62 protein-coding genes and 1 riboswitch (1 of these 63 cut by a window edge) are annotated in these 57,671 nt (G+C 42.4%); of the genes, 51 read left to right on the forward strand and 11 right to left on the reverse strand.

Annotated elements, in window-relative coordinates; genetic code table 11:
* The 5 genes from ACQKNS_RS11625 to ACQKNS_RS11645 all read left to right on the forward strand — a co-directional run.
* Positions 1–306 carry the 3' end of an ABC transporter permease subunit gene (locus tag ACQKNS_RS11625; RefSeq protein ID WP_427643009.1) on the forward strand. 1,311 nt of this gene lie to the left of the window's left edge, so the window shows 306 of its 1,617 coding nt (coding positions 1,312–1,617); its start codon lies off the left edge, out of view; it ends in the stop codon at positions 304–306.
* Between the two features lie 13 nt (positions 307–319).
* Positions 320–1,312, forward strand: a complete 993-nt coding sequence (locus ACQKNS_RS11630) for an extracellular solute-binding protein (RefSeq protein ID WP_427643010.1) — start codon at positions 320–322, stop codon at positions 1,310–1,312.
* 25 nt (positions 1,313–1,337) lie between these two features.
* On the forward strand, positions 1,338–2,432 hold the full coding sequence (gene phnW / locus ACQKNS_RS11635) for a 2-aminoethylphosphonate--pyruvate transaminase (RefSeq protein WP_427643012.1): 1,095 nt from the start codon (positions 1,338–1,340) through the stop codon (positions 2,430–2,432).
* Positions 2,429–3,244, forward strand: a complete 816-nt coding sequence (phnX, locus tag ACQKNS_RS11640) for a phosphonoacetaldehyde hydrolase (protein ID WP_427643013.1) — start codon at positions 2,429–2,431, stop codon at positions 3,242–3,244. Before phnW ends, phnX begins: the two co-directional genes overlap by 4 nt.
* A 232-nt stretch (positions 3,245–3,476) precedes the next feature.
* Positions 3,477–4,541, forward strand: coding sequence for an NAD(P)/FAD-dependent oxidoreductase (locus ACQKNS_RS11645; RefSeq protein ID WP_427643015.1), 1,065 nt, complete (start codon positions 3,477–3,479; stop codon positions 4,539–4,541).
* Positions 4,542–4,590: 49 nt separating this feature from the next.
* Here the strand turns inward: ACQKNS_RS11645 and ACQKNS_RS11650 are convergent, their stop codons facing one another.
* From ACQKNS_RS11650 to ACQKNS_RS11665, 4 genes are all read right to left on the reverse strand, one after another.
* Entirely contained in the window at positions 4,591–6,537 is a 1,947-nt protein-coding gene (locus tag ACQKNS_RS11650) for an FtsX-like permease family protein (protein ID WP_427643016.1), read from the reverse strand.
* A complete protein-coding gene (locus ACQKNS_RS11655; protein ID WP_427643018.1) occupies positions 6,527–7,288 on the reverse strand; it encodes an ABC transporter ATP-binding protein in 762 nt (253 codons plus the stop codon). The genes ACQKNS_RS11650 and ACQKNS_RS11655 overlap by 11 nt, the downstream gene beginning before the upstream one ends.
* A gap of 100 nt (positions 7,289–7,388) precedes the next feature.
* On the reverse strand, positions 7,389–8,393 hold the full coding sequence (locus ACQKNS_RS11660) for a sensor histidine kinase (RefSeq protein ID WP_427643019.1): 1,005 nt from the start codon (positions 8,391–8,393) through the stop codon (positions 7,389–7,391).
* Positions 8,390–9,079, reverse strand: coding sequence for a response regulator (locus ACQKNS_RS11665; RefSeq protein ID WP_427643020.1), 690 nt, complete (start codon positions 9,077–9,079; stop codon positions 8,390–8,392). The genes ACQKNS_RS11660 and ACQKNS_RS11665 overlap by 4 nt, the downstream gene beginning before the upstream one ends.
* Before the next feature lie 156 nt (positions 9,080–9,235).
* Between ACQKNS_RS11665 and ACQKNS_RS11670 the strand changes: the two genes are divergently transcribed.
* On the forward strand, positions 9,236–9,577 hold the full coding sequence (locus ACQKNS_RS11670) for a zinc ribbon domain-containing protein YjdM (protein ID WP_427643022.1): 342 nt from the start codon (positions 9,236–9,238) through the stop codon (positions 9,575–9,577).
* A gap of 57 nt (positions 9,578–9,634) precedes the next feature.
* Here ACQKNS_RS11670 and guaC read toward each other — a convergent pair whose 3' ends face one another.
* Positions 9,635–10,618 carry a GMP reductase gene (gene guaC, locus ACQKNS_RS11675; protein WP_427643024.1) on the reverse strand — a complete coding sequence of 328 codons (984 nt, stop codon included), beginning with the start codon at positions 10,616–10,618 and terminating at the stop codon, positions 9,635–9,637.
* Between the two features lie 543 nt (positions 10,619–11,161).
* On the opposite strand from guaC, the gene ACQKNS_RS11680 reads away from it, so the two are divergent.
* The 13 genes from ACQKNS_RS11680 to ACQKNS_RS11740 all read left to right on the forward strand — a co-directional run bounded on the left by ACQKNS_RS11680 (position 11,162) and on the right by ACQKNS_RS11740 (position 22,673).
* A complete protein-coding gene (locus tag ACQKNS_RS11680; RefSeq protein WP_427643026.1) occupies positions 11,162–12,046 on the forward strand; it encodes a PHP domain-containing protein in 885 nt (294 codons plus the stop codon).
* Between the two features lie 208 nt (positions 12,047–12,254).
* Positions 12,255–12,956, forward strand: a complete 702-nt coding sequence (locus tag ACQKNS_RS11685) for a GntR family transcriptional regulator (RefSeq protein ID WP_427643028.1) — start codon at positions 12,255–12,257, stop codon at positions 12,954–12,956.
* Positions 12,957–13,234: 278 nt separating this feature from the next.
* The gene (phnG, locus tag ACQKNS_RS11690) at positions 13,235–13,660 is read left to right on the forward strand and encodes a phosphonate C-P lyase system protein PhnG (RefSeq protein ID WP_427643030.1); all 426 of its coding nucleotides are present in this window, start codon (positions 13,235–13,237) and stop codon (positions 13,658–13,660) included.
* 12 nt (positions 13,661–13,672) lie between these two features.
* Positions 13,673–14,290, forward strand: a complete 618-nt coding sequence (phnH, locus tag ACQKNS_RS11695; RefSeq protein ID WP_427643032.1) for a phosphonate C-P lyase system protein PhnH — start codon at positions 13,673–13,675, stop codon at positions 14,288–14,290.
* Positions 14,272–15,408 carry a carbon-phosphorus lyase complex subunit PhnI gene (locus ACQKNS_RS11700; protein ID WP_427643034.1) on the forward strand — a complete coding sequence of 379 codons (1,137 nt, stop codon included), beginning with the start codon at positions 14,272–14,274 and terminating at the stop codon, positions 15,406–15,408. Before phnH ends, ACQKNS_RS11700 begins: the two co-directional genes overlap by 19 nt.
* Entirely contained in the window at positions 15,401–16,255 is an 855-nt protein-coding gene (locus ACQKNS_RS11705) for an alpha-D-ribose 1-methylphosphonate 5-phosphate C-P-lyase PhnJ (protein ID WP_427643035.1), read from the forward strand. Before ACQKNS_RS11700 ends, ACQKNS_RS11705 begins: the two co-directional genes overlap by 8 nt.
* On the forward strand, positions 16,256–17,101 hold the full coding sequence (locus ACQKNS_RS11710) for an ATP-binding cassette domain-containing protein (RefSeq protein ID WP_427643037.1): 846 nt from the start codon (positions 16,256–16,258) through the stop codon (positions 17,099–17,101).
* A 31-nt stretch (positions 17,102–17,132) separates the two neighbouring features.
* A complete protein-coding gene (phnM, locus tag ACQKNS_RS11715; RefSeq protein ID WP_427643038.1) occupies positions 17,133–18,311 on the forward strand; it encodes a phosphonate metabolism protein PhnM in 1,179 nt (392 codons plus the stop codon).
* A gap of 23 nt (positions 18,312–18,334) precedes the next feature.
* A complete protein-coding gene (locus tag ACQKNS_RS11720; RefSeq protein WP_427643040.1) occupies positions 18,335–19,048 on the forward strand; it encodes a phosphonate C-P lyase system protein PhnL in 714 nt (237 codons plus the stop codon).
* Between the two features lie 128 nt (positions 19,049–19,176).
* Positions 19,177–20,211 carry a phosphate/phosphite/phosphonate ABC transporter substrate-binding protein gene (gene phnD / locus ACQKNS_RS11725; RefSeq protein WP_427643042.1) on the forward strand — a complete coding sequence of 345 codons (1,035 nt, stop codon included), beginning with the start codon at positions 19,177–19,179 and terminating at the stop codon, positions 20,209–20,211.
* Positions 20,212–20,237: 26 nt separating this feature from the next.
* Positions 20,238–21,026: a phosphonate ABC transporter ATP-binding protein gene (gene phnC / locus ACQKNS_RS11730; protein ID WP_427643044.1), complete on the forward strand. Its 789-nt coding sequence runs from the start codon at positions 20,238–20,240 to the stop codon at positions 21,024–21,026.
* A complete protein-coding gene (locus ACQKNS_RS11735) occupies positions 21,016–21,801 on the forward strand; it encodes a PhnE/PtxC family ABC transporter permease (RefSeq protein ID WP_427643046.1) in 786 nt (261 codons plus the stop codon). Before phnC ends, ACQKNS_RS11735 begins: the two co-directional genes overlap by 11 nt.
* A gap of 59 nt (positions 21,802–21,860) precedes the next feature.
* Positions 21,861–22,673 carry a PhnE/PtxC family ABC transporter permease gene (locus tag ACQKNS_RS11740; RefSeq protein WP_427644185.1) on the forward strand — a complete coding sequence of 271 codons (813 nt, stop codon included), beginning with the start codon at positions 21,861–21,863 and terminating at the stop codon, positions 22,671–22,673.
* A gap of 155 nt (positions 22,674–22,828) precedes the next feature.
* Here the strand turns inward: ACQKNS_RS11740 and ACQKNS_RS11745 are convergent, their stop codons facing one another.
* On the reverse strand, positions 22,829–23,332 hold the full coding sequence (locus ACQKNS_RS11745; protein ID WP_427643048.1) for a DinB family protein: 504 nt from the start codon (positions 23,330–23,332) through the stop codon (positions 22,829–22,831).
* 359 nt (positions 23,333–23,691) lie between these two features.
* On the reverse strand, positions 23,692–24,288 hold the full coding sequence (locus ACQKNS_RS11750) for a TetR/AcrR family transcriptional regulator (protein WP_427643050.1): 597 nt from the start codon (positions 24,286–24,288) through the stop codon (positions 23,692–23,694).
* Positions 24,289–24,661: 373 nt separating this feature from the next.
* On the opposite strand from ACQKNS_RS11750, the gene ACQKNS_RS11755 reads away from it, so the two are divergent.
* The 15 genes from ACQKNS_RS11755 (at position 24,662) to ACQKNS_RS11825 (ending at position 37,475) form a co-directional block, all read left to right on the forward strand.
* Positions 24,662–25,417 carry an SDR family NAD(P)-dependent oxidoreductase gene (locus ACQKNS_RS11755; protein ID WP_427643052.1) on the forward strand — a complete coding sequence of 252 codons (756 nt, stop codon included), beginning with the start codon at positions 24,662–24,664 and terminating at the stop codon, positions 25,415–25,417.
* Between the two features lie 70 nt (positions 25,418–25,487).
* A complete protein-coding gene (locus ACQKNS_RS11760; protein ID WP_427643054.1) occupies positions 25,488–25,673 on the forward strand; it encodes a hypothetical protein in 186 nt (61 codons plus the stop codon).
* 36 nt (positions 25,674–25,709) lie between these two features.
* Positions 25,710–26,381, forward strand: a complete 672-nt coding sequence (locus tag ACQKNS_RS11765; RefSeq protein WP_427644186.1) for a YdeI/OmpD-associated family protein — start codon at positions 25,710–25,712, stop codon at positions 26,379–26,381.
* A 112-nt stretch (positions 26,382–26,493) separates the two neighbouring features.
* Positions 26,494–27,504 (forward strand): permease, encoded by a 1,011-nt coding sequence (locus tag ACQKNS_RS11770; RefSeq protein WP_427643055.1) that lies wholly within the window; start codon positions 26,494–26,496, stop codon positions 27,502–27,504.
* Entirely contained in the window at positions 27,504–28,268 is a 765-nt protein-coding gene (locus tag ACQKNS_RS11775; protein WP_427643057.1) for a TIGR03943 family putative permease subunit, read from the forward strand. The genes ACQKNS_RS11770 and ACQKNS_RS11775 overlap by 1 nt, the downstream gene beginning before the upstream one ends.
* Positions 28,269–28,401: 133 nt before the next feature.
* Positions 28,402–28,857, forward strand: a complete 456-nt coding sequence (locus ACQKNS_RS11780; protein ID WP_427643059.1) for an RrF2 family transcriptional regulator — start codon at positions 28,402–28,404, stop codon at positions 28,855–28,857.
* A 74-nt stretch (positions 28,858–28,931) separates the two neighbouring features.
* On the forward strand, positions 28,932–29,642 hold the full coding sequence (locus ACQKNS_RS11785) for a DsbA family oxidoreductase (RefSeq protein ID WP_427643061.1): 711 nt from the start codon (positions 28,932–28,934) through the stop codon (positions 29,640–29,642).
* Between the two features lie 131 nt (positions 29,643–29,773).
* Positions 29,774–30,055, forward strand: coding sequence for a hypothetical protein (locus tag ACQKNS_RS11790; RefSeq protein WP_427643062.1), 282 nt, complete (start codon positions 29,774–29,776; stop codon positions 30,053–30,055).
* A gap of 431 nt (positions 30,056–30,486) precedes the next feature.
* Positions 30,487–31,302 (forward strand): uroporphyrinogen-III synthase, encoded by an 816-nt coding sequence (locus tag ACQKNS_RS11795; RefSeq protein WP_427643064.1) that lies wholly within the window; start codon positions 30,487–30,489, stop codon positions 31,300–31,302.
* 12 nt (positions 31,303–31,314) lie between these two features.
* On the forward strand, positions 31,315–32,763 hold the full coding sequence (gene cobA / locus ACQKNS_RS11800) for a uroporphyrinogen-III C-methyltransferase (RefSeq protein WP_427643066.1): 1,449 nt from the start codon (positions 31,315–31,317) through the stop codon (positions 32,761–32,763).
* 290 nt (positions 32,764–33,053) lie between these two features.
* A complete protein-coding gene (locus tag ACQKNS_RS11805) occupies positions 33,054–33,464 on the forward strand; it encodes a DUF4064 domain-containing protein (protein WP_427643068.1) in 411 nt (136 codons plus the stop codon).
* Between the two features lie 176 nt (positions 33,465–33,640).
* Positions 33,641–35,530, forward strand: coding sequence for an immunoglobulin-like domain-containing protein (locus tag ACQKNS_RS11810; RefSeq protein WP_427643070.1), 1,890 nt, complete (start codon positions 33,641–33,643; stop codon positions 35,528–35,530).
* 300 nt (positions 35,531–35,830) lie between these two features.
* Entirely contained in the window at positions 35,831–35,983 is a 153-nt protein-coding gene (locus tag ACQKNS_RS11815; protein WP_427643072.1) for a hypothetical protein, read from the forward strand.
* A gap of 170 nt (positions 35,984–36,153) precedes the next feature.
* Positions 36,154–36,732 carry a signal peptidase I gene (lepB, locus tag ACQKNS_RS11820; protein ID WP_427643073.1) on the forward strand — a complete coding sequence of 193 codons (579 nt, stop codon included), beginning with the start codon at positions 36,154–36,156 and terminating at the stop codon, positions 36,730–36,732.
* A gap of 257 nt (positions 36,733–36,989) precedes the next feature.
* The gene (locus ACQKNS_RS11825) at positions 36,990–37,475 is read left to right on the forward strand and encodes a DedA family protein (protein WP_427643075.1); all 486 of its coding nucleotides are present in this window, start codon (positions 36,990–36,992) and stop codon (positions 37,473–37,475) included.
* An 83-nt stretch (positions 37,476–37,558) separates the two neighbouring features.
* Here the strand turns inward: ACQKNS_RS11825 and ACQKNS_RS11830 are convergent, their stop codons facing one another.
* Positions 37,559–38,293, reverse strand: coding sequence for an SDR family NAD(P)-dependent oxidoreductase (locus ACQKNS_RS11830; RefSeq protein WP_427643077.1), 735 nt, complete (start codon positions 38,291–38,293; stop codon positions 37,559–37,561).
* A gap of 440 nt (positions 38,294–38,733) precedes the next feature.
* Between ACQKNS_RS11830 and ACQKNS_RS11835 the strand changes: the two genes are divergently transcribed.
* The 8 genes from ACQKNS_RS11835 to ACQKNS_RS11870 all read left to right on the forward strand — a co-directional run bounded on the left by ACQKNS_RS11835 (position 38,734) and on the right by ACQKNS_RS11870 (position 47,821).
* On the forward strand, positions 38,734–40,071 hold the full coding sequence (locus ACQKNS_RS11835) for an MATE family efflux transporter (RefSeq protein ID WP_427643078.1): 1,338 nt from the start codon (positions 38,734–38,736) through the stop codon (positions 40,069–40,071).
* Positions 40,072–40,226: 155 nt separating this feature from the next.
* On the forward strand, positions 40,227–41,639 hold the full coding sequence (pepV, locus tag ACQKNS_RS11840) for a dipeptidase PepV (RefSeq protein WP_427643080.1): 1,413 nt from the start codon (positions 40,227–40,229) through the stop codon (positions 41,637–41,639).
* Positions 41,640–41,660: 21 nt separating this feature from the next.
* Entirely contained in the window at positions 41,661–42,515 is an 855-nt protein-coding gene (gene dat / locus ACQKNS_RS11845; protein ID WP_427643082.1) for a D-amino-acid transaminase, read from the forward strand.
* 218 nt (positions 42,516–42,733) lie between these two features.
* Positions 42,734–43,972 (forward strand): Nramp family divalent metal transporter, encoded by a 1,239-nt coding sequence (locus ACQKNS_RS11850; RefSeq protein WP_427643084.1) that lies wholly within the window; start codon positions 42,734–42,736, stop codon positions 43,970–43,972.
* A gap of 255 nt (positions 43,973–44,227) precedes the next feature.
* Positions 44,228–44,785, forward strand: coding sequence for an RNA 2',3'-cyclic phosphodiesterase (thpR, locus tag ACQKNS_RS11855; RefSeq protein WP_427644188.1), 558 nt, complete (start codon positions 44,228–44,230; stop codon positions 44,783–44,785).
* A gap of 19 nt (positions 44,786–44,804) precedes the next feature.
* Positions 44,805–45,803, forward strand: a complete 999-nt coding sequence (locus tag ACQKNS_RS11860; protein ID WP_427643086.1) for an NERD domain-containing protein — start codon at positions 44,805–44,807, stop codon at positions 45,801–45,803.
* The gene (locus ACQKNS_RS11865) at positions 45,715–46,746 is read left to right on the forward strand and encodes a diacylglycerol/lipid kinase family protein (RefSeq protein WP_427643088.1); all 1,032 of its coding nucleotides are present in this window, start codon (positions 45,715–45,717) and stop codon (positions 46,744–46,746) included. The genes ACQKNS_RS11860 and ACQKNS_RS11865 overlap by 89 nt, the downstream gene beginning before the upstream one ends.
* A gap of 292 nt (positions 46,747–47,038) precedes the next feature.
* On the forward strand, positions 47,039–47,821 hold the full coding sequence (locus ACQKNS_RS11870; protein WP_063232868.1) for a phosphotransferase family protein: 783 nt from the start codon (positions 47,039–47,041) through the stop codon (positions 47,819–47,821).
* Here the strand turns inward: ACQKNS_RS11870 and ACQKNS_RS11875 are convergent, their stop codons facing one another.
* Positions 47,822–48,097, reverse strand: coding sequence for a YtzH-like family protein (locus ACQKNS_RS11875; RefSeq protein WP_034309293.1), 276 nt, complete (start codon positions 48,095–48,097; stop codon positions 47,822–47,824).
* Positions 48,098–48,339: 242 nt separating this feature from the next.
* On the opposite strand from ACQKNS_RS11875, the gene trmB reads away from it, so the two are divergent.
* Positions 48,340–48,978 (forward strand): tRNA (guanosine(46)-N7)-methyltransferase TrmB, encoded by a 639-nt coding sequence (gene trmB, locus ACQKNS_RS11880; protein ID WP_427643089.1) that lies wholly within the window; start codon positions 48,340–48,342, stop codon positions 48,976–48,978.
* 141 nt (positions 48,979–49,119) lie between these two features.
* Entirely contained in the window at positions 49,120–49,965 is an 846-nt protein-coding gene (locus ACQKNS_RS11885; RefSeq protein WP_427643091.1) for a YtnP family quorum-quenching lactonase, read from the forward strand.
* 50 nt (positions 49,966–50,015) lie between these two features.
* On the opposite strand, the gene ACQKNS_RS11890 is transcribed toward ACQKNS_RS11885, so the two are convergent.
* Positions 50,016–50,333, reverse strand: a complete 318-nt coding sequence (locus ACQKNS_RS11890) for a hypothetical protein (protein ID WP_427643093.1) — start codon at positions 50,331–50,333, stop codon at positions 50,016–50,018.
* A gap of 178 nt (positions 50,334–50,511) precedes the next feature.
* Here ACQKNS_RS11890 and ACQKNS_RS11895 point away from each other — a divergent pair, with 178 nt between their 5' ends.
* The 3 genes from ACQKNS_RS11895 (at position 50,512) to ACQKNS_RS11905 (ending at position 53,176) form a co-directional block, all read left to right on the forward strand.
* Positions 50,512–51,585 carry a M42 family metallopeptidase gene (locus ACQKNS_RS11895; protein WP_427643095.1) on the forward strand — a complete coding sequence of 358 codons (1,074 nt, stop codon included), beginning with the start codon at positions 50,512–50,514 and terminating at the stop codon, positions 51,583–51,585.
* An 81-nt stretch (positions 51,586–51,666) separates the two neighbouring features.
* Positions 51,667–52,188: a DUF84 family protein gene (locus ACQKNS_RS11900; protein WP_427643097.1), complete on the forward strand. Its 522-nt coding sequence runs from the start codon at positions 51,667–51,669 to the stop codon at positions 52,186–52,188.
* A 118-nt stretch (positions 52,189–52,306) separates the two neighbouring features.
* Positions 52,307–53,176 carry a GyrI-like domain-containing protein gene (locus ACQKNS_RS11905; RefSeq protein WP_427643099.1) on the forward strand — a complete coding sequence of 290 codons (870 nt, stop codon included), beginning with the start codon at positions 52,307–52,309 and terminating at the stop codon, positions 53,174–53,176.
* 91 nt (positions 53,177–53,267) lie between these two features.
* Here the strand turns inward: ACQKNS_RS11905 and ACQKNS_RS11910 are convergent, their stop codons facing one another.
* Positions 53,268–53,717 (reverse strand): YtoQ family protein, encoded by a 450-nt coding sequence (locus tag ACQKNS_RS11910; protein WP_427643100.1) that lies wholly within the window; start codon positions 53,715–53,717, stop codon positions 53,268–53,270.
* A 123-nt stretch (positions 53,718–53,840) separates the two neighbouring features.
* On the opposite strand from ACQKNS_RS11910, the gene ACQKNS_RS11915 reads away from it, so the two are divergent.
* From ACQKNS_RS11915 to ACQKNS_RS11930, 4 genes are all read left to right on the forward strand, one after another.
* On the forward strand, positions 53,841–54,347 hold the full coding sequence (locus ACQKNS_RS11915) for a hypothetical protein (protein ID WP_427643102.1): 507 nt from the start codon (positions 53,841–53,843) through the stop codon (positions 54,345–54,347).
* Between the two features lie 110 nt (positions 54,348–54,457).
* Entirely contained in the window at positions 54,458–54,769 is a 312-nt protein-coding gene (locus ACQKNS_RS11920) for a thioredoxin family protein (protein WP_427643104.1), read from the forward strand.
* A 50-nt stretch (positions 54,770–54,819) separates the two neighbouring features.
* Positions 54,820–55,626, forward strand: a complete 807-nt coding sequence (locus ACQKNS_RS11925) for a DUF1444 domain-containing protein (RefSeq protein WP_427643106.1) — start codon at positions 54,820–54,822, stop codon at positions 55,624–55,626.
* Positions 55,627–55,782: 156 nt separating this feature from the next.
* Positions 55,783–55,886: riboswitch (glycine riboswitch) on the forward strand.
* Between the two features lie 224 nt (positions 55,887–56,110).
* On the forward strand, positions 56,111–57,298 hold the full coding sequence (locus tag ACQKNS_RS11930; RefSeq protein ID WP_427644190.1) for an amidohydrolase: 1,188 nt from the start codon (positions 56,111–56,113) through the stop codon (positions 57,296–57,298).
* Positions 57,299–57,671 lie beyond the last annotated feature (373 nt).

A 57,671-nucleotide genomic window follows, 5' to 3' on the forward strand; every position in this document is an offset into this window, starting at 1 on the left:
TGGGAAACCACCGGGAATCTATTGGGGGATAGCTGGATCAGGACAATCTATCGTGTCATCCTGCCTAACTCGGCATCCACGGTCATCGAGATGTTCAGCTACTATTTCATCAATAGTATGGTGACGATCAGCGGGATCATCTTTTTGGTCACCGCCCAGACCACTTTGGTGGCCAGTAAAATTAAAGAGCTTCAGCATTTTGCCAAATTCAATGAAATATTCATCCTGTCTTTACTTATCTTTTTTACGAATCTAGTCGTGAAGCTGCTTTGTGATCATTATCAAAAAAGACAATTCAAACATTAATGAGGGGGATATTATGTTTAAAACGATGAAGATAGCCTTACTGTCTCTAGTTGCTTTAGGTTTGGTATTTGTATTGGTGGGCCGGGACAGCGGCAAAGCGGATGAGGAAAAGGTGGTCATTTATACGAATGGTGATGAAGAAGCCACTGCAGCAATGGAGACTTCCCTGAAAGGTGCCGGATACGAAGGGAAATATGTCCTTCAATCATTAGGCACATCCGAATTAGGAGGGAAACTGTTGGCAGAAGGCACTGAAATCGAGGCTGATGTCGTGACGATGAGTTCCTACTTCATCCAAAGTGCACAAGAACAGCACTCCATGTTTAAGGACCTGTCATTCAGTACAAAACCATTGGAACAAAATCCAGCTTATTATACGCCGATTTTGGCAAATACCGGTTCCATTTTTGTGAATACGGAAGTCCTCAAACAAAAAGGCCTGCCGATGCCGGCCACGATCAAGGACTTGACAAAGCCGGAATATAAAGGGCTCGTTTCAATACCTAACATCCTGGACTCTTCAACTGGGTGGCTGTTAGTTCAAGCAATTATCAGTCAATACGGTAATGCAGAAGGGAAAAAGGTTCTCCATGACTTAATAGCAAATTGCGGTCCGCATCTTGAGAGCTCAGGTTCAGGTCCAATCAATAAAGTGCAAGCAGGGGAAGTGGCTGCCGGTTTTGGTTTACGCTATCAGGCCGTGATGGCTAAAGAGTCGGGCTTACCGATCAAGTTTGTCGATCCTGCGGAGGGGAATTTCTCCTATACGGAATCCGTGGCTGTCGTGAATAAAGATAATGAAGCTAAAACAAGTTTAGCGATGAAAATGGCCGAAACGATCAGTAAAGATGCCAGGGAAGAACTGTTGAAACACTACCCGGTCGCACTATATGAAGGGGAAAAGGTGACGGAAAAGAACAAACCGGCCCACCCCAAGAAATACAAGCAGCCCTTAACGGTTGAATTATTAAAACAGCATCAAGAGTTCTTTAAATCAGCACAATGATAAATACAGTGAGGAGTGAAGGAAAATGAATACATATAAACTTTTAACGCCTGGACCGCTGACCACTACAAGTACGGTGAAACAGGAAATGCTTGTTGACCGCTGTACGTGGGAAAATGATTATAAAGAAATCACGCAAAAAATCAGAGCCCAGCTTCTTGAATTGGCATATGCTGCAAACGGAGAATATACGGCTGTACTTATGCAGGGAAGCGGATCGTTTGTTGTAGAATCTGTACTGACGACTGCACTTTCAAAATCCGATAAAGTGCTGATCATAACGAATGGCGCATATGGAAAAAGAATTGTGAAAATGGCCCAGTGCATCGGACTGAAACATGTGGAATATGGCGTGGAGTACAATGAATTTCCGAAGGAAACCGAAATCCGGAACATCTTACTGGAGGATAGTGATATCACACATATTGCAATGGTTCATTGTGAAACGACGACAGGGATTTTAAATCCGATAGAAATGGTTTCGAAGATATCAAAGGAACAAGGGAAAACCTTGATCATTGATGCAATGAGCAGCTTTGGCGGAGTGGACATGAATGTACCTGAACTCGGAATTGATTATTTGATCAGCAGTGCAAATAAATGCATTCAAGGAATCCCTGGTTTTGGTTTCGTCATTGCGAAGCTTGAGAAGTTATTGGCATGTGAAGGCAATGCCCGCAGCTTGTCCCTGGATTTATATGATCAATGGAAAGAGATGGACAAGGATGGGAAATGGCGCTTCACATCTCCGACACATGTAGTGGCCGCGTTTGCTAAAGCGTTGGAAGAATTAACGGAAGAAGGCGGCATTCCAGCAAGATTCGCCCGCTATAAAAATAATAATGATAGATTGAGGGAACTGATGGGTAAATTGGGCATCCATGCTTATATCTCACCTGATAAACAATCGCCCATCATTACAACATTCCTCTTTCCTGATGATGCCTTTGATTTTGGGGATTTCTACAATTATATCAAAGAGAGGGGTTACGTAATATACCCCGGAAAGCTGACTGACATAGATACATTCCGAATCGGCAATATTGGCGAAATCCATGAAGAAGATATCGGGGAACTTGGCGGGATCGTAGAAAAATATATGAAAGTGGTGACAGTATGAATAAGGTAGAGGGAATCATTTTGGATTGGGCTGGAACAGCTGTGGATTTTGGATGTTTTGCACCAGTGAATGTTTTTGTTGATATTTTTAAAAATGCTGGAGTGGACGTGACGATGGAAGAAGCCAGAGCTCCGATGGGCATGCTGAAAATCGACCATATTCGTGCGATGCTGACGATGCCAAGGATAGCTTCGTTATGGGAAGAACAATACGGAAGGCCATTCAATGAGGAAGACGTTGAAAAACTGTATGCTGAATTCGAACCGGCACTGATGATGTCATTGGCGGATTATACAGATCCAATTCCAGGGGTTATCGAGACAGTGGAAGTGTTAAGAAATCGCGGCCTGAAGATTGGGTCGACAACGGGTTATACGGATACAATGATGGAGGTCGTCGTAGCAAATGCTTTGAAAAAAGGGTATCGGCCGGATTTCCATGTCACCCCGGATGCAACCCAGTCGATCGGAAGGCCTTATCCTTACATGATATATCGGAATATGGAAGAATTGAAATTGACCGCATCATGGAAGGTAGTGAAGGTAGGGGATACCATTTCCGATATGCAAGAGGGAGTCAATGCTGGGGTATGGTCGGTCGGAATCATTGTCGGAAGCTCCGAGATGGGATTGAGTTTGAATGAATATACAAGTTTACCAGAACGGGATAAACAAAATCTCATCTCTAAAGCGGCAGACACCTTTATGCAAAACGGGGCAGACTTCACCATCAAAACAATCGAGGAGCTGCCTGAACTCATAGATCAAATCAACCTTCTTATTACAGAAGGGAAAAGACCTCGTTCAAGCTAACATCCGGTGCCAGAAAAGTGCAGCATCTTTCATCCTTGAGCAGGATTGAGAGTGCTGCACTTTTTTCACTTGCCTGAACATCATTACATTGCTTATTTTCTATCTCATTTATTATATGTATAAAAATTTTCCTGAGTTATTTAACGATGCTTGTTGTAAAAAATGAAAAAAGAGTGTACCATTAAATGAGAATGATAATCAATTACATTTGGTTACCGGGGAGTGGGCGTAAATGGAACAGCAAGATTTATTTGATGTAACGGTTATTGGGGGAGGGCCAGCAGGCCTTTACTCGACTTTTTATAGCGGACTTAGAGAAATGAAAGTCAAACTGATAGAATACCAGCCAAGGCTAGGCGGGAAAATTCATGTCTATCCGGAGAAAATGATTTGGGATGTAGGAGGGCTGACACCCACTACTGGGGAAAAATTAATTGAGCAGCTAGTGGAGCAAGGCTTAACATTCAATCCAACAGTCGTCTTGAATGAAAAAGTGGAATCCATCACACGCAATGAAGAAGGTATCTTCGTTTTACATACTGCTTCAGGTCAAATGCACTTTTCCAAGACGATCATTGTCGCGGTTGGCGGCGGAATTCTGAATCCGCAAAAGTTGGAAATAGACGGGGCGGAAAGGTTTGAGGTCTCCAATTTAAACTATACCGTTAAGTCTTTCAATCGATTCAAGGATAAGACGGTGATCATTTCAGGCGGCGGGAATTCTGCAATAGACTGGGCAAATGAATTGGAGCCCATCGCCAAAAAGGTGTACCTGACATACAGGAAAGATAGTTTAGCAGGACATGAATCACAAGCAAGGCAATTGATGGAAAGCTCTGCTGTTTGTTTCTTGAATACGACGATTACAAAACTGATTGCCTGCGCTGATCATGAATCAATTGAGCATGTTGAACTGACGAATCACGAAACGGGAGAGGTTTCTTACTTGCCGATTGATGAAGTCATCATCAATCATGGTTATGAGCGTGATACATCGCTGCTTCGAAATAGTAAAGTGGACATTGCCATTGCCGACAACTATTATATTGAAGGTACTTCTTCAAGTGAATCCTCGATGGATGGAATATACGCTGCCGGTGATATCCTTAAGCATGAAGGTAAATTGAACCTGATAGCAGGCACTTTTCAAGATGCAGCAAATGCCGTAAACAAAGCAAAGCAATATATCCAGCCTGACGCCCACGGAGTGGGGATGGTTTCTTCCCATAATGAAATCTTTAAAAAGCGCAACAGGGAATTGATCAAGGAAATGATGAAACCGGCTGGGGTGCTTTAAAGGGAAAATAAAAGCTCCAGGACCTCATGGGCCCTGGAGCTTTTAGCATTTATAGAGATTCTTTAATGACCTTCTTGTAATGGAATACGGATAGGATTCCGAAGATCGAATACAATGCCGTGTATAATGCCATGACGATGATCATTGGTGTCCAAACTTCGGTCCCGAATAAGAACCATCCTGATTGGACTGCGAAATAGCTGTGAAGCAGCCCGACGACTAAAGGAATGCCGAAATTGAAAACTTGTTTTGCTTGGATTCCTCTTAGTAAGTCACCTCGCGTGAATCCCAGTTTCCTCAAGATGGTGTAATTGGATTTTTCACCTTCACTTTCATCCATTTGCTTGAAATAAAGGATACAGCCGGATGTGATGAGGAAGGTTAATCCCAAGAAGCCGACGATGAACATGATAAGACCCATATTCTTCTTCTGGGTGTTGAACATTTCAAATTGGGAATCATTCACATGTTCTTCTTTAAAACTCATTTTATTGAATAGCTCATTCGCTTTTTCAAGTTCAGCTTCATCCTTCACATCAATGCCGATATTTACAGATGAAACTTTTTGGATTTTCGGGTCGACATCCTTTTTCAAACGATCGAATATCGTTTGGTCTACAATGGCAACGGGCAATCCGCCATTCGTGAAGTAATAGGACACGAAGGTATCATCATTTAATCCCATATATGTTTGCGGAATCACTTCGTGTTTGCCCTTCAGTTCAATTTTTCCGGAATCCTTCAAGGACATGACCTTCTCCATCATATTACTATATCCGCTGAAAAGGGTTTCATCTTCGGCGAGGTTGATTCCTTTAACGGATTCATCACTGATGACGGGAACGGTCATGATGTCCGGATCGAAGTTCACTCCTTCCAGGCTGGTTTCCATTATTTCCTTTACATTGACATTCACTTGAATGACATCGATCACCTTTTCATCATAATCAATTTTACTGTCTGATAAAGCTTCTTTGAATGTATCCGCATCTCCTTTATCCGTCATCGAAAAATCGGTAGGGATACTGCTTTGTGCCATTTTCTCCGCTGAGTAGTACGAGATATAGCTTAATGATAATAAACCGATCGCCAAAGCGGAAACGGTCGTGATGATCGTCAATAATATCGCATTCGATTTCATCCGGAACATGATGGATGAAAGGGACAATACTTCATTGATGTTCAAATAGCCATTTTTCTTTTTACGGATGATATTAAAAATGAAGCTTACGGAACCTTTATAAAATAGGTAGGTACCGATGATGACGGTTGCCAAAATGAAGATCATGGCCATAAATAGCTCGGTCATCTCTGTAAAAGCTCCATCGAATAATTTGGATGAAACGACATAGCCGGCAATGATCAGGATGATCCCGAATATCCCGATGATCATTTCGGCCATCGAAACCTTTTTCACTTTTCCTTCCGTCATTGAAGTCACTCTAAATAAAGATAAAATGGTTTGCCTTTTAATGAAGGCATAATTCATCAACATGATTAAAAGATAGATGGCGCTAAAAACGACCAAGGTTTGCACTAGCGGCTGAAAAGAAAATTTGAGAGTCGCGATTGCCTGGACACCCATTATTTTAAATAGTATCATGATGATCAATTTTGATGCGGCAAACCCTACAAAGATTCCCAGGAATACGGAAAAGAAATAAAGGATCAGGTTTTCCACACTCAGGATACGGAATATCCTGTTCTTCGTCATGCCTATCAATTGGAATAAGCCAATTTCTTTACTGCGTCTTTTAATGAAAATGCTATTGGCATATAAAAGGAATATGGAAACGATCGCAACAAGCAGGATTGATGCAGCCTTGATGGAGGCGGCACCTTTTACCGTACCCTCCGCTTCATCCAGCGCTGGGTCATATTGCAAGGTGACGAAGGCAAAGTACAAGGAAGCGCTGAAGATCAGGGCAAACACATACAGATAATAGTTCTTCAGATTCTTCTTCAGATTTCGCAAGATGAGTTGATTAATGCTCATTTTGAACTCCTCCCAATACACCTTGTGTTTTCATGATGTCCTTGAAGAAGGTTTGTCTGGATTGTTCACCTTTATTCAATTGTGTATATATTTGTCCATCTTTAATGAAAATGACTCGGCTGCAATAACTGGCCGCCACGGGATCATGGGTTACCATGATGATGGTCGCTTTGTGCTTACGATTCATTTCGCTCAGTTTGTTCAGTAAATCGGAAGCTGATTTGGAGTCAAGCGCCCCAGTCGGTTCATCCGCAAATATGATGCTTGGATCATGGATGAAAGCCCGTGCTGCAGACGTACGCTGTTTTTGACCGCCGGAAATTTCATTTGGGTACTTATCCTTCACTTCATATATGCCCAGTTCCTTCGCCACGCTATCAAACTTTTGTGCGGCTTCACTATTTGGCGTTTTTGTAATGGATAAAGGCAAAAGGATATTTTCTTTGACGGTAAGTGTGTCCAATAAGTTATATTCCTGGAAGATGAAGCCTAGATGGTTCTTGCGGAATTCGGCCAACTTCTTTTCTTTCATCCCCGAAATCTCTTTTCCACCGATCGTAATGGTGCCGTTGCTGATTTGATCGATCGAGGAAAGGACATTAAGCAAAGTCGTTTTTCCTGAGCCGGAAGCACCCATGATGCTTACGAATTCACCTTCTTGTATGCTTATATCTAGACCCTTTAATACTTCTTGTTTATTGAATTTATTACCATAGCTTTTATGGATTTTTTTCGCTTCTAATATATTCATTTGGATACACTCCTTCTTTTCTATATCCTCATTATAAAAGGCTATGAATTTCTTTTCCTTCGTTTGGACGAACAAAGAATAAAAGCATGTGACACTTTTGTCACATGCTTGTGATATTCACGAAATCATTTCTTTTTGGGAAGGTCAAGGTAACGGTCGTCCCGGTTCCAAGCTCTGATTTCACCTCAATGGAGATGAATAGGGGCTCGGCTGCATTCTTTGTTAAATATAAACCCATGCCAGTTGCCGCAGTGTCACGATGATTTGTCGTGGAAGTGAATCCTTTATCAAATATGCGGGATATATCCTTTGGGTCGATGCCCCGTCCAGAATCCGTCACTTCAAGAACCGTTTGTCCAGCCTGTTCATGGCTATATATCGCGATATCTGAGTTTTCACTGTATTTAATGGAGTTGGTCAAGAGCTGCCTTATGATGAAGGCTAGCCATTTGGCATCAGTAAGCACTTCGGTTACATCCAATTGTAAGTCGAAGCCGATCCCTTTTTGAATGCACCATGATCGCATCGTTTTAATCTCATCAAAGATTATTGTTTCCAAATCGGTTTTCTCTATATACAAATCATTCTCGATGAAAGGCATGCGCCTTTGATGGAGCTGCTGATCAAGAAGAAGGTGAATGCGCAGCCACTCATAAGTCAAGTGTGATTTCAGCAATTCATCATCCAAGCGGTCGATCATTAAATGCATCGCCGTCAATGGTGTCTTCACTTCATGAATCCAAGATAATAGATCATCCTTCTCCTGCTCTAAAGTCATTTGACCGATTGCTGCGGATTGTTTCAATAATTCGGTTTGATTAATGATGCTGTTTTCTATTATTTTTTCGAAAGGGCTCTCTGGTTCGGCTATATTCGTAACATCCAGGTTGTTTTCCCGCGCTTCCAAACTTTTATAAAAGTAGGTTTCTTTTTTATAGCGGTATATCAAAAACATACTGAACACGAGCAATGATAAAAAAACAATATACAGTATGGGCTTTAACGGTATCGCCGAATCAAGAAAAGCGACAAAGATAATGAATAGATGAAGAAGTATGTAGAATATGATCCAGCTGAACCTTTCCACGAGATATTTTCTGATCATGCATTGGCCTCTTCTACGGCGATATAGCCCTGTCCAACCTTCGTTTCGATGAAATGGCCTAAACCCAGTTCATCCAATCTCTTTCGTAAACGGTTCACATTCACTGTAAGGGTATTATCGCTTATGAAACGTTTGTCATCCCATAAACTATTGATCAATTCTTCGCGGCTTACGATCTTGTTTTTCTGTTCAATGAGCTTTTTCAGGATGAAAATTTCATTTTTCGTCAATTCGATTGTGCCAGACTCGGCCGAGACCGTATTCTTCTCGTAATCCACGGTTGCGCCGCACCAGGTTTTCAATTCGACCTTTTCGGTATTGTAGTTATAGACACGGCGAAGTGTGGCCTGTATCTTCGCGATGAGTACATCGAAATGAAAAGGTTTCTGGATAAAATCATCAGCGCCAAGCTGCATGGACATCACCATGTCGGTAGGATGATCACGTGAAGATAAAAAAATGATGGGGACATTGGAATGGGACCGGATCATTCTGCACCAATGAAACCCATCAAACTTCGGCAACTGTATATCAATGATGACCAAATCAGGTTTTATTTCCGTGAATTCCTGAACCACTTTACTAAAATCACCGACTCCGTAAATATCATAAGACCATTGCGCCAATCTATCTTTAATTTCATTGAATAACGTCGTATCATCTTCTATTAATAGTAGTTTAAACAAGGGGGTCACCGCACTTTCCAGCTTTTTCTTAAAAGTATATAGTAAAAACTCCATTGGTTCTAGGGGAAGGAGGAACATGAGATATAGTAGCTTGCCGGTTGTGTGTAAACCATTATTATATTAAAATTGACACTAATGAATGGAGGAAGTGAATTTATGTCTGATTTTCCTAATTGCCCTGCATGTAATTCAGAATATACATACGAAGATGGAAGTCTTTTTGTTTGCCCGGAATGCGCCCATGAGTGGGCGGTGGAAGCGGAAGCGGAAAATGGTGATCAAAAGAAGACGATCAAGGATGCTAATGGAAATGCCTTGAGCGATGGTGATACCGTTACGGTAATCAAGGACCTTAAAGTGAAAGGGAGCTCATCCGTCTTAAAAATGGGCACTAAAGTCAAAAGCATTCGTCTAGTTGATGGAGATCATGATATTGATTGCAAGATTGATGGTTTTGGTGCAATGAAATTAAAATCCCAATTTGTTAAAAAGGTATAATAAAAAAAACGGCCTAATCCAATGATTAGGCCGTTTTTTTACGTTAATGATTCCTTCTTAGTAAACTTTGTCACCGTTAAAGATTGAGTTCTTAACGACCACATAGTCCACATTCCGGATGGCTTCCAACTTGGTTCCGCCGGCATATGAAATGGAAGACTGAAGATCTTGTTCCATTTCCTTTAATGTATCTTCCAAAGATCCTTTGTGCTCGACATACATTTTTTTACCTTCAACGTTTTTCTTTTCACCTTTTTGGAATTCAGAAGCTGAACCAAAGTATTCTTTAAAGGCTTTTCCATCTTTCTCGATCGTTTGACCCGGAGATTCTTCATGTCCAGCAAATAGTGAACCGATCATGACCATGGAAGCTCCAAATCTAACGGATTTAGCAATATCTCCATTCGTGCGAATGCCGCCGTCAGCTATGATTGGCTTGCTTGCCGCTTTTGCACACCAGCGAAGTGCAGCAAGCTGCCAGCCGCCCGTTCCAAATCCAGTCTTGATTTTAGTGATGCAAACTTTCCCTGGCCCGATGCCGACCTTTGTAGCATCCGCACCGGCATGTTCCAATTCCCGTACCGCTTCAGGAGTTCCCACATTTCCTGCAATGACAAAGCTTTCAGGTAAATGTTTTTTAATATGCTGTATCATCTTTATCACGGCATTGGAATGGCCGTGTGCAATATCTATAGTAATGTATTCAGGCACAATGTTGTCAGCCGCTAATTGTTCAATGAATCCGTATTCTTCTTCTTTAACGCCGACACTGATGGAAGCGATCAATTCTCTTGAATGCATATCTTTAATGAAAGTCAGTCGTTTTTCTGGCTCAAAACGATGCATTACATAGAAGTAACCGTTTTCAGCTAAGTAAATGGCAATCTTCTCATCAATGATTGTTTGCATATTGGCAGGTACTACAGGTAACTTGAATGTATGTTTACCCAAAGTAACGGATGTATCACACTCAGAACGACTATTTACTACACATTTTGCAGGAATTAATTGAATATCTTCATAATCAAACACGTTTTCCATGTTATGCACCTCTATATACGAATATTTTTATCTTTATTTATTAAAATTGTTCGCCCAATAGGTAATGTACATCATTTTTGACGGTAAGTCAAAATTTTTTAATGGTTTTATTTTGATTTTATTTCAGTTTGATGGAAAATCCGCTACAGGGAAGGAAGCTGAAAAAGACGAACGAACAAGATTTCCAGTCCAGGCACTCGCCCCAATCAACTCGAATGTTTTTAAAAAGAAAAATCTGCCGGCGGTCTCATCCCGAACCTTGGTTAAGACAAGGTCATCCTTCAAGTTTTTTTACCGTAATCCTTAAAAGGATTGAAGAAATTTGCGAGACTCCTGCCGAATATCTGGCTAGCCGAGATACCGCTGGCGCTTACGGCAGAAGGGAATGGATTTCTGAAATGGTCTCCTGCTTTAAATACTTAAGTATTTTCACCAAACCGTATGACTTTTACACCTTTACGTTTTTTTACATCTGCTTAACGGGACCAACATGGCACTAAGTTAAAATGATGATGTGTAACGAATAAGAATGGGGGGATTGGCATGAAGGTTGAGTTACATTGTCATACGAACATTTCAGATGGTTCCAGTTCTTTTGAAGAACTATTGGAGGTTGCAAAAAGGGAGAGCATTGGCCATTTAGCGATTACGAATCATGATACAACGATGAGATTGCAAGAGATGGTGGAGCGTGGAAAGGAAATAGGAATTGAAATCATCCCTGGTATAGAAGTTTCTGGTTATGACTTTGCAAGAGGAAGGCGTGTACATATTTTGGGCTATTTTGTTGAGCCTGGTCATAAGGCACTTGAGGAGCTATGTAATCCGCTGATTCTTAAGAGGAATGCAGCTTCTGAAAAAATGGTGGAACGTCTGATTCAAGCAGGATATCGAATAACTTGGGATCAGGTTTCTAAATTCAAGGGAGGAACCGGTGTTTATAAACAGCATATTATGCTGGCACTAAGGGAATCGGGGTATACGGATTCTATCTATGGGGATTTATATAAGAAGATCTTCAGTCGCGGCCAAAATGGAGAAAAGCCAGGCATTGCCTTTATTCCTATGGAGTATGTGGATGCCATCCTTGCTGTAAAGGCAATCCGTGCTGCCGGAGGCGTACCGGTCCTTGCTCATCCTGGACAATACGGGAGCTTCGAAATGATTCCTGATCTTGTAAAAGCAGGGCTTGAAGGGATTGAAGTTCTTCATCCGCATCACGGTCATGAAGAAGAGGAAAGAGCCATTTCTTATGCAGATCAATTTCATCTCATTAAGACAGGAGGTTCGGATTTTCATGGTGATTATGGGGAGAAGCCGATTCGGCTTGGCAGCATGAGCCCTGGAAAGGAATGTGTGGATGCTTTGAAATCAAGGAAAAAAAGCATGTCCATTCATGATGTGGTATTGAAAAATATCGATCTATGAAACCAGGAATTTTGCTGTGAAAGCGACCGTTCATATGCTGGATGCCGTTTGAAAAGATCCATAAAAAAAGTATTCCCTTTCGTTCTGGTAATTGACCAGGACTTTTTTTTACAAGAAAATCATGGTAGCTTCATATTTTCTCATTACACTGACATTAACAAGGAAAAGTAGGTATTGATCAGATCTAATATTTAAAGGGGGCTTTCTGTTGGCGGAAAAAAACTTTTTAGTGGATCATTTAATATCGGAAATTAAGAGTGGGACCTTTCAAATGGATAAAAAGTTACCTTCAGAACATATACTCGCTGATCAATTTAATGTTCCAAGAATGGTTGTCAGGAAGGCATACGAGCAGCTTCAAGATTTAGGCTTTATCTATTCAAAGCAAGGGAAGGGAAGTTATGTCCAGGAAAGCAAGAAGCAAATTCCGCTAATTCTATCGGGAGATGTGAGTTTCACCGAGAAAATGAAAGAATTCCAGTTTTCCTTTCAAACGAGTACCATTTTTTGCGACGAAATTGCTTATGATCAGAAGATTTTTCAAAGCCTAGAGGCGGAAAGGGATGACAAGGTCTTTAAAATTGGCAGGCTTAGGTTAATGGACGATTTCCCGATTGCTCTTCATACATCGTATGTAGCAAAGTCCACTTTTCCTGACATTGAAAAGGACGGTCCTGATATTACCTCTATGTTTCAATATTATAGGCAGCGTGGCTTCGTGGAATTCGGATCCAGCAGCAGCACACTGAACGTGATTTTTCCTACTCTTTTCGAACGGGATATTTTGCAGTGTTCAAGTTTAATTCCACTTTTGCAAGTGGAATCGTTATGCCGCGATAAGCGGAGCAACCAAGTCCTTGAGCATACGGTCATAATCTATCGAAGCGATTGTTTCACATATGTTATATAAAAACTTCCATTCCAGATATCGTACGAATTCACCAGTAAATGCTCTGAATTCACGAGTAAAAGTACGGAACTCACGAGTAAATGCCTTGAATTCACGAGTAAAGGTACGAAACTCACGAGTAAAGCTCGATTTGACGGTAATGGCACGAAATTTTGAATAGTCCATGCCAGGCTTTAACAAACTTCATACAAAGATTTACTCTTTCTTAACGTACGTTCACTTGGCAACAAGATACATTGAAGATGTAGCGGGAAACTAAAACATTGGAGGCCAATGGAATGAGAAGAAGGGAAAGAACCGAGATTTTGATTCAAGGGTCTGAGGACATTGCGAAGCGATTTGCCAAGGAAATAGTAATGAAATATAAAGTTACCGTCATTCAAAAGCCTGAGAGTGCCCTTGTGCTGCTAAAGACAAGGGAAACGGCAAAAAAGAGCTTGTTTTATCTTGGGGAAATGCTGGTGACTGAATGCACGGTCCAAATCCAGGATGCAATCGGGATTGGCATCGTTAAGGGACATCAGGAAGAGCTGGCACATTGTTTAGCCATCATTGATGCTGCTTATCAGGCTGATCTTGGCGAAACGAGAACATGGTCACCTGTTTTGGAAAAAGAGAAGGGGAATATACAGAAAAATCTTCAAGAGCTGAATCGATCAATCTTAAAAACCAAGGTTAACTTTGAAACAATGGATGTTCAATAAGGGGGGAAAGCAATGAATTTGGATGTAGTTCATGATATACAAACTGTTTATAGAAAGCTTGTAACGGCGACTTCAAGACCTGGAAGTTTAGTGGTTTTTGAGAGGGAAGCCAAGACTTTGGATGTTCAAATGGAATGCCTGTCTTCTACTATCCTGCTGGCACTTACTGTACTTGACCCTGAAGTGACGTTCAAGGTCATTGCCAAGGAGGGGGAGACGGTCTCAAGAATGATCAATCAGCTTACTTATTCAAAGCCTGTCGATTTGCCGGAAGCGGATTTTATCTTTATTTTACATGATGCGTCCGAGGAGCAAATGAAGGAAGCGATATATAAAGCAAAGAAAGGAAATCTGTTGAACCCCCATGAATCGGCAATGGTCATTCTAGAAGTGCCGGATGTGACGAAAGGGGACTCCATGATTCTTTCTGGACCGGGAATTCAAGGGGAATCATTCATAAGCCTCCCGAATGTCTCCGCCTGGCTTGGTGCAAGGAACGAAAAAAACATAGAATTCCCTTTAGGAATCGATATGTATTTTGTGGATCAATTAGATCGTTTAATCGCTTTACCGAGAACGACTCAAATCAAAGAAAAAGGGGGTGGGGTTATATGGGATATGTTGCAGTGAAGGGCGGAACAAAGGCGATTGAGGAATCCATCAAACGCTTAAAGTATGAACGGGTCAAAAAAGGGACGGCGATAGAGCTGCATAAGATAGAAGCTGGGATGAGAGGCCTGATTGATCAGGTTATGTCAGAAGGCAGTTTGTATGATCAATCACTGGCTGCACTTGCCATTAAACAGGCTGAAGGCAATCCGGAAGAAGCTGTTTTCCTCTTGAGGGCCTATCGATCCACTTTGCCCCGAAAACATGTTTCACGTGTGATCAGTTCTGAAAATATGAAAGTGGAACGGCGGATTTCAGCTAGTTTTAAGGATGTACCTGGGGGACAGATTTTAGGTGCCACGACCGATTATACTCATCGGTTACTAGATTCGGAGCTGGAAAATGAATCGGATATAAGCATTCAAGATTGGTTGCGGGCTTTTCAAGAAGAAAATCATTCAACGGAATTTCAGAACCATATAGCTGATTTAAACACTTTGCCTAAAGTTTTGGACTACTTAAGAAGCGAAGGCTTATTAGCAAGCTGTGAAAACAATGATTTGCAGCCTGGGGATGTTACAAGGAAAAGCCTGGAGTTTCCTTCAATGCGGAGTGAACGCCTGCAAATTTTAACAAGAGGCCAAACCGGTGCAGTGACATCACTTGCTTATGCAGTCATTCGTGGATATGGCGCACTCCACCCGACAGTAGGGGAGCTTCGCGTAGGTCAGCTGCCCGTCCATCTCGATCACCCGCTTCTGGACGAAGGGCAAGAGGAAGATAGCTATTATATTGGGGACTTTACAGCAACGGAGGTAGAGATGCTCATTCCGCTTACGGTAGAGAAAGAACAAGGCAAGAAAGAAATAGAGTTTGAGGTTGGCTATGGCATGTGCATGGGACAAAATGAAACAAAAGCAATCGCAATGGGCATCCTGGATAATTGCCTGGAAAAACCCAACAAGGAGTTTCCAAGCCATAACGAGGAATTCGTCCTTTATCATATAGATTCAGTGGAATCAACAGGTTTCATCTCCCATTTGAAGATGCCTCATTATGTTACGTTCCAATCCAAGCTTGATAGCATTCGGAAGTCAAAAGATAAGTCCACAGAGCAGGAGGTTGGCTTGCATGAATAAAACTTATAATTTTGCATTCTTTGATGAAGGGTCGAAACGGGAAATTAGAAGGGCGACACTGAAGGCGATTGCCATTCCCGGTTATCAAGTCCCATTCGCTTCAAGGGAAATGCCGATTGGGCGTGGTTGGGGCACGGGCGGACTGCAGTTGACATTGTCATTGATCGGAATGGATGACGTCCTTAAGGTGATCGACCAAGGTTCGGATGAATCCGTTAATGCCGTTAACATAAAAAAGCTCGTATCTGATACCACTGGGGTAAGGACAACGGATAGCACAAAAGATGCCACGTTGATCCAGTCTAGGCACAGGGTGCCGGAAGTGCCTCTGCAACGAGACCAGATTTTGATTCTTCAAGTTCCATTACCGGAACCTTTAAGGAATTTCGAGCCGAGCGAACATGAAACGAAAAAGCTTCATGCTGAGAAAGAGTATGGCGGAGCATGGCTTATGTTATTTGAACAAATCATGAAGTACGGAATAATGGCGACGGATGCAGACCATCCGGTGATGGTCCACGACAGGTATGTCATGGCACCAAGTCCAATACCAAGATTCGATAATGCCAAGCTGGACGAAAGTGAAGCGCTCATTTTGTTAGGTGCAGGCAGGGAGAAAAAAGTATATGCAGTACCTCCTTATACAAATGTATCATCTTTGGCATTTGATGATTATGAATTTGAAATCGAGTCCTTTACAAATCATGCTTGCATTCTCTGCGGGTCCAATGATGTGTTTTTGGATGAACTTGTTCATGAGGAATCAGGGGAAACGTATTTCCAATGCAATGATACAAGCAATTGCCTTGAAATGGTCAATCAAAAACAATCATTGGGGGTGAATTAAATGTCTGTGCTAGAGGTACCTGTATTATCGGTTAAACAAATGAACAAACAGTATGGTAACGGATGTTCCATTTGTAAACATATGAAAGTAGGAAAAGTGGCGAAAAACTATTGCCATGACTGCGGTACGGTATATGCCTGCAGAGATGTGACGTTCGATTTGTATCACGGTGAAGTTCTCGGAATTGTAGGGGAAAGCGGGAGCGGCAAATCCACTTTGATGAAAAGTTTATATTTTGACGAAGAAGTGACAGGTGGAGAAATGTATGTGGCTGGCTTTGAGGATGGAAAAAAGAATGTATTCATGGAGTCTGCCCAGAAAAAAAGATTCGTTCGAAACCACCTGATGGGGAAGGTTTATCAAAACCCGATTCTAGGGTTGAAAATGGATTTCTCCTCGATAGGCAATATTGCCGAGAAGTTAATTTCAGCCGGGAACAGACATGTTGGCAGCATGGAAACAAGAGGCGCCGAACTCCTTGAAGCAGTCAATATCCCCATTCATCGAATGAAAGAAGAACCAAGGAATTTCTCGGGCGGAATGCAGCAACGGGTCCAGATAGCCAAAGCATTGTCCAACAATCCACCCATACTGCTTTTGGATGAGGTCACCACGGGTTTGGACTTATCCGTTCAAGCAAGTGTATTGGACATTATTAAAGGCCTCCAAAGAGATTTGAATATCAGCATTGTATTGGTATCCCATGATTTGGGCGTAATCCGGATGCTTGCAGACCGTACGCTCGTCATGCTGGAGGGGAAAGTAATCGAGCAAGGTTTAACAGATCAAATACTCGAAGATCCACAGCATCCTTATACCCAACAATTAGTACACTCATTGCTGTAAAAGAAACTAAAGGAAAATGGGGGAAGAGACATTGTTGCTGATTAAAAATGGAAAAATAATAACGGAAGAATCAATCCTGTTGGACCATGATCTCTTAATTAAGGATGATAGAATTTGCCGGATTGCACCTGTGGGGGAAATCGAAACGATTCCTGGGATGGAAGTGCTGGACGCTATGGGTGGATATGTTTCACCTGGTTTCATAGATCTCCATTCGGATTATATTGAACATATGACTGCGCCGCGCCCGACTTCTTTAATGAATTTTCAATTGAGCTTAAGAGAAACGGAAAAGGAACTGATTACGCACGGGATCACGACCATGTTTCATTCTCTGTCACTCTATAAATCCACTGAATACGCATATAAGCCAATTCGGGAGCCTGAGAATGTAAGGAAGCTCATCGACTTGATTGATGAAACACATACGATGAAGCACCTGGTCCGTCATCGGTTTCATGCCCGTTATGAAATCGATAATTTGGAGGATATTGATAGTTTAAAAGAATATGTTTCCGAAAAGAAAGTGCATCTGGTCTCATTCATGGACCATACTCCAGGACAAGGGCAGTATCGGCACCTTGAGATATATCGAAACACTTTAAGGGGGTATAACAATTATAGTGATGAAGCCATTGATGTGATGATACGGACTCATCAAGTGAAAGAAAAGCTGACGATTGAAAGAATGAAGGAGATTGCACTTCTAGCAAGGGAAAATAATATTGCCGTTGCCTCACATGATGATGATTCAATAGAGAAGCTTGAATTGGTTCACAGCTTCGGAACAAGTATAAGTGAATTTCCAATCACACTTGAGATTGCCCGTAAGGCCCATGATATGGGGATGTATACCATAGCAGGTGCACCAAATGTGCTTTTGGGAGGTTCCCACAGCGGGAACTTAAGTGCCTCTGAAGCCATTCAGGATGGAAGCATAGACATATTATGCAGTGATTATTACCCTGCGGCCCTGCTGCATTCAGTGTTTGAATTGGTTGAAAACCATGGGATGGATCTTGTCGATATGTTTAAGCTAGTTACGATTAATCCCGCAAAGGCAGTCAAGATGGAGGACGAAATTGGATCGATTCACGAAGGGAAGAAGGCCGACATACTTATTATTGAAAAAATTTCGGGTGATTTCCCTGTCATAACAACTGTGATTGTAGACGGAAAGTTGATTCAAAAAACGAATTACAGGATCTGAATTTTTAGAAAGCGGGTGGGAAAGTGGAGAACATATTGGAGATCACTGATTTATCAAAGTCTTTTATATTACATAATCAACGCAAGAATATCCATGCGGTCAGCAACATTACGATCACAGTGAAAAAAGGCGAATTCATTGGCATTACGGGCAAGAGCGGCAGCGGAAAATCAACGATCCTTAAATCGATTTATGGTACCTATCGGGTTCAAGAAGGAGACATCTGGTATGAATCTTCCCACTATGGTGCGATTAATCTGGCAAAAGCTACTGAAAGGGAAATGATTTACCTGCGTAAGCATGAGATAGGCTATGTATCCCAATTTTTGAATGTCATGCCAAGAACTACAGCAAGGCAGCTGGTTACCGGTGCCATACTTGAGATGGGACAGACAAGGGAAATGGCCAATATCGAAACGGAAAAGATCCTCGACCACTTCGAAATAGGAAAAGAGCTATGGGACAGTTATCCTGCTACTTTTTCAGGAGGGGAGAAGCTAAGGTTAAATATAGCAAGAGCAATGGTGAAAAGGCCGCGGCTCCTCCTGCTGGATGAACCGACTGCAAGTTTGGATCACGATTCAAAAGTGAAGGTGAAAACCCTGCTGGAACAGCTAATGAAAGAAGGAACGACAATGCTGGGCATTTTTCATGACTTGGAGTTCATGAATCGGTTAGTAAATAAAGAATATAGCATACAGAATGGATGTTTTACTCAAGCTATTCCAAAAATTTAACGGCGAATTCACATAAATTTTACTGAATATTCAGCCTTCTTAACAGCAGGTTAGTATTGTACCGGTATTGTTATATGGGAAGTGACTGAAATAAGAAAAGATCTTTTAAATAGGAGGGAAGATGTATCGTGAAAAAATCGGTGATGTCCATATTGATGTTAGTTATTTTGCTGGTGTTCACAGGCTGTTCATCCACTAGTTCAACAGGTGCAAATGAAGATGATACATTAACAGTGGCATGGCTGCCAAATGAATCCGGGGAAGATTTAGGGGAAGCCCGCGATGAAATCGGGAAGATCTTGGAGGATGCAACCGGAATGAAAGTCGAACATAAGACCACTACGGATTATAACATTGCAATCGAGGCAATTGCTAATGGAAACGCGGATTTAGCATTCCTGGGAGCGCAAGGATATATTGAAGCAAACAACAAAAACGATCGTGTTCAGCCTCTGGTTGTTCCAAGCGGTGAATCAGGTACGTTGGATGATGCAGTCTATAATAGCTGGCTGGCCGTTCAAAATGCAGATGAATATAAGATTGACGGCGAATACAAGATAGACGGTATTCAAGGGAAAAAGTTCTCTTTCGTATCAAATAGCTCTACATCTGGCTTCAAGGTTCCTTCCACAGGAATCGTTGATTACTTTTCGCAGCAAGATAATTTTAAGGAATTGAAGGCCGAGGATTTATTGGAAGGCGGGAAAGATAAATTCTTCAGTGAGGTGCTTTATGGCGGTTCGCACCAAGGATCGGCTGTTAATCTTTTGACCGGGAAAGCGGAAGTGGCGGCTTTTTGTGATACATGTGTCAATAATTATGTGGAGCTGGCTGATGGGGAAGAGAATAAAGCAGGTGCTGTTTATAAGGTAAAGAAGGATGCAGCTGAACCCTTCAACACTGTTGTAGATAAGACATTCTCACTCATTTCAGTGACCCCGGTTCTGAATGCACCTTTCGTTGTCAATACCGATTTAGTCAGTGATGAAACACGTGAAAAAATTCTTGAAACACTGATGTCCGATGAAATGGCAAATAACGAGAAAGTGTTTGCACCAGAAGATTCTAAGTCATCAGGTCTATTTAAACGGGTGAGCGGAAAAGAAAGATTGGTAGAAGTTGAGGATGACTGGTTCAATCCAATCCGGGAACTATCTAAATAAAGGCAGTAAAATCAGGAGGATCATACATGAAAACATTATTGGAAGTCAAAAATGTCTCAAAACATTTTGGAAATGGAACAAAGGCGTTATCCAATATTGACTTCACTGTGAAAGAAGGAGAGTTCGTTTCTATCATAGGGCCATCTGGAGCAGGGAAATCGACACTTCTTCGATGCATCAATAGGATGATCGATGCTTCCAGCGGGGAAATCATTTTTGATAATGATCATGTATACAAGGTGAATAAAAGGGAGTTAAAGAAAGTACGAAGGAAAATAGGGATGGTTTTTCAACATTACAATCTTGTAAATAGACTAAGTGTGATTGAAAATACCCTGCATGGACGATTAGGCTATAAATCTACACTGGCTGGAATTCTTGGCCTTTATAGTGAAGAGGAGAAACTTCAGGCTGCTAAAGTTCTCCAAATCCTCGGTCTGGAAGATTTGATCTATAAAAGATCCGACCAGTTGAGCGGAGGCCAGAAACAACGGGTTGGTATTGCGCGGGCGCTTATCCAAAATCCTAAATTGCTATTATGCGATGAACCGATTGCCTCCCTTGACCCGAATTCTTCCAAAGTGATCATGGATCATTTAAGGAATATCTGCACTTCCATGGGAATCACGGTCGTAGTCAACCTGCATCAAGTCGATGTTGCCCTGAAATATTCAGATCGAATCATCGGTGTGAACGGCGGGAAGATTGTTTTCAATGGAACAACTCAAAATATTTCCTCAAATGATATCCACCAGATTTATGGATCGGATGAAGGAAAATTGATGTTTGATTTGGGAGGTTCCCATGCCGGCTGATGTTTTTGCAAAAAAGAGAAGGAATTCACTTGTATTGTTTTTGCTTATTGGAGCTGCGACGGCTGTTTCCATGATCATTACAGAATTCAGCATCGCAAAAGGGGTTACTTCGGTTCCTAAGGCCATACAATGGTCGTTATCGAACTTTTATCCAACAAAGGATTCCCTTGCCAAACTCCCGGACATTTTGATAAAGCTGAAAGAAACGCTTTTAATATCCGTTGCTGCAACCACTTTCGCGGGAATATTGGCCTTTGTATTTGCGATATTGGGTTCCAATACGACAAGGGTGAATGCTTTTTTCGGAGGGTTCAGCCGCGGGGTTGCCGTTTTATTTAGAAATATTGATGTCTCAATATGGGCGTTAGTTCTGTTATTTTCATTTGGACAAAGTTCCTTGACCGGCTATTTTGCCTTGTTTTTCGGATCTTTCGGTTTTTTAACAAGAGCTTTCATTGAAACGATCGATGAAGTGAGCGGCAGTTCCGTAGAAGCTTTGCAGACAACAGGGGCGAGTTATCTAACCGTCATTTCGCAGTCTGTCATCCCTTCAGCAATTCCCCAAATGATCAGCTGGGTACTTTTTATGATTGAAACGAATATCAGGAATGCAACATTGGTCGGACTGCTTACAGGATCGGGTATTGGTTTTACGTTTAATCTTTATTATAAAAACCTGAGTTATGACATTGCCAGTCTTGTCGTCATTACGATCATCATTTCGATATTATGTATTGAATTGATCTCAAACTATGTGAGGAGGGTGATTTTATAATGCAGGCAGAGGGTCCAATCAAACCATTTCCTTCTCCTACTGGCCAGGATTTAGATAAAATGCTGCTTGAACGACTATCCAAAAAGCCCTTCTCGAAATCTTCGATCGCCATTAGGTTGTGTGTGCTGGTACTGGCAGTTTTGACCTTATACGCTTTTGCCAGTTTTGATTATAAGGATGTTAAACTTTGGGACGCGCTGCTATTGACCGCCGATAATTTGAAAACCATGTTTTTTGAGCCGCATTTGAAGCACTTTACCTTCACTCAAGCGCTTTATCAGGTGTCGATTACATTAGGTTTAGCTTTTTTGACGACAATATTTGGTGCAATCATTGCCTTGATGTTAGGGCTATTAGCGGCTGGAAATATCTCGTCCAAGCCATTATCAATTGTCATAAAGGGATCGGTTGCCCTGATTAGAGCCGTACCTACCGTGTTATGGGTCCTCATTTTTGCAGTCGCAGCAGGGTTGGGCAGTGTAGCGGCAGTTATAGGGATGACGTTTCACTCCATAAGTTACCTTGTAAAGGCCTACTCGGAATCCTTCGAGGAAATGGATAAAGGTGCCATAGAAGCCCTGCAAGCAAGCGGAGCGAATTGGTGGCAAATCGTGTTCCAAGTCATCCTACCATCTTCGATCACTTATATCATTTCATGGACTTTCATGCGCTTTGAAATCAATTTTGCTGTGGCGGTCGCAATGGGCGCAGCGGCAGGCGCAGGAGGAATCGGCTTCGATATGTTCATGGCAAGTGGATTTTACTTTGACTTGAGTGAAATTGGAGCAATCACTTATTTTATCCTGATCATTGCAATCTGTCTTGAAGTCTTTGCAACACAAATCAAAAGGAAACTAAAAGTATCATCTTGATGCTAGAATAGGGAAATATAAATCTGCCCCTTCTATCATTTGGGTGCAGCCCCGAAAGTAGAGTTCGTTTCATAGAATGCATGAATGAAGACCACAAAATGACGTGGTCTCTTTGTTTGGAAATCAATTTAAATGTTGCCATTTTCATGAAAAGCTTATATAAGGGAGGACTTTATTTCTTGTATTTGTTTGATATGCCTTTGTTCATGTAAGGATAATAATTCAATCCATTGATCCAATGAGAGGTCCCCGAACAGGGGATGCTTGGCTTTCTTTCTATTTAACAAGATATCTGAATCCATATCATAAAGAACCTGTAATAATCGGTCCCTTGATTCTCCCAGCAAATCCATAAGCCCCGATAATTGAAATGGGGTTGAAGAGGGTGAAACGATGTCTGGGGATACGAATTTCTTTTTTCTATTAGTAACCAGGTAAATGTTTTTTTGAATGATATTATTAAAATCCCTTTCCCGAATGCCATTTTCTATAGCTTCGGTAAAAACCTGTTCAGTAAGATATAAATGATGGCAAATTTGCGCAATGCCCCATACTTCAGGTGCTGGCTTATGGTGGAGCATATTTTCATCCAACTCCGTAATTTCCTCTATTAACTGTTTTCTTGATTCGAATAGCAAATCATACTCGATATAATTCATGAGAACTCCCCTTTTGTGACACCCCACATGAAAGCATCACTGAATTTTTGATATAGGAAAAAACAAAGGGATATCTGACTGCATAAAGAATGCATAAAAACGACGGAAAAAACACCTGATTTAAAGTTGGAGCCATGGATGGTAGTGCTTCATGTTTGCCGGAGTGTGACACTATCCTTTTAAACAGGGTTTAGAAAGAGTTTAAAAGATGTCTCGCATGTACAACGAAAAGAAATGTTTTAAATGGTATTAATAATGTTTGGAGGAAGAAATACAGATCCGAAGTCAGGTCTGTATTTCCGGTGTATTCATTTTTTCAGGAGCGTTGATACCCTAATGCCTATGCACATTACATAAGTTTATGCCTGTAATTGACGCATTACTTGGTTAACGGAAACCTTAATGGGGTGGATATCTTTTGAATTCCATAATAAAAGTCCTTGATTAAGTGAAATAAAGTAAATGGCAAGTTCCAATGGGTCACCATCCACAAAAATTCCTTCCTGCTGTCCTTTACTGATAATACGGGCAATCCCTTTCATGGCTGTAGCATATTTTTGATTCAATTCTTGTTTAATCTCATGAGAGAGCGTGTCAGAATGTTGGGCTTCATTAACAAGAACACGGCGGTCCGATGCTTCCTCTGGCGAACCGGAAAAAGTGAGTTCAGTGAACCAAACCAGTTGATCCCAAGGTGTGCCCTTTCTATTTTCCGCCTCATTCACTGTTTCAATAAACATATCCAGTACGTTCATGATAATGGAAACATAAATATTCTCTTTTGATTTGAAGTAATGGTAAAAGAGTCCATGACTTAAATTCACGGATGAAGTAATATCGCTGATTTTTGTTGCGGCAAAGCCCTTGCGTGCGAAAATCTTCAGTGCAGCACTACTGATTTCCTCATAGCGCTGATCTCGGATTATCTTAAATTGTTCATCATTTTTTGGAGCCATCGTTGATTCCTCACTTGCTGAGTAATATTTCATCATTGTTGCATTTGGCTTATTTTTTAAAAAAAGACCGGTAGGAAATTTTTCAGTTCATAAACACTCTACCATCTAAGTTTAGCATAGTGATGGGGCTTTTTAACATTCATTAACTTATTTCGATGGGAAAGGGTGATTATCCTCGTTTTTTAGCGAATGTATTTTTGATTGACTCATCAGTCAACTTTTTGATTGACTTGTAAGTCAACGTTATATATTATGGGTTCATGCTCATGTGCATATTCACAATACCGATGTAAAAAGCATGAATGAATGCTATATGCATAGAGGCAGTTCATTGCATTTCAAAAATACATGTACTTAAAAAGGGGATAGAAAAATGAGTAGACTTCAAGGGAAAACCGCTATCATCACTGGGGCAGCTGGCGGAATTGGTAAAGGTATGGCCATGGCTTTCGTTAAAGAAGGAGCAAAAGTGGCAATCATCGATTTAAATGAAGAGCTTGGGAACCAAACGATAAAAGAATTACAAGAATATCAACCTGAATCCATATTCATCCAAGCTAATCTTGCAGAACATGACAAATTGGCTTCAATTGTTAAAGAAGTGGCTGATACATTCGGGAAAATTGATATCCTGGTAAATAATGCACACGCTTCACGAATGGCTTCCATTGCTGACACAACACAAAAAGAATTGGATCTATCCTTTAATACGGGATTCTATCCAACCTTCTACCTCATGCAAGCTGCATTGCCTTACTTAAAGGAAACACAGGGTAAAATCATTAACTTTGCTTCAGGTGCCGGGATTAATGGGGATGTCAATCAAGGTACGTATGCAGCAGCAAAAGAAGCAATCCGAGGAATTACCCGTGTTGCAGCAAATGAATTCGGTCCATTCGGCATCAATGTAAATATCATTTCCCCGATCGCCAAATCACCTGGCATGCTTCAATGGGCAGAAGAGCAACCAGAATATTATCAAAACATGCTAGCTAAAATTCCTTTAAGAAGACTTGGTGAGCTTGAAAGTGACATCGGACGTACAGCTGTATTCCTGGCAAGTGATGATTCTGATTATATTACTGGTCAAACAATCATGGTGGATGGCGGTTCCATTAAATTACGTTAAGTTCATTGGCTAAAAATCCGTTACTTAGTCGAAGCTCCGGTCAGCATGTTGCCCCATTCGCTATGGGGGCTTGGGATATGATGTTACATTTGCGGGTGATGCAATGGGAAGCTGGACGATTGGTGTGTTACTAAGTGCTTTAGCCTTCGGTGTTCAAACAAATCTATTTAAAAAGGACGGAAGAATATTTCCCGTCCTTTTTCTCTTGAAGAAAGAAACAATAAGAAAAGTTGCTAACGCAATGGAGAGCTTATAAACTGAGGATAGTCAAAATGAACGAGGATGGTGATTGCTGATGGCTAAAACAATAGTTGAAAAACTGAATTTACATAAATATGAACGGGTTGCAGTCTTGAATCTTCCAGCAGGGGCGGATTACTTAGCAGAGCTGCCGGATTACGATACAGAGCTTAATGAAAGTGCCTATGATCTTATATTTGCTTTTGTATTGGATATGGATTCTTTAAAAGGAATCGTAGATAAGGTGATCGAGAAAAGTCATTTGAATAAAAAGGGCTATATTTATTTGGCGTATCCCAAAAAGGGGAATAAAGAATATGCTACATATATTCATCGTGATGATCTGATGCAAGGCCTCGGTGCGGATGATGACGGTTATGTTGGGGCGAGTGACCTGAAGTTTTCACGTATGGTTGGGTTGGATGATGTCTTTACGGTAGTCGGACTGAAAGTAGATTCGAAAAATAGAAACCGGACATCTACTAAAGCAAGCCAATCAGTAGATGATTATATCGAAATGATTTCTGAAATAGAAAAAGATTTGCAGGATTCTCCTGATTTGCTTGCGTTCTATCAATCACTTACCCAAGGGTATCGCAAGGATTGGGCGAGGTACGTGTATAGTGCTAAACAGGAGGCGACCCAAGTGAAACGGCGCCAGGAAATGAAAACGATTTTAGGAGAAGGTTACAAGAGCAGGGATCTATATCGAAGAAATAAATGAGGGTGGGGAATGTCTTCCATTCTCTTTTTTTCATGTTCTTTTCATCCTATCAAAAGCATATACTAGACCGAAAAATAAATCGTAATAATTATGATTTGCGAGGTGGCAGAATATGCTTTTGAAACGATTCACGGGAAATTTGCTGTTAGTGATGCTGCTGTTTTTGATGCTTGCATTCTTTTTCCTAGGCGATGTATTCATCCCAAAAACGATTGATCTCTCGGGCTACCCGATGCTTCACTCTGTGTTCGTCGTATTTTTGGGATTGTTTTTAGAATCGGTTCCTTTCCTGTTCCTGGGGGCCATTGCCTCATCGTTCATCCATTTGTTCATCAGTGAAGAAATCATTCAGCGGATGATACCAAAAAGGCCCCTGACGGCCATTTTTGCTGCGATAGGCGCGGCGCTGGTCATTCCGGTTTGCGAATGTGCAATCATCCCGGTCGTCCGGAAATTGATTCAAAAGGGCGTCCCGGTACATGCTGGTGTTGTCTTGCTCGTAACTGCCCCAATATTGAATGTCATCGTGTTCGGCTCCACTTATTATGCGTTCCAAAATAATCCGGCCATTCTATATGGAAGAATTATTCTTTGTGTCCTGACGGCCATAATCGCAGGTTTATTCATTCATATATTCAGCACGAAAGATGTGGTGAAAGAGGATAAAATCGAACTGGTTCACGGGCATGAACATGATATCCGGTCCAGTAGATGGACAAGCTTCATGGAACATACTTCACAGGAATTTTTTATGGTCGGCAGATACTTTATCATCGGGGCCTTGCTTGCCAGTGTTTTTCAAGTGTTTATGGATCGGTCCGTAATGGCCGATATTGGTCAGGCGCCAATGAAAGGCACGGCATTCATGATGGGCATCGCATTTGTGCTTTCACTTTGTTCATCAGCTGATGCATTCGTTGCCGCCTCCTTTTCCCACACCTTTCTGCCAGGCTCCATACTCGGTTTCCTTGTATTCGGTCCCATGCTGGATTTAAAAAATGTCCTGATCATGATGTCCTGTTTTAAACGGAGTTTCGTCATCACGTATGTCCTGCTTGTTTTCGCAGTCGTCTTCAGTCTCTGCCTGATTGCAGGCGGATTGATCAGTAAGGGGGGATTCTGATGAAACGTTTATTTATCCATAGACTTGAAGGATTGCTGCTGCTTGGACTGGGCCTCATGATCTTTAAATTGTATGTTTCAGGATATTTAACGAAATTGATTGCACCCAAAATGGTTCCATATGCATTGGCGGCGCTTTTTGCCTTTTTAGTGATCAGCCTTCTCCGGGTGAAAAAGCAAAAACAAGGTGGACATCATTGTGATTGCGGATCGAATGGAGAGTCTTCTTCGTCCGCATTGATCCTGAAATATAGTTTGTTCTTCATTCCGATTCTTTTGGGCTTCATCTTGACCGATTTTACATTAAGCGGGGAAGTGCTGGCGAAAAGGGGGATGGCGAAGCAGCAGTCACAGATGGTTGGTTCATATGATTCTGGGAAACATGCAAATGGGGAGAAAATCTCCGTAACCGATGATAATTATTTTGAAGTACTGGATGATCTACTGAACAACCTCGATAAGATCGAGGGGAAGGAAATAGAGATTTCGGGGTTCATATACCGTGAGGATGCATTTACGAAAAAACAAATGGCCATCTCCCGCCTCTCCATGTCCTGCTGTGTGGTCGATGCGACGTTATATGGATATATGGTCAATGGGAACGTGGAAGGAATGAAGACGAATGATTGGTATACGATTACAGGGACATTAAAAAAAGGAAGCTATAAAGGGGAACCTGTACCTGTGATCGATTTAAAGGAGTCGAAGAAAATAAAGGCACCAGAAGAAGCTTATTTATATGAAAATGTACAAATCATTCAGTAGAATTGGAAAACCCGGCAAAAGGCCGGAAAATCTTGCGCTGCGGTCGAAAAAAGCGGAAACGGCGCCATTTGTTCGCGAGCCCGTAACATAGTATAATGTCCTTACCATGGATAGGGTGTAAGGGGGGATAATCATGTCTTCAGGTAATCGAAACAATCAAATCGGACCGCCGCGTTTCGCTATTGCCATTCACTCTCTGGTTTGGCTCGCACAAAGCGAAAAGCTCCTGACAAGTTCGGCAATCGCCTTAAAGGTGAAGTCACACGCCACTTTTTTAAGAAGGGTAATGGCCCAGCTTGCAGCTGCGGGAATCGTCGAAACAAAGGAAGGACGGGAAGGCGGATATAGCTTGAAGGTGCCTGCGTCTCAGCTTACTTTGGCGGATGTGTATCAAGCGGTAAGGCCGGAATGCCTTGTTTGTATGGAAACGAGCGAATGCGGTGAAGTCGGGAAGCAGCTGGATACGGCATTGGAGGAAATCATGAACGAAGCCGAAAAGGAAACATTGCGCCTTCTAAAGGGCTATACATTGGAAGAATTCATGAAAAAGGTCGACTTCACCAATTTTGAAAGTGAGTGTCTGGGTTAATATCCTTGCCAGAGGATACCCAGGATTATATAATGTGCTTAATGCAATTGCATTTAAAATGAGGAGGTATTTACATGAAGGTGGAAATTTGGTCGGATTATCAATGTCCGTTCTGTTATATAGGAAAGCGTCGATTCGAAGAGGCGTTAAAACAGTTTGAAAATAAAGATCAGGTAGAGGTCTCATTTCGCAGTTTTGAGTTGAATCCAGATGCTGAGCGGGATATCAATATGACCCAAAATGAAATGCTGGCCAAGAAATACGGCATGTCCCAAGCGCAGGTGGAAGCGAGCAGCCAAAACCTGACTCAACAGGCTAAAGAGTTGGGACTCGACTATCATTTGGATAAAGTGGTCTTAACGAATTCGTTCGATGCCCACCGGTTGATGCACTTTGCTGAATCAAAAGGTAAAGAGAACGAAATGAATGAACTTCTGTTTAAAGCATACTTTACGGAAGGCAAACATATTGGCGATCACGCTACATTGGCTAGTTTGGCTGAAGAGGCCGGTCTTGAAAAGTCCGAGGCGGAAGCCATTCTGGCCGGAACGGCATTCACTGCAGAGGTTAGGGGAAATGAGCAAGAAGGAAGCCTGCTTGGTATTACAGGTGTGCCCTTCTTCGTCATTAACCGCAAGTATGGAATCTCCGGCGCCCAGCCAACAGAAGCATTCCTGGATACGCTTAAAAAAGTATGGGCTGAGGAAAATCCGCTTACAATCGTGAATGATCCAGCAACAGGCGACACCTGTACGGACGGTTCCTGTAACGTGCCGGAAAAATAATGCAGATATATAAAGAAGGAGACCCGAAACTGGGTCTCCTTTTTACTTAAAAAGGAAATGTAATGTCTGGCAAAGAATATAGTGTATAGGATGGATTTTCGAAAAAGCCCGAAATGAAAGGGAGATAAAATGTGTATATCATGATTGGAATACTAGTCTTCATGATTGCCTGTGCAGTAACGGCCAAACTAATTTCCTATAAATATTGGACATGTATCTATACGGCATTCGGGAATGAAAATTATTTTAAGGTAGTTGCAAAGTTGGAAAGGGAAGGGATACAATTCAAAACGAAAACGCCTATGAATTCAGGCTCCGAAAACTTTCAAAATCGCCATGAAACCATTCAATATGACTTTTTTGTAAAAAAGGAACTGGAGCATATTGCCCAAAGGGCCATACACAAAACTTAATAAGTGAACATCTTGAATCTGGCTGCCCTGGTGGCAGCCTTTTTCTGCTGCAAGAAAAGGTAAATAGGGAATTGAAGGTTCACGTATGTGATAATAGTTCTATTGAACTAACGGAACTGCTCTAACAATCAATCTTTGTTCCATTCCTATAAGAGAAATGACCTGGAGTGAACTCCAGATCAAATATTACTTCCTTGGGAATTCACGAGTAAATGTCCGGAATTGACGAGTATTTGCTCCAAATTCACGAGTAACGCCCGGAACTCACGAGTATTTGCTTCAAACTTACGAGTATTGGACTTATAAGAAGAAAAATGCTGCTCCATTGCATTGATTTTGATATGGAATTCGTTTTTTATAGTTTCAAAGACTGAAAATTTGTATAATGGGTGAGATGGATTTAATTGAATGTACATATAGGAGGGGCATGGATGAGTAAGCTTAATGGCAGGACCGTTGCTTTATTGGGAGCGCGGAAGACGGAAGAACTTAGTAAAATCGTTCAAAATCTTGGGGGAGTCCCGCTCGTTCGCCCGGCACAGGGGACGGTATTCCTGGATGATTCCCACTTGGAAGAGGATGTCACCCGGTTGATGGCAGGGGAGTTCGATTGGATCATCCTTACGACGGGAGTGGGGACGGAATTATTATATAAAACGGCAGTGAAGATGGAAGCGGGAGATCGTTTCATTGAAGCTTTAAAGTCCATGAAAATTGCAGCCAGGGGCTATAAAACGGTGAATATGCTGAAAAAGCTTGGCCTGCAGCCATTAATCCGGGATGATGATGGCAGTACGGCAGGGCTTGTTCGCAATCTGGAAGGCCATCTGCCTAAAGGTGTAAAGGTCGCTTTACAGCTTCACGGCGACCCGGCTCCTCTTCTGATGAACTGGTTGGAAGAACAAAAAGTGGAACATAAAGAAATTCTGCCATATGAACATATACTGCCCGAAAAAGAAACGATGCAGCAGCTGATCCAGGAAATCCTGGAAGGCAAAATCGATTCGGTTGTGTTCACGAGTGCACCGCAGCCGCGAAATTTAATGAGGTTTGTCCGTGAACAAGGTGTGGAGGATAAGATAACCGACCTGTTTGCATCAGATGTAATTGCTCTTGCGGTCGGAAAGGTAACGGCGCAAGTAGTGATCGATGAAGGAATCGAGCGGGTCATATATCCAGAAGATCAGCGGATGGGCAGTGCAATGGTGGAGCTGGTGAAATATTATCATGGAATAGCTAGCAGATAGGGGGAGTTCGGCATGACCAGGGGTAAGGTCTATTTTGTGGGCGCTGGTCCGGGTGATGTGGGCCTTATTAGCGTAAAAGGTCAAAAAGTGATTGAAAATGCGGACATCATTTTATACGACAGATTGATTAATCCCAAACTGTTGGAGGCTGCCACCCTTGATTGTGAAATGATATATTGTGGCAAGACACCTTATACGAATGGCATCAGCCAAGGGGAAATCAATGAGCTGCTTGTTTCCAAAGCACTGGAAGGGCATAGGGTCGTTCGCTTGAAAGGCGGGGATCCTTCCGTTTTTGGAAGAGTAGGGGAGGAAGCTGAATCGTTGAAAGATGTGGGAATCCCATTCGAGGTCATTCCGGGGGTTACGTCCAGCATTGCTGCATCCATGTACGCCGGAGTCCCTGTCACGCATCGGGATTATGGACGTTCCTTTGCAATGGTGACTGGCCATGACCCAAAGAAGAAGGATATGGATTGGAACGGGCTTGTGAAAAGTATCGATACGGTGGCCTTTTATATGGGGGTGGCCAACCTTCCGTATATCCGCGAAAATTTGATCAATCATGGAAAGCCGGGGAATACGCCGGCACTCGTCATACAATGGGGCACTTATGGAAGACAGGAAAGTGTCGAGGGGACTTTGGATGATATCGTCGAAAGGGTAAGTGAAAGGTCGCTTGGCAATCCTGCGATAACTCTTGTCGGGGATATCATTTCACTAAGGGGAAAGCTGCAATGGTTCGAAAAGAAGCCACTGTTTGGGCAACGGTTTTTAGTGGCCCGGACCGGGACGGCAAAAAGTTCCCTGGCTGAAACCCTGCTTGACCTTGGCGGAGAAGTCATCGAGTTTCCTAAATGGAATGCAGCAAAAGCGAAAATAGGTGAAAGTCAGCTGCTTTCATTACTTTTGTATGATCGGATTCTCTTCACTTCGCCCGAAAGTGTCCATGGATTCTTGGATTCACTTACTGAGCATGCTATTGATTTCCGCCGGATTTCTTCTAAACTTTATGTGTTATCAAGGAAATCGAAAAAGGCTTTACAGCAACGGGGACTGATAGCCGAGCTCAAATCCGAGATGCAGGAAGCCGGAACCCTGTTGGTTGTTGGAGATCGAAACAGAGATCAACGAGATCCGGCTCATGAAGAAGGGGACTATTTTCAATCAGCCGATAAATTCGTCGATGAAAGATTCCTTGAAATCTTTCCAAGGATGCTGGACGGGATAGCTGTCGGAACGGTACTATTTTCAAATCGGCATTCAGTTGATATGCTGATGCAATATGGAAAAAAGGCAGAAGTGGATGTTGAAGGGCTGCTAAATCAAGCCTCCATCGGTGTAATCGGGGAGAGTACCGGCAATAGACTTAAAGACTATGGATTTACAGTGGATATGATGCCGAAGGAACCGTCTGTCGAACAATTGGTGGATCTGATCTTGAATAGGAATGTTTTTTAGGCTCTGATAAAAACAGAGCCTATTTCCTTTCGAGGGGATTCATAATTCATGACCATTTGAAATGTTGTTTGTGGCCTATCGTGTTATCATTTAATTACGGGGGAATCCGGAAAGTTCGAAGCCCTCACTTACTGCTTTTAGGATGACTGACTGTCCATTTTTCGGATGGGCGTGAATGGATTTGATCAGCTTCCCAAATGAACGCTCATAAGATTTTGGGGAGTAAGGTCTTTTATTCCTTCGCAGATTGGGTATTATATATACGTGACTTTTCCAGGGAGGCGAAGTAAATGAAACGGACATGGGAATTCGTATTAAGTATCATAGGCGTTGGGATCGCTGCGGTTTTTTTAATCATGACGATCATAGCGGCCGTTTATCTCAACAGCATCGATATGAAAGAAATGATGGACTACTCTTTAATGACAGATTCTGAGTTTACCTCGTCTGAGGTAGATATGTCGATCAAGTTGTTCATGGGCATACTATGGGCGGGAATCATATCGCTGTTCATTGCATTGGCGGGCGGTTTGATCGCTATCTTTCTATTAAAAGGCGGCAAAGCGAAGGGAGCCGGAATCTTATTGATCATTACGGGCGTTCTGACGATCTTTCATGTTTGGCCGCTTATTTTCTTCATCCTACCGGGTATCATGTGCCTAGTAAGGAAGCCGAAGGAAACGGTGGAAGTGATCGTATGATCCGACACAATACATAGCGTGAGTCGAAAACAAAGGAGCTTTCCCGAAAATGCGGGTGAGCTCCTTTTGTGCTTTGAGGGTATTTTAGGGGAATATACCTATTTATACCTGCATTCACCAGTCTATCATGTTACTATTATTATAGATTTAAATATAAATAGACTGGAGTTCGATCGATGAAGATACATTTATTGAAGGTTGGAGTACTGACCTGTTTAACGCTCGGTTTGTTCAACGGACAGGCTTTTGCGGAGTCTGGAATAACCAATGCGTGTTCATCACTCGGTGAGATTCAAACCAATGAAAATCCTTCCCATAAGCAGATTAACTGCTTACTGACGAATGCGGCAATAGAGGCCGAAATCCCCCCTGAAGTGGTAAAAGCGGTGGCTACGCAGGAAAACGGGGATTGGAGGCAATTTAATGAGGACGGTACACCGATTAAATCCGGCGATGGCGGGATCGGTCTCATGCAGCTAACCAATAAAAGTGGGTATGACCAGAAAAAGCTGGAAAATGATATAGTCTACAATATCGAGGCAGGCGTCGAGGTACTGAATGGCATGTATTCAAGAAGGGATTTGCCCAAGATCAAAGGTGCAGGAAGAAGGGTCATCGAAAATTGGTATTTCCCTGTCATGGCATACAATGGGACAAAACCGGTTAACAGTCCTCTTTACCAGGAAAACGGGAAAATAAATCCGAATGCCTACCAAGAGGAAGTTTTTGCCGAGATAGAAAAACAAAGTTATTTGGACGGCACAAAGCTGGCCAAATATCCATTCAAGACAACGGACTTTCAATATGACCGGGGAAGCACCGAAAATATCATTTTTAAAAATCTTGAATACACACTGACAGATCAAACGCATGATTCCGTTTATTGGTTCAAGGCAGGGGACAAAGTTTTGACGACATCCAGTGCGAATATCAGGAAAGAAATAAGCACTACGGCAGGTGCAGTACTTGTGCCGCCAAATACAAGATTGATCATCACAGGGAATTTTGACTATCACGAATCCAAAGGGAATAAATTTGTCTTTTACCCCGTACAAACGGAAGACAAGAGTATTAAGGGGTATGTTTCATCGGCTTACATCTCCAATAGGCCATCGGCTGCCGTGCCCATCATGGATACGAATAAACCTGTGATTTCCGGTGCAACTGGTAAATCGATACCATTCAACTCAACTTTCAATCCTAAAACGAGCGTAAAGGCGAAGGATGATAAAGATGGTGACTTAACGAGTGCCATACGTGTGGAAGGTAAGGTGGATACCGAGAAAGTGGGCACCTATACTTTGACTTATACGGTAGCGGACACGGCTGGGAATGTTGCCAAGGTCATAAGGAAAATAACCGTTTATGATCAAGTCAAGCCGGTGATTTCCGGTGCCGGGAATAAAACCATCAAACTTAATTCTTCATTCAATTCAAAAACAAACGTGAGTGCCAAGGATAATGCCGATGGCAGCTTGACCAGTAAAATCAAAGTGACGGGTACAGTGAATACGAAGAAAAAGGGGACCTATACATTGAAGTATACGGTCACCGATTCATCGAAAAATACAGCGACAGTCACAAGAAAGATCACGATAGATGGCACCAAGCCAGTTATCTCGGGAGCCAAAAGTAAAACCGTTGCCTATTATTCGACATTCAACCCTAAATCAGGCGTATCTGCGAAAGATAACCTGGATGGCAACATGACTAGTAAAATAAAGGTGACAGGTACGGTGAATACAAAGAAAAAAGGAACGTATACATTAAAGTATACAATCACTGATTCATCGAAAAATACTGCGACAGTCACAAGAAAGATTACGGTAGACGGCACCAAGCCGGTCATTTCCGGTGCCAAAAGTAAAACCATTGCCTATAACTCGACATTCAATCCTAAATCAGGTGTTTCCGCGAAAGATAATCTTGATGGAAGTTTAACAAGTAAGATCAAAATAACAGGGACTGTGAATACGAAGAAAAAAGGCACCTATACATTGACTTACACAGTTACGGATAAATCGAAGAACAAGGCAGAAGTAAAACGGAAAATCACAGTTAAATAGAAGGCAAAAAGGGATTCCCGCAATAGGGGAATCCTTTTTTTTGCTGTATGAATGTGTTTGGCTAAAGATATGCATATATAATAGTAGAAAGTGTTCATGGATGGATCCTCCAGGGTGGAGTGTGTATTGATAAAAATGTTATAATTGTAAATACATGTAACGGGAAGTGATCTGAAGGGGGATTGTTTATGGGCAAAGAACACGGGCATGTGAACTGGATGGATCAGATTTTTAAGGAATATGAAAGAGACGGCTGAAGAATAATCCTGGCTTTGGAGAACCGCTTCCGGAGTCGGAGCTATGGGGAATATAGATGATAACTTCTTGACGAAGGCCAAGGATGCCGGCTACCTTTCGCTTTGGATAAAATGGCAAAAAGAAATTCGGGAAGAGCTGTCCGGATTGGTTCAATTGAAAAAAATGAATGGAACGGAATCTGGAAAGAATGGATGAAATAAATGAGAAAGTCCGTACATATCATGCGATTTGTCCAGCCAATATGCAGCGCAGGGAAATAGAGTTGGAAAGCATAGAAATCCAACAATAAGATTGGGAATAATTGTTATTTTGTAAAACGCGGGTATTTGTATGACGTGATCATTAAAGGATTATGATATAATGACATGAATAAAAAACAGAGAGAGGGACTTCGATTGGAAAAAAGTAAAGAAGTTTTTTCATGGATAAAAGCGATATTGATTGCAGTCATTCTAGCTTTTTTAATTCGAACGTATATTTTTGCACCGATTGTCGTGGACGGTGAGTCAATGATGCCGACTCTGCAAGACCACGAAAGAATTGTTCTTACCAAGTTTGGAACGAATATCGATAATATAGACCGGTTTGATATTGTCGTTTTTCATGCAACGGTAGATAAAGATTATATAAAAAGGGTTATCGGTCTGCCAGGTGACCATATTGAATATAAAGATGATACGCTTTATATTAACGGGAAAGCTTATGAAGAGCCTTACTTGGACAAATATAAAAAACAGATGGCAGGGGTGCCGCTGACTGAATCCTTCAAGCTAGAAGATATTACAGGCAGCATGACAGTGCCGGAAGGCCAGTTGTTCCTAATGGGGGACAATCGCCAAAATAGTTTGGATAGCCGTGAAATAGGCACGATTTCCGTCGATGAAATTGTAGGCAAGGCGAATCTAGTGTATTGGCCAATCAATGAAATAAAGCTTGTGAATTAAGAAGAAGCGGACTCCGTATAGAGTCCGCTTTCTTGTTGCTGTTTTTCATTTCCATAAAGAGGAAACGTTGATTGACATGATCATATAGGCATTTCAACAATAAACGTGTCCATTCTTCTTTTTTTCTATTTTTTTTATGAAAACCAACTCATTTGGGTTAAATTAGGTTATCCTATTAAAAAGGAGTAATCACGTTACACAGGCCCGCGTACGAAAATGGATTACTTTAAAAAGGGTGCTGAGATGGAGTACTTTAGATGGATATAGTAAAAGAATTAATATCAAACTATGGTTATTTTGCGATATATGGACTGTTGGCCATTGGGATTATTGGCTTGCCGGTGCCTGATGAGTTCATGATGACTTTTGTCGGCTATTTGTCATCCATTTCCGTTTTGAATGTTCAGGGAGCATTCCTTGTCGGTTTCCTTGGATCGATATCCGGGATGCTTGTCAGTTATTTCATCGGAAAAAAGGTGGGGAAGCCTTTTTTGAGGAAGCATGGTAAGTGGATCAAATTGACCCCCGCGAGGTTGGAGAGATTGGAGAAATGGTTCAATAAATACGGTCCTTGGACCATTATCATAGCTTATTTCATCCCAGGAGTCCGTCATTTCGCCAGTTACATTTCCGGAATGAATGGAATGGGGAAACGAAAGTACTTTATCTTTGCAGGAGCAGGGGCTTTCAGCTGGTGTTTGGTATTTACTGCTTTTGGTTATTTCATTGGTGTGTTAACGTAGCTCAACTTACAAAATTTCTTTATTGAATCAGAAAATCCCGTTTCTGGATCTTTAGAAACGGGATTTTCCATTTCTGCTTATAATTATTGAGCAGAGTATCCGCCGTCGATGACAAGCTCTGCACCAGTTACGTATGAAGCTTCATCGGATGCTAGATAAAGCACGGCATTTGCAATATCTGCCGGCTGACCCAAACGTTGTAATGGAGTTGCTTTGATCATTTGGTTCACTAACTCTTTTGACTCTTCTAATTTTTGAGTCATTGGCGTTTCGATGATACCAGGGAATACGGCATTGACACGGACTCCCATGCGGCCATATTGCGTTGCGGCAGCCTTGGAAATAGCGCGAACGGCACCTTTTGAAGCTGAGTAAGAGTTTAAGCCCATTCCGATTTGGGCAGTGAAGGAAGAAATGTTTACAACGGCTCCTTTGCCTTCTTTAGCCATGTGAGGAACAACGTGTTTCATTCCAAGGAATGGCCCAAAACCATTGATGCTCAACATTAGCTGCCAATCGGCCAATGTCGTATCGTTAATGCCTTTTTCTGTTGAAATACCCGCATTGTTTACCAAAATGTCGATTCTGCCAAATTTAGCGATAACTTCATCCGTCACCTTTTTCCAGCTATCGTCTGAAGATACATCAAGTACAGTTCCATGGACATGATCCAGTTCATTCACAGCAGCTACAGCTTTTTCATTGATATCAGCAGCAATGACTTGTGCTCCTTCTTTTGTGAATAAGTCTACCATTTCCCTGCCCATACCAGATGCTCCGCCCGTGATAATGGCTACTTTATTAGTTAATCTTCCCATCATGATCACTCCTAATTAGTTGTTATAACGATGAATATATGTTCAAGCATAGTGCAAATGTTATCTGATCAACGAGCAATACTATAACTCCTTCAAGAATCCGTCAAGCATTTTTTTTTGCTGGATAAACAAGGACATGTATGTCTGTAAAAAATAGAATTCCCATAACTGCTGCAGGTTGAAAGCGGTATCAATCTTTCACTCTCCTAATATTGAAACCGTACATCATCCATATCCAAAATAGCTTTACCCGTTCTATTTGAAACGATTCACAAGTAATCTTGTAGAGGCCCCTCATGCATATCGGGGGCGCCATATGTTCAATTCTAGTGATTAAAATTGAATACTGCAATCTTTTTGTACTTTAAATACAAAATTTTATAACGTCATTCCAATTCTAACTTTTCAGAACTTTTATGTACATAGGAGGTCATCATTTCATGAATAACAGAGTGTATCTTTCCTTGGCCATCCCGCTTACGATTTCGACGATGAGTACGCCTTTGCTCGGTGCGGTCGATACGGCTGTGGTTGGAAAGTTGAGTGATCCGGCTTATATTGGCGGGGTGGCTGTCGGAACCATCATTTTTAATACGATGTATTGGCTTTTTGGTTTTCTGAGGGTCAGTACATCTGCCTTCGCTGCACAAGCGGAGGGGGCACGGGATGAAAAACAAAGCCTGATGGCCTTGATTCGGCCTTTTTTCATTGCAGTGATCATCGGCCTGCTTTTTATCGTGATACAAAAACCCATTTTGAATGTCTCGTTAGGTGCAATCGGTCCGGAATCGGACGTTTCTGCCTATGCCGCAGATTATTTCGGCATCCGGATATGGGGTGCGCCTTTTGCATTATTGAACTATGTCATCTTAGGCTGGTTAATCGGGAAATCCAGGATAAAAACATCCTTGTTCATTCAAGTTTTCATGAACGTGATCAATATTATCTTATGCCTCGTTTTTGTAAATGTCTTTTCGTGGTCTGTATCAGGGGTTGCCGCCGCTTCATTGATATCAGAGATTTCCGCTTTATTGCTGGGCTTGTGGGTGATCCGGAAAGCGGTTCACGTACCGGATTCGTTTTCATTCCGGGAGGGGTTCGATCGGGCTTCCCTGAAAAAAATGATGGTGGTCAACAGGGATTTATTCATCAGGACAATATGCTTGATCACGGTATTCAATCTTTTTACGGCCAAGGGAGCTACTTTCGGAACAGAGACACTGGCTGCCAATGCCGTACTCATTCAAATCCATTACCTGATGGCCTATTGCTTTGATGGCTTCGCGAACGCGTCGAGTCTTCTGGTCGGAAAAGCGATCGGTTCGAGAGATATAAACCTTTATAAAAAAACACTCTCACTATCGGTGCGGTGGGGCTTGTATGCTTCGTTCATACTTGCCGCGTCTTACTATCTATTCAGCGATAAGGTCATTCTCCTTTTCACGAACATTCCCGGAGTCATCGAACTGGCCCATGAATATGGACTTTGGATAGTCCTATTCCCATTCAGTGCCTTCATCGGTCTCATTTTTTATGGAGTGTTCACCGGTGCGACAGAAGCCGTTCCAGTAAGGAACTCAATGCTCCTTGCGCTATTGGCTTTTCTATTTGTCCAATTCACAGCGGTCAGCAATCTTGGCAATCATGGATTATGGCTTGCATTCCTGGCTTTCAGTTTAGGACGTTCCGTGTTTTTAGCTCTATACATCCCAAGGCTGAACCGAAAAGTAACAAAGCTTATGGATGCCGATCGTCTAATGAAATCATCCTCTTTTTAATAAAAGAGGGTGTTTTTTATTTATGCCGGGAATTTTATCGGTAGTTTGATGTTGACGATAATACGGGAATACGAAGAATAGGTATCAACGCTTGGCGAATCGGGTAGTAAAAGTGATAAAATGAAAAATATATATAAAAGAGGAGCTGTCGTATTGTGAGTGAATTGAATTGGCGAGAAGAAGTCGAAAAACGGAAAATGGACTTATTATTGGACACACAAAACTTATTGAAAATAAAAAGTGTACTGGATGAAGAACATCCGACAGAAGAGGCCCCATTTGGTAAAGGGGTTAAGGAAGCGCTTGATTTCATGCTTCAATTAGGCGAAAAAGACGGTTTTACCGTAAAAAATGTCGATAATGTCGCTGGTCATATCGAAATGGGTGAAGGCGAGGAGTTAATCGGGATATTATGCCATGTCGACGTGGTACCTGAGGGAGATGGCTGGAGTTCGGATCCGTTCGGCGCTGAAATCCGCAATGGCCGCATATATGCTCGCGGGGCAATCGATGATAAAGGGCCGACGATGGCTGCCTACCATGCGATGAAGCTGGTCCGCGAGCTGGGAGAACCTTTGAACAAACGTGTGAGGATGATTATTGGAACCGATGAAGAATCGAACTGGCGCTGCGTTGACCGTTACTTTGAAGTGGAGGAAATGCCCTCGATCGGCTTCGCGCCAGATGCTGACTTCCCGATCATCAGTGCGGAAAAAGGAATCTGGGATTTCTCGGTTATACATCCTGCCGATGCAGGAAATGGCACGAACTCTGAAGTGAATGTTATGGAATTTTCTTCAGGTCGAAGGACGAATATGGTACCGGATTTCGCTACGGCTATTGTGGAAGCGGCCAACCCTGCTGAAGTGGCGGCAAACTATCAGGATTATTTGCAAAAATACTCAATGAAGGGCCAAGCCGTTCCGCAAAAAAATCAAGTGCTGCTTGAAATGAATGGTGTCTCGGCACACGCGATGGAACCGAAAAATGGAAAGAATGCAGGTCTGCATTTAGCCGTATTTTTAGCTGATCTTTCCCTTGATCCGCATGCGAAAGCCTACTTCACTTTCATAAAGGATCGTTTGTTTGAAGATTCCCGCGGAAATAATTTAGGTGTGGCTTATTCGGACCAGCAAACAGGAGAATTGACGGTCAATGCCGGCGTTTTCAATTATTCCAAACAAGGCGACAGCTCGATCGGTTTCAGCATGCGTTATCCGGTGACATTCGAGTGGGAACAGCAAAAGGCGGCATTGGAAGAAAGACTTGCGGCATATAATTTGAAAGTGAAGACCAATTCGCATTCAACTCCACATTATGTGGACAGTGATAGCTTCTTGATTAAGACGTTGCAGGAAGTTTATGAAGCGGAGACGGGGGATGAAGCGGTACTCCTTTCGATTGGCGGCGGCACATATGCCCGTTCATTGAAAGAAGGCGTTGCATTTGGCCCGCTTTTCCCTGGCAGTGAAGACATTGCGCATCAGAAAGATGAATATATTGATATTGAAGATATGCTTAAGGCTACGTCCATTTATGCACGTGCCATTCATGAATTGGCTAAATAAGAGACAAAGAGGGAGAAAGACATGGGGAAAATCATTTTTAACGGCGACCTTAAAAGCAGGTCCGAAGTAAAGCTGGATATTGAAGACCGGGGATATCAATTCGGAGATGGCGTCTATGAAGTCATCCGGGTTTATAATGGCGAATTATTTGCGGGGGACATGCATCTGAACCGGCTGATGGACAGTGCGAAGTTGATACAGATGAAAGTTACCTTTACTGCAGCGGAAATCAACACCCGCATGAAAGAGCTGATCGCTGAAAATCAACTGAAGGACGGTATCGTCTATATGCAGCTGACAAGGGGCGTTTCTCCGCGGACACACTCATTTCCAACTGCTGAGGTGCAACCGGTCTTTGTTGCCTATACCAAGGAAATGCCTTATAAAGGGGAAGTCAAGCCAGGGGTCAAGGCTGTTACCACCGATGATATACGCTGGCTGCGCTGTAATATCAAGAGTTTAAATCTACTGGGTAATATAATGGCTAAACAGCAAGCGGTGGAAGCTGGCTGTGATGAAGCGATCCAGCATCGTGATGGTATGGTGACGGAGGGAAGTTCGTCCAATGTCTCAATCGTGGTGGATGGCCTACTTAAAACGCATCCGGCCACAAACTTGATCCTGAATGGGATTACCCGTCAGGTGATGCTGAAACTTTGCGCTGATCACGGAATTCCATATGTCGAGGAAGCCTTTACAGTCGAGGACATGATGGCAGCCGACGAAGTCCTTTATACAAGCACAAGCGTTGAAGTGACACCCATTATAAATATCGATGGCCAATCGATTGCAGCCGGGGAACCCGGTCCGATAACCAAAAGACTGCAGAAACTGTTTTCAGAGGAAATCGAGAAGCAATGCGGTTCCGTTAAATAAATAAAAAACCTTCCCCTTGCCGCTATTGGCAAGGGATTTTTTTATCTTTGCAGCCGGAAGCGGATGGCCATCAGTGAATCTCTGTTTACGTTCATTACATCCTTAAGCAAACCTCCCTTTTTGACATTTTCAAGAACCAGGAATATACTTGCTAATAACCTAAAAAGTTTACCTGTCGCAACAATTTGAGTTGCGTGTAAAAAGGAGTTGAAATAGATATGTACGATGTGCTGCATCAATCTTCTTCGAGAGGAATGAAAAAACTGCTCCCCTATCTAGGGCCTGCCTTTATAGCGGCTGTGGCCTATATCGATCCAGGGAATTATGCGACCAATATTACCGCTGGATCAAAATATGGCTATACGTTATTATGGGTCATCTTCGCATCCAATTTAATGGCTGTGCTAATCCAATCCCTATCAGCTAAATTGGGGATAGCCACTGGAAAGAACCTTCCAGAGCTATGCAGGGAAAGATTTTCGAAAAAAACATCTTTTTTATTATGGATTCAGGCCGAAGCCGTTATAATGGCAACCGACCTAGCTGAATTCATAGGAGCTGCACTAGGGATTTATTTGCTATTTGACTTACCGCTTATCACATCGGCAATAATTGCAGCGATTGGCTCCTTTGCCATTCTGGAATTCCAGCGCAGAGGTTATCGAACATTCGAAGCTCTGATAACGGTCATGATATTTGTCGTTGTGATAGCATTTGGGGCTCAAGTTTTTTATGCAAAACCTGACACTTCTGCCGTGGTTTTAGGACTCTTCACTCCAAAGTTCGAGGGAGTGGACAGTATTTTGCTATCGGCCGGCATGCTTGGAGCCACTGTTATGCCACATGCAATCTACCTTCATTCTTCTTTGACACAAAGAAGAATAGTCGGAAAAAACGATTTGGAAAGAAAAAGGATTTATCGTTTTGAGCTAATTGACATAGTCATCGCCATGTTGATTGCAGGCGCGATCAATGCCGCCATGGTCATAGTTTCAGCTGCCCTATTCCATAAGAATGGAATACTTGTAGAGGACTTGGATGTTGCCTATCAACAATTCGGTGCCATGCTTGGACCATCAGTCGCGATGTTCTTTGGAATAGGATTATTATTTGCCGGTTTATCCAGCTCATCCGTTGGTGTAATGACAGGTGATGTTGTCATGCAAGGATTCATTAAAAGGCATATCCCGATTTATTTAAGAAGGGTCATTACCACCGTTCCGCCCCTGCTCATAATATTATGGGGAGTCAACCCATCCAAAGCACTTGTGATGAGCCAAATTGTGCTCTCATTTGGCATCGCATTTGCCTTAGTTCCGTTGATCATGTTTACAAGCAATGAAAAAATCATGGGCAGGCTGGTCAACCATAAAATCACCTCGAGCGTCGCTTGGCTTATAGCTGTACTAATCATTGGACTGAACTTGTTCCTGCTTTATGAAACACTGTTCAGCTAAAAGAAGAAATGACAGGAAAGGACCAATTTTTTGGTCCTTTTTTTGCTTTATTTCGCTGTCTTTTTCTATTATCCGACCAGCCCGAAAAATACTACGTCCTGGACCGCTGTACTATCGGTCATGTGCTTCATTCCTAGTATGTTGGACCGGGAATATTCCTGATGGGGGAATATTTATTGGGATGCCCAAGAAAAGGTATATGCAATGGGAAATATGGTAAAATTAAAGGGAAAACAGGAAGGAATGTAAGTGACCATGAATACTCATTTTTTCTTTGCTTTAGTATTGCCTGATGATATTAAGGCTTATTTAAATGATGTTACGGAACAACTAAAGCAAGACTTTCCATTTAAGAAATGGCTGCATCCAGCCGATTATCATATTACGATGGCATTTTTGGGCAATGCTCCCGATACATTGAAAGAGGATGCTTTGCGGCGTTTGGAAAACGAGCTTGCCAATGAGGCCTCATTCGCCCTGGAACTCGGCGATATCGGCGGTTTCGGCAAGAGTGACAGCCCAAGGATTCTATGGGCAGGCGTCAAGCGGCAGGAAAGGCTTTTTGCCATTCAAAGGAAAGTCTATGATTCTTGTATCGAAGCGGGTTTTGAACTTGATAAAAAGCCGTTTAAGCCCCATATCACGCTGGCAAGAAAATTCGGGGGGGATCGTCCCTTTTCGTTGGAGCGCGTTCGCCAGATAGCGAATTTGGAAGATAAGCATTTTGAAGCAGTTCAGGTTGCGTTATATCAAACACATCTTGGAGCTTCCCCCTCATATGAAAAGATTTTCACGATAAACCTTCAAAAATAGAGAGATGGGTGGTGGCCGAATGGCACAGCTCATAAAGATGCAGGATTATATTTCCCGGTATGAGCAGGATATTTATCATTATCCAACACAATTTGCACGGTTGAAAAAACAGCAATGGGATAAATTGCTGGCTGCTTATAATGCGGGCGAGCTGGATCGGTTGTATCGCGAACATACCACACAGGTCAAATTTGATCCGCATCAGGAAGAGCCAAAGGGCTTGTTTAAAAAGGTGAAAGGCATGTTCCACCGGACAGGTGAACAGGAAGGAGAGGCAGAAGAACTGCTAATACCGAACCAGACTGAAGATACTAATGTTTTTTCATTAAGGTTTCCATTCCGACCGGCCAGCCTGGACGAATTAAAGCAAAACTTTTTAAATCAATTGCTCCGTTTTCAAATGAAATGGGGGAGTTCGACGCTTCGTGAAAAGTCATTTGTGGACCAATCATTCTTTTTGGATGAGAGGCTCCGCTTTTTCCTTCAGCGTTTTCCGGATACGTTTCTCGTTTTATATAAACCTATCTTTCTATTGAAAAATGCGCCTGTTGAGGTCGAAGTCATTTTATTGACCCCCGTTGATGCCTGGTGCATCACTTTTCTGGAAGCGGAAGAAGACGCTGCTTTCATCGGTTCGAGTGAACGGTTCTGGATCCGCAGGCATCATAAGCATCCTGATAAAAAAGTGCTCAACCCTTTGTTGGGTGCAAACCGGATGACGAACATCGTCTCCCGGTTATTTGAGCTATATGAAGTGAACATGCCGATTAAAAAGGTGATTTTATCCCGGAATGGATATGTCGATTATCCCGAAGCACCTTATGATATTACGATATTGGATAAACGGACCTTCCCGGAGTGGTTTGAAAGGATGCGGGCTGTATCGTCCCCTCTTAAGGCACAGCAGTTAAAAGGGGCACAGGCATTGCTTGAATATTGCCAAACTACATCCAGCCTGCGGCCTGAATGGGAAGCCGATTATAACCTTACAGAAGGAAATGAGCATGCCGCGCCTTAATGAAACGGTATATTTCATTGTCAATCCAATGGCTGGAAATGAAGAGGGTTTGAAGATTTGGAAAAAAGCCGAGGAAATACTGAAATCAAAAGCTGTTCCCCATGAGGTGTCCTTTACACATGAAAAGGGGCATGCGCTAAGATTGACGAAGGAAATTCTATCAGGGACGAATCAGGATACCCGGGTGATCGCTGTCGGGGGGGATGGCACGATTAATGAAATGATTAATGGCGCCATCGATTTCCCTCACGCTATCATCGGCTCCATTGCGGCTGGATCCGGCAATGATTATGTAAGGGGCATTCAAAAAACGGATAGTGTGGAAGAAGCTCTTTCTTTAATTCAGGAAAATGCCTTCCGTGCCATTGATATTGGACGGTTCGAGACGAATGGCAAGGCAGGTTATTTCGTGAACAGCCTTGGAATGGGCTTGGATGCTGAAATTTCCGATGAAGCAGATCGTTCCCCCCTGAAAAAATGGTTTAATTTTATCAGGGCGGGTAAATTAATTTATCTGTTCATTTTTATAAAAAAGATATTTACTTATAAGCCCAGCTGCATGGAATTGATCGTTGATGGTGATCGGCATCTTTTGAAAAAGGTTTGGTTCATTGTTATTGCGAACCAACCCTACTTTGGCGGTGGGATGAAAATTTCACCGATGTCGAAGCTGGAAGATGGCAGGCTGAACGTGATAGCGGTCCATGATATGGCTTTGTTGAAATTATTGACCGTTTTCATCACCGTTTATTGGGGCGGTCACCTAAACATGAAAAATGTTGATTCTTTTTCCGGTAAAATGATAAAAATGAAGAATAAAGGGTCAGTAAAAATCCAGTCTGATGGGGAAATTGTTGGTGCGAATGAAGTAGCTGCAGCGGTTCTGAAAGAGAAAATCCGCGTCATGTTCAAGGATGATGACCCAAACAAAAATATGAAATGATTTATTTGTTTTTGTTTTATTCGTATAATCGTTTTATAGTACTTGACGAAGAAACCGTTTTTCAACTAAAATTTAATTTATGGCTATTGTTTAATTGCTCAATAGCTATTTTTTTATTTCTCTAAAATGAGGATGTTTTTAATTGCGGGTATCATCCCGATGCAAGTATATATGCAGCTTCGCCAGCAGGCGGATTTTTTATAAAACATGGACTCAAAGTAGTGGTAATACATACACTAGGTGAACGTACCCACATTTGTATGATTAAGCGAGGAAATCGAAGGTGAACCAGTTGGAACATTTATTAGGTCAGGAGTGGGATATATCCCCTGCCGGAGGAGCTACGGGGGAAGCCTTTATTGCCGAGAAAGAGGGGCAGAAGCTCTTCCTTAAACGAAATTCATCGCCATTTTTAGCTGTTCTTTCGGCTGAGGGCATTGTTCCAAAGTTAATGTGGACAAAACGCCTGGAAAACGGGGATGTAATTACGGCCCAGCATTGGATGGAAGGCAGGGAGCTATCTCAGCAGGAAATGAACAATATAAGAGTCGCAAAGCTGCTTCAAAAAATTCATCAATCCGATCCTTTGTTAAGCATGCTCAAAAGGCTTGGGAAATCCCCTTTACGACCTGAAAGTATACTTACAGACATAGAAACCGGGTTATCTTCGGATGTTACGGATATTCCGATTATCAAGCAGGCCATCCATTTTTTACAGAATAATCTCCTGTTGATTGAATGCGACGAAAAAGTCGTCTGTCATTGTGATGTGAACCATAATAATTGGCTCATGACCGAAACCGACGGATTGTTCCTGATTGATTGGGACGGAGCGGTCATTGGCGATCCGGCCATTGACCTCGGCATACTCCTGTATTCTTATGTCCCAAGGGAGGAATGGAATCAATGGCTTGCCCGCTACGGCAAGAAGCTTGACGCAGGCCTGGAGATGAGGATGAAATGGCACACGGTTTCACAACTGGTGCTTTCCATCCAATGGCATCATCGGAGAAAGCGTTACGAGGAAAGAAATGAATTACTGCAAAAGCTGGAAGCATTATTGATGGTTGGCTGATCAGAATTGATCTATATCATCCACCCACTGGGACAGGTCGTTCTGGTGGGTTGAAATATGTGCATCTAAATCGGCGGTACCGATGCCTGTTTGACTGTATTCGTAAATCTCCGTCAGAATCGTTTTCACATTGCTGTCAATTTCCATATTGATCATTAAGGATTTGACGAGCCTTTCAACCTGTTCACATTCAGAAACGGATCCGCAGCAGTCTGTTTGATGGTTGGTCAATATATCTTTCAATAGTGACATTTGATGTTCATGGGAAAGCGGCATATAATACCTCTCCTTTCTTAAATATGATTCAAGGGATTCCCGGGTGGTTTTCGCCCTGCCCTTCACTTATTTATGGTGTGTTTTGCTGAAAGTTTTATACATGAAAACTACGGAGACTGCCGCCTGGATGGCCGGCAGTTTTTTTATTTATTCAGTGTGTGTTTCCTGAAAAAATCAACTTGCAGGAATCCATGCACTCGTGTTATGGTTTGAACGATTATATTTTAAATAGGGGTGTCATCATGCGTTTAAGAAATAAACCTTGGGCTGAAGACCGTTTGAATGATTTTCCACAATATGTAATTCAGCAGCCAGTGAGCCATAAAGGTAAATGGCATGAAGTTTTCGGTAACGATAATCCGTTATATATTGAAGTGGGTACGGGAAAAGGCCGTTTCATCACAGAAATGGCAAAAGCCCATCCTGATGTGAATTTCATTGGAATTGAAGTATATGGTAGCGTCATTGTAGCTGCTTTGGATTTGCTGATTGAAGCGGATGTTCCAAATTTAAAGCTGTTGAATGTTGATGCAGCGAACTTAGGGGACTATTTTGCAAAAGGGGACGTGGATCGCGTCTACTTGAATTTCTCTGATCCATGGCCGAAATCACGTCATGCAAAACGTCGGTTAACGTATAAGACCTTCCTTGAAGTATATGAAGGCATCCTGCCGGACAATGGCGAGATTCACTTCAAGACGGATAACCAAGGGTTATTCGAATCTTCCTTGCAAAGCATTTCCGAGTACGGCATGCTCTTGAAATATGTAAGTCTTGATCTTCACAATAGCAGTTTTGAAGGCAACATCATGACTGAATATGAAGAAAAGTTCTCGAGTAAAGGCAACCGGATATACCGATTGGAAGCAATGTTCCAATAATCATCGATCCAAAAACCAGGTGCACAGCATCTGGTTTTTTTCTTTGTTAAGGCGTTGTATGCCATTCACGAGGGTGACTTGGTTGTTATCGATTTCAATAAATGGAAGTGGGTGTTAAACTAAAGGGAGAGGAGGGGTAAAATGGAAACGATGCAAATAGGGGAAATTAAATTAACATGGTTGAATGGCGGTGTGACTCACTTGGATGGCGGTGCGATGTTCGGTGTTGTACCGAAACCGCTATGGACCAAGAAGTATCCTGTTAACGAAAATAACCAAATCGAGTTACGTACGAATCCGATTTTGGTGCAGGCCAATGGATTGAACATGCTTATAGATTCCGGTATTGGCAATGGAAAGCTGAATGACAAACAGAAACGGAATTTTGGGGTGACGGAGGAATCCAATCTTGTCGAAGATCTTGGCAGACTTGGGATCCACCCAAATGATATCGATTACATTTTAATGACCCATCTACATTTCGACCATGCCTGCGGTTTGACGAAACGTGAAGGTGAAACTTGGGTGCCTGTTTTTGAGCGGGCAGAAATCATTACGACCCAAACTGAATGGGTGGAAATGAAAAACCCGAATATTCGTTCAAAAAGTACATATTGGGCAGAAAACTGGGAGGCTGTCGCTTCTCTAGTACGTCCTTTTGAAGGGGAGCAGGAAATTACGGACGGCATTAAAATGATCCATACCGGTGGGCATAGTGATGGACATGCAATTATCATCATTGAGGATGGTGGGGATAGATTGATTCACATGGCAGATATCATGCCGACGCACGCGCATGCGAATGTCCTCTGGGTCCTCGCCTATGACGATTATCCCATGACTTCCATCGAGGCGAAGGAAAAGTGGATGAAATCCGGACTGGAAAATGGGTCATGGTATAGCTTTTACCATGATGCCCAATACTGTGCCATCAAATGGGATGTAACGGGTAAGGAGATCATAGCCGAATTGAAACGGAAACGATGAGAGGGAAAGCAAAAGGAGGACGTCATTTTGACGGCCCTCCTGTTGTTGTTTCAATCATTTTGCGCATTAAGCTCCAATATCGTTCCAGTTGAGGCATCTGCAATAAATTCGAATTGCTCACGTTTACCCTCTGTGTTTCTGGTGATCCCGCCTTTGTACACTTCATAGTCCAAGTCATTTTTTGTATAGTTCTCCGGCTTCATCAAGATCCATGAGCCATATATATTTCCATCCTTTTTGACTGTTTCCTTCACTTGGGACAAGACTTTATCGGGAGAAGGTTTACTTGATTGATCCAATAGTTGTTTTGTCGCATAACCAGCAGCAAACCCGGCTGCGGTTCCTAGTAAAAACGTTTTCCAATTCATTGATTTCTCCTCCATTGCTTTTTTTAAAATCGCTTCTTCCAGTATACAGAATAACGCTTTATTTGACTAATAATTTGAAATTTTACCCATTAACTGATAAATTAGAACTTTCAAGTGTATCACGATGCTAAGTTCTGTAAAATAGTAAGAAACAATACATAGGTTAGGGGTAGAAAAAATGAATCATGAGACTTTGGAGCTTTTTAAAACATTGACGGAATTACCGGGAGCCTCGGGAAATGAACATGCAGTTCGGAGTTTCATGAAGAGGGAGCTGGAAAAGTATTCGGATGAAATCGTCCAAGATCGCCTGGGCGGAATATTTGGCGTGAAAAAAGGCGATGAAGATGGGCCGACTGTACTAGTTGCCGGGCACATGGATGAAGTGGGATTCATGGTCACCTCCGTAACAGAAAATGGGATGATCCGCTTTCAGACCTTGGGAGGCTGGTGGAGTCAGGTGCTATTGGCCCAAAGAGTCGAGATCATAACCGATAACGGCCCGGTCATTGGTGTCATCGGTTCGATTCCTCCCCATTTGCTTGATGAATCGCAACGCTCAAAACCAATGGATATCAAAAATATGCTGATTGATATCGGGGCGGATGATAAGGAAGATGTGAAGAGAATCGGTATTAAGCCAGGTCAGCAGATTGTACCGATTTGTCCATTCACCCCTATGGCCAATGAGAAGAAAATCCTCGCAAAAGCGTGGGATAACCGTTACGGCTGCGGACTTGCGATTGAATTGTTAAAGGATTTAAAAGGTGAAACGTTACCGAATATCCTATATTCCGGGGCAACCGTCCAGGAGGAAGTCGGATTACGGGGTGCGCAAACTGCAGCACATATGATCAAACCGGATCTTTTCTTCGCTTTGGATGCAAGTCCGGCGAACGATATGTCCGGCAGTAAAAGTGAATTTGGCCAGCTAGGAAAAGGGGCACTGCTCCGCATTTTCGATCGTTCGATGGTCACTCATCGCGGCATGAGGGAATTCATCCTTGATACGGCCGAGTCGAATGAGATTCCATATCAATATTTCGTTTCCCAAGGAGGAACGGATGCAGGGCAAGTCCATATTGCAAACGAAGGCATTCCAAGCGGGGTGATTGGCATTTGTTCCCGTTATATTCATACACATGCATCCATGATTCATATTGATGATTATGCCGCTGCACGTGAACTGATTGGGAAATTGGTTCGTTCCTGTGATAAAACGACATTCGAGACCTTGATTAATAACGGTTGATGGAGGAAGCTGAAATGGAAAGGGATGCAGTCATGGATCCTTTTCCATCAGCTTTTTTTACATAGAAGGAAGGGAATTATATTGAAAATTGCAGTAGGCAGTAAGAATCCGGCGAAAGTAGGTGCTGTGCTTGGTGTATATGAAGATGCCGAAATCATGTCGCTTCAAGTGGAGAGCGGGGTCCCCGAACAGCCTTTTTCAGACGAGGAAACGATGGAGGGGGCAATGACACGTGCTAGGAACTGCTTGATTCACAGTGATGCCGAAATGGGTATCGGGCTTGAAGGCGGTGTCGTGAAAATGGGACAAGCCCTGTTTCTATGTAATTGGGGTGCAATGGCAACAAGGGACGGTGAGGTCTTTGTAGCTGCCGGAGCGAGAATCCCAGTTCCGGGAATTGTTGCTGAGAAACTGCTGGAAGGTGAAGAGCTGGGCCCGGTGATGGACGCCTTCACAAGGCAAGAGAACATTAGCAAAAAGGAAGGTGCGATCGGCGTATTTACAAATGAGCGAATCACCAGGGGGGAAATGTTCCTTCATATCATGAGGATGCTAGCCGGTCAACACGAGTATAGACTGAAAATGAAAAAGCAGGATTTTTGAATCACGGTCATGGAAATGCGGGTTTCGAATGATGGAAACGAACACTGCCAAAACAGAGCAGGAACGGACAGGATTTTATTGAGCGGCCTTGCTAGTATAGTGACAAGGGGGGAGCGAAATGGGGTGGGTTGAATCAATCCAAAAGGCCATCGAATATATCGAGGAGCACTTATTGGAGGACCTGCCGATCGAGAGCATTTCCCGGCAGGCGAATGCCTCAGCTTTTCATTTTCAGAGGACATTCACCATTTTAACGGATATAACCATTGGTGACTACATCCGTCGTCGAAGACTGACCTTAGCGGCCCAGGAGATTTCATCAACAAATGGCAAGGTCATTGATTTAGCCTACAAGTATGGCTATGACACCCCCGAGGCATTCTCAAAAGCTTTTCGGAGGCAGCATGGGGTATCCCCAAGCGAAGCCCGAAAGTATATGGGGAAGCTGAAATTCTATGAACGCCTGGTGATACAGGTGATCCTGAAAGGGGAAAAACCGATGAAATATAATATCCTTGAAAGGGATTCCTTTCAATTGATCGGAATCAAGCAAGAGTTTTCCTTGGTTCATGAAGAGAACTTGATCGGCATTCCAAAGTTGTGGGAGAAAGTGAATTCGGATGGAACGGGAGATAGGTTGGCGAAGTTGAACAATGGCCAAATAGATGGCTTGATTGGTGTATGTGTCGATAAGCGGGCGATGGAAAAGAATGAAACGATGGATTATTGGATAGGTGCAGAGTATGCCGGGAAAGTGCCTGAAGAGTTTTCAACCCTTACGATACCGGCTTCCAAGTGGGTTGCATTCGAAGTTCACGGACCTATGCCTGATGCCATCCAACAAGCTTGGAAACGAATTTTTTCCGAATGGTTCCCTACCAGCGGGTATCAACATGCCGGAACTCCAGAATTGGAAGTATATGCGAATGATGACGCTTCAAATCCCGACTATTACTCCGAAATTTGGATTCCCATTAAAAAGGGGTAAGATAAAAAAATCGTTTTTCGCTTGCAGGGGAGACCCTGCAAGCTTTTTTTCGTTTCTTGATCAATGAGTCTTCATACTTGAGCTGGACGATTTACAGCCCTTCTTCAAAAATATAAGAAAGCACCTTCATGGCTTGGTTCACGGATTCTACCGTGACACTCGCCTTTTCCGATAATTCCTTTAAGGCATGGTGATGGGATTCCGGACGAATCAAAATAAGCGGTTTTCCCAGGGATATGGCAGTGCTTGCGTCCATGGCAGTATTCCACTGTTTATATTTCTCCCCAAACAGTGCGACGACCAGATCAGCTTTTTTCAACAAAAGACCTGTCCGCAAATTATTGATTTGGGAAGCGGCCGCATCCTTCAGGATGGGATTCGGCTGTTCCCCGAGGATATCTTCACCGATATTATCGGAGCGTTCATGATTTTCCATAGGACTGACAAATTCTAGAGGAAGCTTTAGTGCAGCGGCCTTATCTCTCAGCTCACTTCTCCAATTCGAATGGATCTCCCCAGCAAGATACACGGTTAACTTCATTGTTTTCCTCCTTGGTATTAAAATTGCTTTCATTGTACCATGTTTTTTAGAAAATGGATGAATTCCGTAAATAAGGATAATATTATCCATATGGTAGTAAAAGAGACGGCTGGAGGGATGACGATGGCTTTATCGAATAAGAATATCCTTGTTTTCCTGTTGATAAGCAGTTTGATCACGGGCTGCTCAGGTATCGAGAGACAAACCGAAAAGGCAATGAAGGCTGCTGAAGTGGCTTTTCGTGACGATGAAAAACAGCCCAATCAAGAGGCGGGGCTAATTCAGGTCTATCTGCCAAAGGATTTTAAAGTAGTGGAAGAACATGATAATAATTTGATTTTACAAAAAGGTGATAAGATTTATATATTATTTGTCAATCCAAATGAAAAAGAAGACAGCTCCGTGTTATATTTGGCGATAAAGGAACAAGATGATCAAAATGTAATGCTGCATTCTTTTCAGACTGATGATAAATTCGGCTTTATCTCGATCAAAGAGATACCGAAAGAAAAGTATGAGCTTGCAGTGGGGATCGGCGGGGTGAAGCTGACAACCGAAACGGATAAAGACCAACTAAAAGCCGATGCGAAACAAATGATGGAAATCGTTTCATCCGTGCCCCAGAAATAAGCTTTGCCACGGCCGTTCATCCGATCCGTATTAATGGTTGATTTCAGGAGAGTCTGGTATGATGGGTTTATAAAAACTAAGGTGTCATTTAGAGCAGGAGGAATATTCAAATGGAAAATTTAAAAACCGTTGAACAATATGATGCATTGAAAAATGAAGGAAAGCATATCTTTCTTTTTTCAGCGACATGGTGTGGAGATTGCCGTGTAATCGAACCGATCATGCCGGAGATTGAAACGAAATTTCCTGACTTTACATTCATTCATGTGGACCGTGATGAATTCATCGATGTGTGTGCGGCGAATGATGTATTCGGTATACCAAGTTTCATCGCGTACGATAATGGAAAAGAGCTAGGCAGATTCGTAAGCAAAGATCGCAAAACGCAAGAACAAATTGAGGAATTCATACAATCACTATAATCAATTTCCCCTTCTCGCTGGGGATTTTTCAATGAAGAGGAGGGTCAGTCATGAAAATGGACAGCACGAAGCTGAAGAATATCCTGAAGGAACGTTTAAAAGATGAAAATCGCACATTCAAATTCGATAGCAAGCAAGATACGTTACGGGTGGAAAATGTGAAGACCGGGAAGGGAATAACCATCGAGTTGCCTCCTGTACTTGCCAACTATGAAAACGTACAGGAAAAGGCCATCGATGAAATAATCTATTACGTGGAAGAGGCCCTGAATGTGATGGGGGGAGAACACAGCATGGAAGGCAAGGAGAAATTCATTTTCCCAGTCATCCGCTCGACCTCCTTTCCAATGGAATCGGAAGAAGGAAATCCATTTTTATTCGATGAGCATACGGCTGAAACCCGGATTTTTTATGCCCTTGATTTAGGTAAAACCTACCGTCTTATAGACGAAAAGATGATTCAACGGGAAAATTGGCAGGGTGACAAGATCCGTGAAATTGCCCTTTTTAATGCCCGTTCCCTCTCCACTGAAATGAAGTCGGATATCGTTGCGGGTAATGCATTTTATTTTTTGAACACGAATGATGGATATGATGCCAGCAGGATCCTGAATGAATCATGGCTACGGGAAATCAAGGCTAAGATCGAGGGAACCATGGCTGTGGCCATTCCCCATCAGGATGTCATCATCATTGCCGATGTGAAGAATGATACGGGCTATGATATACTTGCGCAAATGGCGATGAGCTTCTTTGCCAGCGGTCATGTTCCGATAACGGCTCTATCATTTCTTTACGAAGAAAATGAGTTGGAGCCCATCTTCATTATGGGTAAAAACAAAAAGCGCGAACAATAATATATGGAATCACAAAAGGACCGTGTCAGCATCTGATACCGGTCCTTTTAAAGTTTAATAGAGTTTATGATTCTTGGAGTTGATATTTATTTTTTTATCGGCGATAATGTAATTGTAATATTTTGAAAATATGGAATAAAACAATAGAACAAGCGGATGAACGTTGTGGGAGAGTGCAAAGCATTGAGCCACCGAAGGAGCAAGTTCCAAAAATATCCCTTGGAGCAAATCTCTCAGGTAAATGGAACCGCAGCTGGACGCAACTCTGGAGAGCGCGCAGGAAGTGGGCCGCCAACGGGGAAATCTCCATGATCAAAATGGAGTTGAATTCTCAGGTGAAAGGACAGAGAAGGGAGCGGTAAGTTTGCGCAACCCTGCTCTGTCCTTTTTCATTTGGCTTTTTGCATACAGAAGGTTTGCAGCGTACATGGAACTAACTAATATGCCAATCAACTTGAAATAATGGGGGAGAATAATCGTGAATGTGAAAAGCAAATTAATGAACATGCTGGAAGCCCGTAAAGGGGAAATGGTTCAAATCCGCCGCCATTTACACGAGAATCCGGAGCTATCCTTCAAAGAAGAGAAAACGGCAAAATATATCCTTGATTTTTATAAGGGGAAAGATGTATCGATTCAAACGAATGTAGGAAATGGATTAGGGATCATCGTGACGATCGAAGGCGGAAAACCAGGGAAAACGATAGGTCTCCGTGCCGATTTCGATGCACTGCCGATTACAGAAGAAACGGAGGTTCCGTTCCGTTCAAAAAATGAAGGTGTCATGCATGCCTGCGGACACGATGGGCATACCGCTTATTTATTGGTACTGGCAGACTGCATCATTGAGCTGAAAGATTCCCTGCCAGGTACGATCAAAATAATTCATCAACATTCAGAAGAAACACCCCCTGGCGGAGCAAAAAGCATCATGGAATCAGGGGTTTTGGATGAACTGGACGCTGTCTTCGGAATCCATTTATTCCCTTCACATCCAGCAGGGGTCGTCGGGTATCGCGGCGGCTACTCGATGGCTGGGCGGACCTATTTCAAATTAGCTATAAAGGGTGTGGGCGGCCATGGTTCCTCCCCGCATATGGCTAATGATACCATTGTGGCAGGCGCCCATTTCGTGACAGCCGTACAAACCGTAATCAGCCGTCGCTTGAACCCTTTTGATATGGGTGTAGTCACAATCGGCTCCTTCGATGGAAAGGGAAGCTTTAATGTCATTAAAGATCGTATAGAAATTGAAGGGGATGTCCGTTATATGACGGCAGAGACCCAACAGCTGATCGATAAGGAAATCCACCGGATCGTTAAAGGGATAGAAATGGAATTTGATGTTCAGTGCGAGCTTTCATATGTGCCCGATTATCCTCCGTTATATAATGACCCTGAACTGACTGGATTCGTGAAAAACAGCCTCGAAAGCATGGATGACAAAGATATTAAGGATGTTGTGGAATTTCCGGTTTTCTCAGGTTCGGAAGATTTTTCGTATTATGCAGAAAAGATTCCTGGCTGCTTCTTTTACATTGGCTGTAAACCGAAAGGGGTGGAGAAGGCCTATTTCAATCACCATCCTAAATTCGACATTGATGAAGAGGCCCTATTAATCGCTTCCAAATCAGTGGCGCAGGTTGTATGCAGTTTTTATGAATGGAAATAGTCCCTTTGGTCTTTGTTTGCAAAAAAAACGCAGAAACCCACAAAACACCGTTCGGTATTAACGAACGGTGTTTTATGGGTTGCGGCAGGTGTTGGGTGCCGCCGGCGGTTTCATGAAGGATGTTTCAATGGATTGGCAGTCTGCTTCCAAGGCTGCATGAAAACTTAATCTCTTTGTAAACGCGATTTAACAGCGGTGTTTTATTTAAATAGTAGACTAGGGGCTAATGTTATTACGCAATGGATAGGTTTAAACTCATTCCAGAAGGGGTTTAATAGGGTAGGAGTTCTGCGAACAACGTTAAGTATAGTAAGAATGCGATAAAAAAATAGATACTGCTCCCAATTCAGCTTAAATTTTCTCGATATTTTTA

The organism is Peribacillus sp. NPDC094092, from assembly GCF_050279365.1.
Classification (GTDB): Bacteria; Bacillota; Bacilli; order Bacillales; family DSM-1321; genus Peribacillus.

Bases quoted from the DNA above. Each gene is read 5' to 3' on its own strand.
- ACQKNS_RS11835 (WP_427643078.1), top strand. From the start codon at position 38,734: ATGAATAACAGAGTGTATCTTTCCTTGGCCATCCCGCTTACGATTTCG.
- cobA (WP_427643066.1), top strand. From the start codon at position 31,315: ATGACCAGGGGTAAGGTCTATTTTGTGGGCGCTGGTCCGGGTGATGTG.
- ACQKNS_RS11890 (WP_427643093.1), bottom strand. From the start codon at position 50,333: ATGAATTGGAAAACGTTTTTACTAGGAACCGCAGCCGGGTTTGCTGCT.
- phnG (WP_427643030.1), top strand. From the start codon at position 13,235: ATGAGAAGAAGGGAAAGAACCGAGATTTTGATTCAAGGGTCTGAGGAC.
- ACQKNS_RS11750 (WP_427643050.1), bottom strand. From the start codon at position 24,288: ATGGCTCCAAAAAATGATGAACAATTTAAGATAATCCGAGATCAGCGC.
- ACQKNS_RS11780 (WP_427643059.1), top strand. From the start codon at position 28,402: ATGTCTTCAGGTAATCGAAACAATCAAATCGGACCGCCGCGTTTCGCT.
- ACQKNS_RS11740 (WP_427644185.1), top strand. From the start codon at position 21,861: ATGCTGCTTGAACGACTATCCAAAAAGCCCTTCTCGAAATCTTCGATC.
- ACQKNS_RS11895 (WP_427643095.1), top strand. From the start codon at position 50,512: ATGAATCATGAGACTTTGGAGCTTTTTAAAACATTGACGGAATTACCG.
- phnH (WP_427643032.1), top strand. From the start codon at position 13,673: ATGAATTTGGATGTAGTTCATGATATACAAACTGTTTATAGAAAGCTT.
- ACQKNS_RS11810 (WP_427643070.1), top strand. From the start codon at position 33,641: ATGAAGATACATTTATTGAAGGTTGGAGTACTGACCTGTTTAACGCTC.
- ACQKNS_RS11660 (WP_427643019.1), bottom strand. From the start codon at position 8,393: ATGATCAGAAAATATCTCGTGGAAAGGTTCAGCTGGATCATATTCTAC.
- ACQKNS_RS11770 (WP_427643055.1), top strand. From the start codon at position 26,494: ATGCTTTTGAAACGATTCACGGGAAATTTGCTGTTAGTGATGCTGCTG.
- ACQKNS_RS11850 (WP_427643084.1), top strand. From the start codon at position 42,734: ATGTACGATGTGCTGCATCAATCTTCTTCGAGAGGAATGAAAAAACTG.
- phnW (WP_427643012.1), top strand. From the start codon at position 1,338: ATGAATACATATAAACTTTTAACGCCTGGACCGCTGACCACTACAAGT.
- lepB (WP_427643073.1), top strand. From the start codon at position 36,154: ATGAATAAAAAACAGAGAGAGGGACTTCGATTGGAAAAAAGTAAAGAA.
- ACQKNS_RS11910 (WP_427643100.1), bottom strand. From the start codon at position 53,717: ATGAAGTTAACCGTGTATCTTGCTGGGGAGATCCATTCGAATTGGAGA.
- ACQKNS_RS11860 (WP_427643086.1), top strand. From the start codon at position 44,805: ATGGCACAGCTCATAAAGATGCAGGATTATATTTCCCGGTATGAGCAG.
- trmB (WP_427643089.1), top strand. From the start codon at position 48,340: ATGCGTTTAAGAAATAAACCTTGGGCTGAAGACCGTTTGAATGATTTT.
- ACQKNS_RS11915 (WP_427643102.1), top strand. From the start codon at position 53,841: ATGGCTTTATCGAATAAGAATATCCTTGTTTTCCTGTTGATAAGCAGT.
- phnX (WP_427643013.1), top strand. From the start codon at position 2,429: ATGAATAAGGTAGAGGGAATCATTTTGGATTGGGCTGGAACAGCTGTG.
- ACQKNS_RS11825 (WP_427643075.1), top strand. From the start codon at position 36,990: ATGGATATAGTAAAAGAATTAATATCAAACTATGGTTATTTTGCGATA.
- ACQKNS_RS11630 (WP_427643010.1), top strand. From the start codon at position 320: ATGTTTAAAACGATGAAGATAGCCTTACTGTCTCTAGTTGCTTTAGGT.
- ACQKNS_RS11805 (WP_427643068.1), top strand. From the start codon at position 33,054: ATGAAACGGACATGGGAATTCGTATTAAGTATCATAGGCGTTGGGATC.
- ACQKNS_RS11925 (WP_427643106.1), top strand. From the start codon at position 54,820: ATGAAAATGGACAGCACGAAGCTGAAGAATATCCTGAAGGAACGTTTA.
- ACQKNS_RS11815 (WP_427643072.1), top strand. From the start codon at position 35,831: ATGGGGAATATAGATGATAACTTCTTGACGAAGGCCAAGGATGCCGGC.
- phnC (WP_427643044.1), top strand. From the start codon at position 20,238: ATGAAAACATTATTGGAAGTCAAAAATGTCTCAAAACATTTTGGAAAT.
- ACQKNS_RS11705 (WP_427643035.1), top strand. From the start codon at position 15,401: ATGAATAAAACTTATAATTTTGCATTCTTTGATGAAGGGTCGAAACGG.
- thpR (WP_427644188.1), top strand. From the start codon at position 44,228: ATGAATACTCATTTTTTCTTTGCTTTAGTATTGCCTGATGATATTAAG.
- guaC (WP_427643024.1), bottom strand. From the start codon at position 10,618: ATGGAAAACGTGTTTGATTATGAAGATATTCAATTAATTCCTGCAAAA.
- ACQKNS_RS11795 (WP_427643064.1), top strand. From the start codon at position 30,487: ATGAGTAAGCTTAATGGCAGGACCGTTGCTTTATTGGGAGCGCGGAAG.
- ACQKNS_RS11755 (WP_427643052.1), top strand. From the start codon at position 24,662: ATGAGTAGACTTCAAGGGAAAACCGCTATCATCACTGGGGCAGCTGGC.
- ACQKNS_RS11655 (WP_427643018.1), bottom strand. From the start codon at position 7,288: ATGAATATATTAGAAGCGAAAAAAATCCATAAAAGCTATGGTAATAAA.
- ACQKNS_RS11700 (WP_427643034.1), top strand. From the start codon at position 14,272: ATGGGATATGTTGCAGTGAAGGGCGGAACAAAGGCGATTGAGGAATCC.
- ACQKNS_RS11670 (WP_427643022.1), top strand. From the start codon at position 9,236: ATGTCTGATTTTCCTAATTGCCCTGCATGTAATTCAGAATATACATAC.
- ACQKNS_RS11775 (WP_427643057.1), top strand. From the start codon at position 27,504: ATGAAACGTTTATTTATCCATAGACTTGAAGGATTGCTGCTGCTTGGA.
- dat (WP_427643082.1), top strand. From the start codon at position 41,661: ATGGGGAAAATCATTTTTAACGGCGACCTTAAAAGCAGGTCCGAAGTA.
- ACQKNS_RS11785 (WP_427643061.1), top strand. From the start codon at position 28,932: ATGAAGGTGGAAATTTGGTCGGATTATCAATGTCCGTTCTGTTATATA.
- ACQKNS_RS11735 (WP_427643046.1), top strand. From the start codon at position 21,016: ATGCCGGCTGATGTTTTTGCAAAAAAGAGAAGGAATTCACTTGTATTG.
- ACQKNS_RS11920 (WP_427643104.1), top strand. From the start codon at position 54,458: ATGGAAAATTTAAAAACCGTTGAACAATATGATGCATTGAAAAATGAA.
- ACQKNS_RS11710 (WP_427643037.1), top strand. From the start codon at position 16,256: ATGTCTGTGCTAGAGGTACCTGTATTATCGGTTAAACAAATGAACAAA.
- ACQKNS_RS11875 (WP_034309293.1), bottom strand. From the start codon at position 48,097: ATGCCGCTTTCCCATGAACATCAAATGTCACTATTGAAAGATATATTG.
- ACQKNS_RS11650 (WP_427643016.1), bottom strand. From the start codon at position 6,537: ATGAGCATTAATCAACTCATCTTGCGAAATCTGAAGAAGAATCTGAAG.
- ACQKNS_RS11885 (WP_427643091.1), top strand. From the start codon at position 49,120: ATGGAAACGATGCAAATAGGGGAAATTAAATTAACATGGTTGAATGGC.
- ACQKNS_RS11830 (WP_427643077.1), bottom strand. From the start codon at position 38,293: ATGGGAAGATTAACTAATAAAGTAGCCATTATCACGGGCGGAGCATCT.
- ACQKNS_RS11645 (WP_427643015.1), top strand. From the start codon at position 3,477: ATGGAACAGCAAGATTTATTTGATGTAACGGTTATTGGGGGAGGGCCA.
- ACQKNS_RS11905 (WP_427643099.1), top strand. From the start codon at position 52,307: ATGGGGTGGGTTGAATCAATCCAAAAGGCCATCGAATATATCGAGGAG.
- ACQKNS_RS11680 (WP_427643026.1), top strand. From the start codon at position 11,162: ATGAAGGTTGAGTTACATTGTCATACGAACATTTCAGATGGTTCCAGT.
- ACQKNS_RS11745 (WP_427643048.1), bottom strand. From the start codon at position 23,332: ATGAATTATATCGAGTATGATTTGCTATTCGAATCAAGAAAACAGTTA.